Genomic DNA, 55470 nt, shown 5'->3' with positions numbered 1-55470 from the left:
GCCCCACCACATGTTAAGCACGACATTCGCCGTCTTGCGCCCCACACCCGGTAGCGATTGCAGCGCAGCGCGGGAATTGGGCACCTTGCCGTTGTATTCGTCGACGAGGATTTGGCTCAGCTTGATGACGTTTTTGGCTTTCTGACGGTAGAGGCCGATGGTCTTGATATGCTCAATTAGCCCCTCGACCCCTAGATCGAGCATCTTTTGCGGCGTGTCGGCAATTTTGAACAATTCGCGCGTGGCTTTGTTGACGCCCGCGTCGGTCGATTGCGCACTTAGTGCCACGGCCACGACGAGCGTATAGACGTTCACATGCTCCAACTCGCCCTCGGGCTCAGGCTCGGCCTGTTGGAAGCGTGTGAAAATCTCGCGGATCGTATGGTAATCAAGTTGGCGGGCCATGGGCCGGGTATGCGATGAAAGACGCGGCAGGGCAAGCAGGGGCGGGCTTTGCGATACGTTGGCGCAAGAAACGGGTCGCGCGGGGGCAGGGGTGCGCGTATCTTCATGCCATGACACAGATCACAGACATATCCCCCGCGCCCGAAGATCAGGGTTACCACTATCAGGTGATGCGCCGCGCCATCGCCCTGATTGACGAGGCCGAAGACCCCAAGCAACTGGACTGGATCGCCGGGGAAATGGGCATGTCTTCCGCACATTTTCAAAGGCTTTTCTCGCGTTGGGTCGGTGTGTCGCCCAAGCGCTATCAGCAGTATCTGATGCTGGATCAAGCCAAGGTCATGCTGCGCGACCATTTTACGACGCTGGCTGCCGCGCATGAGCTGGGTCTCTCGGGCAGCGGGCGGTTGCATGACCTCTTCCTGCGCTGGGAGGCGATGAGCCCCGGTGAGTTCGCCCGCAAGGGCGCTGGACTCACGATCTATTGGGGGTGGTTTGACAGTCCCTTCGGTCCGACGCTGGTGATGGGGACCGACAAAGGCATCTGCGGCTTGGCGCTTTCCTCAGAAGTGGGGGAAGACGCGGCGATGGAGGATCTTTGCAGTCGCTGGCCTATGGCTGATTTTACGGAGGCGCCCGACCGGCTGCGCGCTTGGGTCGACACGGCCTTTGGGATGCAAAAAGACCCGGAGGCCAAAGCGCCGCTATATCTTATCGGAGCACCCTTTCAAATCAAGGTTTGGGAGGCGCTGTTGAGCATCCCCTCGGGGCAGGTGACAACCTATTCCGAAATTGCGCAGACCATCGGTAGCCCCCGTGCCGTGCGCGCGGTAGGGACCGCCGTAGGGCGGAACCCGGTGAGTTGGTTGATCCCCTGTCACCGCGCATTGCGTAAGAGCGGGGGCTTGGGCGGATATCACTGGGGCCTGCCGGTCAAACGGGCCATGCTGGCGTTTGAGGCCGCGCGAGCAGAAGCCTAAACTGCGGAGTCTGGGCGGGTTTTTGCCGAACAGCGGCTATATGTAATGTTCGTGGGAACTTTGCATGACTATATTGCGTTCACGTAAAGATGCCCCGCCCGAACGGGGCCCGTAAACATGAAGGCAGTAGACATGATTTCTTCGAAAATGACTTTGGCCGCCGCTCTGGCTGGCGCGATGACACTGGGTGCGTGTACGCAACCAATGCAGCCGGGCAATGGCGATCCCAACCAGCGTACCAAGAACGGCGCTTTGATCGGTGCGGGCGTCGGGGCCCTTGCCGGTGCGCTGTCGAAAGGCGACGGCAATCGTACCGAAGCGGCCGTAAAGGGCGCATTGGTCGGTGGCGCGATCGGCGCGGGCGTTGGTTACTCGCTCGACAAACAAGAGGCAGAGTTGCGTGCCGCGATGGATAGCCGTGTGGTGATCACCAACACAGGCGACCGTCTGATCGTGACCCTGCCGCAGGACATCCTGTTCGCGACAGACAGCACAAGCGTCGCTCCTGCGCTGCGTGACGATCTAGCCGCCTTGGCTCAGAACGTGAACGTCTATCAGAACTCCACCCTGCAGGTCGTGGGTCACACCGACAGCGACGGCGAAGCGGCATACAACCAGCAGCTTTCCGAGCGTCGTGCACAGGCCGTGGGCAGCATTCTGCTCTCCAACGGCGTGCCGCAGCAGCGTTTGCAGACATTTGGCCGTGGCGAAAGCCAGCCGGTGGCAAGCAACCTGAGTGCCGCAGGCAAAGCGCAGAACCGCCGGGTCGAAATCGTGATCCTGCCCAACGCGCGCTAAACCGCGCTTAAATAATGTTTGAGAACCCCGGCCAGTGGCCGGGGTTTTTTCTTTTCGTCAGAGGTTATCGCTGACCCGGAACCCTTCGGGGATCGTGTCGCGCCCCTCAAGCAGCAAATCGGCCATGACCTGTCCAACTTTGGGGGCCATGCCGAACCCGATCTTGAAGCCGCCATTCGCAATATAATGCTCCGGTTTGCCGGGCCATGCGCCCAACATCGGTGCGCGGCTCCGGCTGCGCGGACGTAATCCGGCCCAGCGTTCGACGACCGGCGCGTCTTGCAAAGCGGGCACCGCCGCGCGGGCTTTTGCGATCACAGCGTCAAGCTGCGCATCGGTGCTGTCAGGGCTGTCATACTCTCTCTCAGTTGTGCCGCCGACGGCCACGGTGCCGTCCAGATGCGGGATCACATGCACCCCATCGGCGAAAAGCTGTGCCGCACCGCCTCGGTCCAGCTGTAACAGCGCCGCTTGGCCCTTGATGCCTGCGCCGACCAAACGCGAATGGCCCGCGTTAAGCACCTCTAACCCCGCGACACCAGTGGCCCAAAGGACTTTGCCTTGTTCCGGGGCGTCGTTGAGAACTTCTACGCCTTTGACCGCTAATGCTGCGACGAGGGATGCGCAGGCACGGCGCGGGTGGACGAGGGCGCTCAGCGTATCGCGGATCAGCCAGCCGGTGGGGCTATTGGGGGCCCAAGCGTTCCCCTCGGCGCGGACAACCTCCCACCGTGCGTGGCCCTGCCAGAGGTCCGTCGCCGTGGCTTCCCGCTGTCGGGCGAGGGCCAGCGCCGCTTCATCCGCGATAGGCTGTAAACGCCCGCTGCGGATATACCCCGGCGCGACGCCTCCTGTGGCTGCAATCTCGCCCCAGAATGCCTCAGCGCTCAGAAGGCTGTCGAGTTGAAAGGCTTTCTTGGCGTTCCAGTTCTCGGGCACATGCGGCGCCAGCGCGCCGACGATCCCGCCCGAGGCGCCTGCCGCCGGCCCGGCAGGGTCCACCACCCGCACCGACGCCCCGCGCAAGACGCAGGCCCAAGCCACCGTCAGGCCGAAAATCCCGGCCCCTCTTACGGTTACATCCACCATTGCCATTCCCCGCCAGCTTGCGCAGTGTCTGCGCGACTTCACTTCCCCTCTAGCAGGACGTACCGTGCCAGACCAGAATGCCCAGATCACTTGGCGCGAGGGCCAAGTGCCCGTTTCGACCCAGTTCGATGACCCCTACTTCAGCCTAGAGGACGGCGCGGCGGAGACGGCTTATGTCTTTCTGGCGGGCAACGACCTGCCCGAGAGGTTCCGCCCCGGCTTTCACATTGCGGAGCTTGGCTTTGGCACGGGCCTGAACCTGCTGCTGGCGTGGGACGCATGGATGCAGGCGGGCCACGAGGGGCCGCTGCATTTCACCAGTTTCGAAGCTTACCCCATGCGTCCCGAGGATATGGCGCTGGCCCATGCGGCCTTTCCGGCGCTCGACGGGCGGCGCGATGCGCTGACGGCGGCATGGGATGGCACGGGCGGCGTGTTGGAGCTACCGGGATTGCGGGCCGAGATCATCTTCGGCGATGCGCGCGAGACCCTTCCAGCTTGGCAGGGGCGGGCCGATGCTTGGTTCCTCGACGGGTTCTCCCCCGCCAAGAACCCGGAATTATGGGGCGATGACCTGATGGCCGAGGTGGCGCGCCACACCGCGCCGGGCGGCACTGCCGCGACCTATACCGCTGCTGGCTTCGTTCGCCGTGCGCTCAGCGCGGGTGGTTTCGAGGTGACCCGCATCCCCGGCTATGGCCGCAAGCGCCACATGACCCGCGCGCAGATGCCAGTATGAGCCAGTCTAACAACATCCCGCTCGGCATCATGCTGATGATCGCCACCACGATGGTTTTCGCGGCCCAAGACGGGCTGTCGCGCCACTTGGCCGAGAATTACAACGTGCTGATGGTGGTGATGATCCGTTATTGGTTCTTCGCCGCTTTCGTCATCGCGCTGGCTCTGCGCAAGGCGGGCGGCATCCGCAAGGCCGCCGCCACGACGCAGCCCGCGGTGCAAATCCTGCGCGGCGTGCTGTTGTCGGCGCAGATTTGTACGATGGTGCTGGGCTTCACCATTCTGGGGCTGGTGGAGAGCCATGCGGTCTTTACCTGCTACCCGCTTTTGGTGGCGGCGCTCTCCGGTCCGATCTTGGGTGAGAAAGTCGGCTGGCGGCGGTGGGCGGCGATTGGTGTGGGCTTCATCGGTGTTCTGGTGATCCTGCAACCCGGGCTTCGGGTGGTGGATCCGGCCGCCGCGATCCCGCTTGCGGGGGCGGCAATGTTCGCGGTCTACGGGCTGTTGACCCGCTATGTCGCGCGGCGTGACAATACGGCGACGAGTTTCTTCTGGACCGGCGTGACCGGGGCGGCGGTGATGACAGCCGTGGGCGTCTGGTTTTGGGAGCCGATGACACCGGGCAACTGGCTACTGATGGGCACGCTCTGCATCACCGGGGTCACGGGCCATTGGCTGCTGATCCGCTGTTATGAGGTCGCCGAGGCCAGCGCCGTGCAGCCCTTCGCCTATACGCAGTTGATCTTTACCGTGATCATCGGCCTGTCGATCTTCAACGAGGTGCTGCGGCCCAGCGTGGTGCTGGGCGCTAGCATGATCGTGGCGGCGGGGCTGTTCACCCTATGGCGCGAACGCCTTCAGCGTCGACCCGGTTAACTCTTCGCTAAAGGGGATCGGCAGCGGGTCTTTGCCCAGACGGGCGCGGTAGACTGGCAGGCTTTCGGTCACCCGCATGACGTAGTTCTGCGTCTCGCGGAAGGGGATCATCTCGATCCAATCGACGATGTCGATCTCGCCGTTGCGCGGGTCGCCATAGGTCGCCATCCAGCGGCGCGGGCGGCTGGGTCCGGCGTTATAGGCTGCCGACATCATTGCCACATTGCCATCAAAGAGCCCGGCCATCTGCGACAGATAGGTAGCCCCAAGGCGGGCGTTGTAATCGGGATCGGCGGTCAGACGGTCTGTCGTGTGCTGGCTAGAGATGCCCAGATCGCGCGCCACGTCTTTCGCCGTGGCCGGCATGATCTGCATCAAGCCCCGCGCACCGACACCGCTTTGCACGTTGGGATCAAACTCGCTTTCGCGGCGCGCAATGGCGAGGGTCATTTCAGTGGCCATCGGCAGGTCTTTCTCCACCAGACTGTGCAGCGCATAGTAGGGAGCGGGCACTTCCAACCCGCGCTGCGCCGCGCGTTTGCCGATCATCACGGCTATGTGCGGCTGACCCACGTCGATGGCGGCTTGGCCCAACAGCTGAAGGTCTTCGGGCACGAGTTGTTCTGCGAGGTGGGTCCAGAAACGCTCCGCCGTGGAAAGCTCGCCAGAGGCCTGCAACAATAGCCCGGCTTCGAACAACGGCGCGCGGGCCAGCGGGGAGGTCCGCCAATCCTGCGTAGGCGCAGTGCCTTTCAGCCTTTCGTCGAAAGGAATACCGCCCCGCTCAGCGGCCAGCAATCCGTAGAAGGAAGTCTGGAACTTTGCCCCCATGGCATAGGCCCGGGCGGCCCCTTCGGCATCGCCCATCGCCTCCAGCGCGCGGCCCTGCCAGTAACCGGCGCGGCCTTGGCTGATGGGGGATTCCACCGCGCCATCATGCTTTTGGAAGTGGCCCAGAGCGGTGGTGGGATCATCCAGAAAACGTAAGGCAATATAGCCCGAAAGCCATTCAAGATCGGCAAAGTCTGACCCGCTGGTCAGAAAGTGCTGCGATGCAATCTGATAGGCGGTTTTCGGGTCGCCGTTGCGCATTTCATCGCGCGCCATGGCACGGCGACGGTTAGACCATTTGGGCGGCTGACCGAGGGCTGCGGCAGAGGTGGAGCGCTGTAGCAGCAGGGCTTTGGCATCATCGCCAAACCCTTTGCGGATGCGCCATTCAAAGCGGTCATGCGCCAGCCCCGGCGCATCTGCCTTGGCCGCGGGCAGCGCGTCAATCTTGGCGTTCACATCGCTTTCCAGCTTTTGCAGCGCGATGCGGGTCTCGGCCAGCGCTTTGTCGGCGCTTGGGACCAGATCGAACATCTGCCGCGCTTCGGAATGCTCGCGCTGCCAAAGCATCTCTTCCAGCCGTGCCGCGTGATGAGGGGCCAGAAGACTACCATGCGCCTCGACAAACAGCGCCTGACTGGTGGCGTTCATCGGCATGGTGCGCCACGCAAGAACCAGATTGGCCTCGGCCTCGCCGCGCTGGCCGCTGTCGATTAGCGCCTTAGCATGGGCCAGCACCCCGCGCGGGGTTTGCGGGGCCATGGCCGAAAAGAACGCCAGTATGTCGCTGCCGGATTGCTCGATCACGGCCTCTTCGGTTTGCTTGCGCAGGTACTCTTCGCCCGGCCAATCGGGCCTGCGGGCGAGAAAGTCGCGTGCCTCGGCATAGCTGCCCCGCCCGGCGCGGAGCCGGTGCCATTCGATCACGTCAGCGGCAACCTGCCCATCACGGGCGGCAAGGATCGCGGCTGAGTCCCAATTGCCTGTACGCATCGCATCCATCGCCCAGCCCAAAGGGCGTGGGCGCTGCGCTTCGGCAGGCACGGTCAGGACAAAAATACCTATGAGAATCGCCATCAGGCGCGTCATCGCTTGCATTTCCTACGTCTCCGGGGCTAGAGCCTTGCAACATATGGCTCGGGCGACGTTTATCAAACATTACCGCCCGCAAAAGCCTTCATCCAGTCCGGTTTTCCGCCGGCCAGCACATAAGGAGCGTGCATATGTTTAAAGGCTCTCTGCCTGCCCTCGTCACGCCGTTTCGCAACGGCGCGCTGGATCTGGATACGCTCAAGAAACTTATCGAATGGCACATCGGCGAAGGGTCGAGCGGGCTTGTCCCCGTCGGCACCACGGGCGAATCCCCGACGCTGAGCCATGCCGAGCATGAGACCGTCGTCGAAGAGGTTGTCAAAGCCGTCGCGGGCCGCATTCCGGTCATCGCAGGGGCCGGGTCGAATAACACGGTCGAGAGCATCCGCCTTGCCCGCCACGCCGAGAAAGTCGGCGCGGATGCGCTGCTGTTGGTCACGCCCTACTACAACAAGCCGACCCAACGCGGTTTGATCGCGCATTTCACCGCCGTGCATGATTGCTGCGACCTGCCGATCATCATTTACAACATCCCCGGCCGGTCGGTCGTGGATATGACGCCCGAAACGATGGGCGAATTGGCCCAACTGCCGCGCATCGTCGGCGTGAAAGACGCGACTGGTGATCTCGCTCGGGTCAGCGACCAGCGCATCACATGTGGCAAAGATTTCATCCAACTTTCCGGCGAAGACGCCACAGCGCATGGGTTCAACGCCCAAGGCGGTGTTGGCTGTATCTCGGTCACTGCCAACGTCGCGCCGCGTCTTTCCGCGCAGATGCAGGCGGCCTGCCTTGAGGGTAACTATGCCAAAGCGCTGGAACTGCAGGACCGTCTGATGCCGCTGCACAAGGCGATCTTTACCGAGCCGGGGCTGGTTGGCGTGAAATACGCCATGTCGCGGTTGGAGTTGTGTTCTGACGAGGTGCGCCTGCCGCTGACAGAGCTGACGGACCCAACCAAAGAACTGGTCGATGCGGGTCTGCGTCATGCGGGTTTGATGAACTAAGACTGCTTTCTAAGCTGTGAATTAGAATGCAGAGGGGGTGGAGACACCCCCTCTTTTGCGTTCAGCGTTTGCCGTAGTAAATCCCGACCACATGTTCCGCCTGCGCAAAGAACAGCCAGCGCGAGGTCAGCACCCCCGCCGCGTGGCTGAGCACCGCGAGGGCAGCAGCAAGGTGGTGGAACGCGGGCGACAAGAGCAGCAGAAGCGGCAGCAGCACCATAAGCGTAATCGCGATCACCCGCAGCTTCAGCGCGTGTTTGCGCCCAATTTGATAAACGAACTCGCGCAGCAGATAGTTGCTGCCAGTATGCGGCGGCTCAAAGGCGCGGACGCTGCCGATATTGCCGAGCCGCGTGGCGGTCGCGATATCTGTCCCCGAGGCCGCCAGCGCCCGATCCCCGTGCCACCATGCGGCGATCTGCACCGCCCCGGCCAGCACCAGAAGCACAATCGCCGCCGTCACCTGTCCGGCCAGCACCGCGCCTCCTGCAATGCTGAGCGACAAGAAGTTCAGTGGCGTCATCACGCTGTGCCAGCGTGGCACAGTCTTCATCTGGGTATAGATCATCGCCGTGGTCAGAACCGTCAGCAATGACAGTGCCGCGCCTAGCAGCCCTAGCGGCCAAAGCCGCATGTCGTAGAACACCAGCCCCGCGCCATAGGCTGCCATGGTCAGCAGGGCCGCGACCGAGGCCCAAGCCTCCCGGCTGAGCCAACTGCTGCGCCACTGGGTAAAGGCCTTGAGCGCGCGTTCCGGATGGCCCAAGTGGAATGTCGATGCGATCAACCCGCCCACGGCCAAAAGGTAAGCCAGCGCGAAGAAAACGAAGGCCACCCAGCCGGTCACGGCAGGCAGGCCGATGCCGAGCCATGCAAGCAGGCCAAAGCCGAGCCCCGACAGGCTGCTGAACAGGATAACAGAAGGTGCCGGATGCATCAGAGCTTCTCCAGTGTGCGGTCAAGCCAGCCGAGGAAGCCTTTGGGGCCGCTGTCGATAGGGGCAAGGAAAGGCGCCAATATGTCAATCTCGCCACTGTCCTCCGGCCCTTGCAACTGATCGCGCGGGCGGGGCGGCAGGTATTTATTGACAGGTTTGGTGCCTTGCTCGGGCATAAGGTCCACACCGCCGCGCTCGGCCACCAATTGGCTCACCGCGCTCTCAGGATCGCCAAGATCGCCAAAGTGTCGCGCGCCAGCGGGGCAGGTGCGCACGCAAGCAGGCTGGCGGTCTTCTTCGGGCAGGTTCTCGTTATAGATACGGTCGACGCAGAGGGTGCACTTCTTCATCACACCTGCGGCCACGTCCATCTCACGCGCGCCGTAGGGGCAGGCCCAAGCGCAAAGACCGCAACCGATGCAGTCGCTTTCATTGACCAGCACGATGCCGTCTTCGACGCGCTTGTAGCTCGCCCCTGTGGGGCAGACTGTGACGCAGGGCGCGTCATCGCAGTGCAGGCAGGATTTCGGGAAGTGGACGAGTTGCGCGGCACCGGCCTCGGGCTGCACCTCATAGCTGTGCACGCGGTTGAGAAAGGTGCCCGACGGGTCCGCGCCATAGGCGTCCTGGTCCGACAGCGGCGCGCCGTAGTTCTCGGTGTTCCAGCCTTTGCAGGAGATCACGCAGGCATGGCAGCCGACACAGGTATCAAGGTCGATCACAAGGCCGAGTTTGCGGTCGGTCTGTTGGGGGAGCGTGGTCATGACTGGGTGTCCTGAGGGGTCTTGAGCGGTGCGGCGCAGAGGGAGGCGGTCATTTGCCCGCCTTCCACGCAATGTCCTGCGGCGCGGGCGGGACGGGAGAGCGCTGCGCCGGGATTTCCGGCTGCGCCTCGGCTGGGGCGTCGGTCTTTTCGATGTGGACCTTGAGGTCGAACCACGCGGCCTGTCCGGTGATCGGGTCGGAGTTTGACCACCGCAGACCGTCGCCCTTGGGCGGCAGTAATTCGTGGATCAGGTGGTTGAGCAAGAAGCCTTTGGTCGTCTCCGGCGCGTCGCGGTCCAGCGCCCATGCGCCCTTGCGCTTGCCGATGGCGTTCCACGTCCAGACCGTTTTGGGGTTCAGGGCCGCCATCTCCATCACGGGCACGGTGATCCCTCCATGCGGAGAGGTCACGCGCGCCCAATCGCCGTCTTGCAGCCCCTTGGCGCGCATGATCGCGGTGGGCAGGTAAAGCGGGTTGTGCCCGTGCAACTGGCGCAACCAAGCGTTTTGGCCGCCCCAAGAGTGGTACATTGCCATCGGGCGTTGGGTCAGCGCGTGGACGTTATAGCCCTCAACGCCTTCTGGATCGCTTTCGTACCAGATCGGCAGGGGCGACATGGTCTGCTTGATCCGTTCACGCAGATGCTCAGGCGGTTGGCGGTCGCCATGACCTTCGGCGGCCAATTGAAAACGCCGCAGCGGCTCGACGTAGAGCGAGAACAGATAGGGCTGCGGCGCGTCGTAGATGCCCATGCCGACGGCCCAATCCTGATAGGCAGCGTTCCACGGCTTGTAGTAGTTCGCCCCTTCCGGGATGTGATTGACGAAGAAGCCGCCGTTTTCGATATAGCGGTCGATCTGCTCGGGGTTCGGCGCCCCGCGCCCCGCGTCTCTGCCATCCTTACCCCGGAACCCGGCCAGCGGGCCGATGCCCGGACGGCGTTCGTGACGGGTGATGTAATCGGCGTAGTCTTTGTATTTCTGGCTGCCGTCCTCGTTCACGAACCCCGGCAGCCAAAGCTTTGCCCCCAGATCGCAGAGCGCCGACTGAAAGCCGCGCACGTCGCGGTTGGGCTCCACCACGGGCCAACGGATCGCATCGGCGGCGGCGTCGGCCTCGCTGATCGGGCGGTCGAGCAGTGAGATGCAGTCGTGCCGTTCAAGGTAGGTCGTGTCGGGCAGGATCAGGTCCGCATAGGCCACCATCTCCGAGGAATAGGCATCGGAGTAGATGATCCGAGGGATGACGTAGTCGCCATTCTCGTCGGTATCGGTCAGCATCTCCATCACCCCGCCGGGGTTCATCGACGAGTTCCACGACATATTCGCCATATACATGAACAGCGTGTCGATCTTATAGGGATCGCCTGCATGGGCGTTGGAGATCACCATATGCATCAGCCCGTGGGCTGACATCGGGTTTTCCCATGTGAACGCCTTGTCGATCCGCGCCGGGCTGCCGTCGGCCTTCAGCGCGAGGTCATCCGGGCCATGCACGAAGCCCAGGTGCGGCCCATCCAGCGGCGCATCGGGGGTGGCTTTGCAATGCGGTTTGGGATGGGCGGTGGCAGGCTTGGGGTAGGGCGGTTTGAAGCGGAAACCGCCGGGCACTTCGACGGTGCCAAGGATGATCTGCAGCACATGCAGCGCGCGGCAGGTCTGAAACCCATTGGCATGGGCCGAGATCCCGCGCATGGCGTGGAAAGAGACCGGGCGGCCTGTCATCGTCTTGTGATGCTCGCCCCGGAAGTCGGTCCATTCGTGCTCAAGCTCGAAAGCTTCGTCAAAGGCGACGCGGGCCAGTTCGGCAGCGATGGCGCGGATGCGCGGCGCGGGGATGCCACAACGCTCAGCGACGGCCTCGGGGGTGTACTCTTCACCCAGATATTGCTCGGCCATCTGGCGAAAGACCGGGCGGTGCGTAATGCCCGCCGTTCGGTAGGTGGCGGCAAGGTCGGGGCGCACGCCGGGCTGGTCAAAGGGGGTGAGTTTGCCGGTCTTGCGGTCGACCACCAGCGCCTTGCCGTCCTCATCGCGCAATTGCAGGCCATACTCCGGCGATTTCGGGTCGCTGTTCAGCAGCACTGGCGCGTCGGTGTAGCGCGCGAGGTAGTCCAAATCTATGCGTCCGGCCTTCATCAGGCAGTGGATCAGCGACAGAATGAACAGCCCATCAGTGCCGGGCGTGATGCCGACCCAATCATCGGCGATGGCGTTGTACCCGGTGCGGATCGGGTTCACCCCGATGACCCGCGCACCGCGTTTCTTCAGCTTGCCCAGACCCATCTTGATCGGATTGCTGTCATGGTCCTCGGCCACACCAAACAGCATGAACAGCTTGGTGTGGTCCCAATCGGGCTGACCAAACTCCCAGAACGCTCCGCCCATCGTGTAGATGCCAGCGGTGGCCATATTGACCGAGCAGAAACCGCCGTGGGCCGCGTAGTTCGGCGTGCCGAAAGCCTGCGCCCAAAGCGATGTGAAGCTCTGCGATTGGTCGCGCCCGGTGAAGAACGCGAGCTTTTCCGGCGCTTCGCGGCGCAGCGGCTCCAGCCAGTCGGTGGCAATCTGCAGCGCCTCTTTCCAGCTGATGCTCTCAAACTCGCCTGACCCGCGCGGGCCGACCCGTTTCATTGGGTTGCGCAGCCGTGCGGGAGAGTTGTGTTGCATGATCCCGGCAGAGCCTTTGGCGCAGAGCACCCCTTGGTTCACCGGGTGGTCGCGGTTGCCTTCGATATAGGCGACCTTGCCCTTCTTCATATGCACGTTGATGCCGCAGCGACAGGCGCACATGTAGCAGGTGGTCTTGCGAACCTCGTCCGAGACCTTGGGCGACAGATCAAGCGGCGGCTGGGAGTGCGTCATGAGAGGGCGGGGTCTTTCAGCAGGGCGCGCGTTTGGCGCGCGATATGTTTCTCTTCGGCGGCGGGGATGATCCAATTGGGAATATTTCCCGCCCAGCTAAGGTTTGCAAGAACCTTTTCCCTCACCTCGGAATCGTTTTCGCCGATACCCCCGGTGAAGACGATGCCATCGAGCCCGCCCATGGCGGCGATCATCGACCCCGCTTGCCGGGTGATCCAGTAGCAGAAGTGGTCGCGGGCAAAGCGGGCGGCGGTTGTATCGGTCTCAGCCAGTTGCCGCATGTCGGCGGTGAGGCCAGAGAGGCCCAGCAATCCGCTTTCGTGATGCAGCAGTGTTTGGGCCTCCTCCAGCCCCAGATCGCGCACCAGATGCAGCACCGCGCCCGCGTCGATCTCGCCTGCGCGGGTGCCCATGGTCAGCCCGCTGAGCGGCGAGAAACCCATAGTAGTGGCGACCGACTGCCCCTCTAGGATCGCGCAGAGCGACGCGCCATTGCCCAAATGCAGCGCCAGCAGGCGGCGGGGAAGGTCTGCGCCCGTGGTCTGAGGGAAATTCTGCACGAGGCTTTCATAGCTGATGCCGTGAAACCCATAGCGACGCAGGGCGGCGGTCTCTGCCCGGTCGGGCAGAGCATAGCGGCGTGCGACATCGGGGTTGCTGCGGTGAAAGCCTGTGTCAAAGGCGGCAACCTGCGGCAGGTCGGGCAGGAGCGCTGCCAGCGCCTCGATCGCGCCGAGGTGGTGCGGATTGTGCAGTGGCGCCAGCGGTTGAGCCTCGGCGATGGCGCTTCGGACGGCAGGCGTGATTGTCGTTGTCTCGGCCAGATTCGGGCCGCCATGCACGACACGGTGGGCGGCGGCCGTCAGGTCAGCGCCCGCAATCCCTTTTTGTTGCAGCCCGTCCAGAATGGCGCGGAAGGCGGTCTGGTGGTCAGGCAGATCAAGGCGCACCGGCGGAGCGTCTCCCAGACGCAGCGCGCCGGTCTGGCCGATGCCCTGCGCCTCAATCCGCAGACGCTCGGCCAACCCGCCGTCAAAGACCGCCGCCTTGATAGACGACGATCCCGCGTTGACGACAAGCACCAGCGCTTGGGTCACGCCTCAGACCTGTTGCGGGCGCATGTCATCCCGGCTGATTCCAGCGACAGAGACGGGTTTCTTCATCGCGTCGCGCCGGAAGGGCTCGCCCAGCTCTTGGTTCAGCAGCACTTCGATGAAGGTGGTCTTGCCCTCGTCCATCTGCGCCTTGACCGCGCGGTCAAGCGCGTCGGTCAACTCATCCATCGACGACACTTGTACGCCCTCGACGCCACAGGCTTTGGCCACCGCGGCATAGCTCACATCCTGCGCGAGTTCGGTGCCGACGAAATTGTCATCAAACCACAGTGTCGTGTTTCGTTTCTCCGCGCCCCACTGGTAGTTGCGAAAGATTACCATGGTCACGGCGGGCCAGTCGTCGCGGCTGACGCTGACCATCTCGTTCATTGAAATGCCAAACGCGCCATCCCCGGCAAAGCCCACCACCGGCACGTCAGGGCAGGCGATCTTGGCCCCGCAGATCGCCGGGAAACCATAGCCGCAGGGGCCGAAAAGGCCGGGGGCGAGGTATTTGCGGCCCGCCTCGAATGTTGGATAGGCATTGCCGATGGCGCAGTTGTTGCCGATGTCGGAGCTGATGATCGCCTCTTTCGGCAGCGCTTTCTGGATCGCGCGCCATGCCATGCGGGGGGACATCTTTTCCGGCTCGCGGTCGCGGGCGCGTTCGTTCCATGTGGTGCCGGGGTCGTCTTCCTCGTGATCCATTGAGGTGAGTTCCTGCGCCCATGCGGATTTGGTCTGGGCGATCAGGTTGCGCCGTTCCTCGCGGCCCGCGTCGCCCGCGCTATCGCTGAGCCCATCAAGGATCGTGCGGGCCACCTTGCCGGCATCGCCGACGATGCCCACGCTGACCTTCTTGGTCAGGCCGATGCGGTCGGGGTTGATGTCGACCTGAATGATCTTGGCGTCCTTGGGCCAATAGTCGATGCCATAGCCCGGCAGGGTCGAGAAGGGGTTGAGCCGCGTGCCGAGCGCCAGCACCACATCGGCCTTGGCGATCAATTCCATCGCCGCTTTCGAGCCGTTGTAGCCCAAGGGCCCCACCGACAGCGGGTGCGAGCCGGGGAAGGCGTCATTGTGTTGGTAGCCGCAGCAGACGGGCGCATCGAGCCGTTCGGCCAGTTTGCGTGCGTCGTCAATCGCGCCGCCGATGACCACACCCGCGCCATTCAAGATCACCGGGAATTTCGCGTTTGAAAGCAGTTCCGCCGCTTCGGCAATGGCGGTCTCTCCGCCAGACGGGCGCTCGAACTCGACGATGGCGGGCAGGTCGATGTCGATCACTTGGGTCCAGAAATCACGCGGGATGTTGATCTGCGCAGGGGCGGAGTGGCGTTTGGCTTGCAGGATCACCCGGTTCAGCGTCTCGGCGATGCGGGTCGGGTCACGGACCTCCTCTTGATAGGCGACCATGTCGCGGAAGAGCGCCATCTGCTCGACCTCCTGAAAGCCGCCCTGACCGATGGTCTTGTTCGCCGCCTGCGGGGTCACCAGCAGCAACGGCGTGTGGTTCCAATAGGCGGTTTTCACCGGCGTCACGAAGTTGGTAATCCCCGGCCCGTTCTGCGCCACCATCATCGACATCCGCCCCGAGGCGCGGGTGAACCCATCGGCCATCATGCCAGAGTTACACTCATGCGCGCCGTCGTAGAAGGTGATCCCGGCGGCGGGGAACAGGTCGGAGATCGGCATCATGGCCGAGCCGATAATGCCAAAGGCCGTGTCGATCCCATGCATCTGAAGGGTTTTGACGAAGGCTTCTTCGGTGGTCATTTTCATGGGGCGATCCTTTGGGCGTGGGGGCAAAGCTTGGGGCAAATTACGGGTAGGCGCGGGCGGGGGTTAGGGCCAGAAATGGCCCAGCCCTAAGGCCAGATCAGCGCAGGCGGTCAATCTCTTGGGCAATCAGGCCGACGCCTTCGCCGATCCGTGCGGCGGGGATGGAGGAATAGGCCAGCCGGTAATAGTTCGTGGCCCTCTCTTCGCCCGCGAAAAAGGCGTGGCCGGGTTCGACCAAGACATCGCTGGCGCGCAGGTATTCAGCCAGTTGCGCGGTGTCCACGCTCTCCGGCGCGCGCATCCAGAAAGAGGATCCGCCGTAAGCGCCCCGGCCCGAGACCCGCAGCCCATGCGCTTCAAGCGCCTCTTCCATGACGCGGCGGCGTTCGTGGAGCGCCAACCCCATGCGGCGAATGAGGGCGTCATAATGGCCCAGCGACAGGAAGTAAGCGGCGGTACGCTGGATATGCCCCGGCGGGTGCCGCAGGACCGATGCGCGCAGAGCGCGGGCTTCGCGGATGAAGGGTTCAGACCCCACCAGATAGCCCAGCCGTAGCCCCGGAAAAAGCGATTTGGAGAAACTGCCGACATAGATCACCCGCCCCTCATCATCGAGCGATTTGAGCGCGGGCGAGGCGGGTTTGAGAAAGGACATTTCAAACTCATAGTCATCCTCAACAATGAGCGCCTCAAGCGTGCGGGCGCGGGCCAAGAGCGCCCGGCGGCGGTCCATCGGCATGGTCGCATTGGTCGGGCATTGGTGGCTGGGCGTGGTGAAAATCACATCGGTATCGGGGGGGATCGCCTCAGGCGGGAGGCCGTCTTGATCCACGCGCACCGGGGTGATGTGGCAGCGGGACTGGCTGAGGATACCGCTGAGCGCCGGATAGCACGGGTCTTCCAAAACGGCGCGACGGCGTTGAGTCAGCAGCACCTGCGCTGACAGCCAAAGCGCGTTCTGCGCGCCAAGCGTGATGAGGATTTGCTCGGGCCGCGCCGAGACGCCGCGCCGGGGCAGGATGTGGCGGGCGATGAACTCGATCAGTTGCGGGTCGTCTTGGTCGTAGTAATCGGTCGTCATCGAGGTAAAGTCGCGCTGGCCCAAGGCTTGCAACGCGCAAAGTCGCCAGTTGGCGTGGTCAAACAGGGTCGGGTCAGCTTGGCCGTAGATGAAAGGGTAGCGGTAGCTGGCCCAATCCTGCGGTTTGGCGGCCAGCCCATTGGCGCTGAACCGTTGACCGATGGCGCGGGTCCAGTCGATGGCGTCATCCGCCTCGGCGCGGGGGGCAAAGGCCGGCGGGGCTGGCGCGTTGTCCGAGACGAAATAACCCGACCGCCCGCGCGAGGTGAGGTAGTCATTCGCCAAAAGCTCGGTATAGGCGATGGTTACTGTGATCCGGCTGACGCCAAGATGCGCCGCGAGCTTGCGGGTCGACGGCAGTTTCTCTCCCCGCTGAAACCGACCTGAGAGGATGCCTTGGGCGATCATCTGTTGGATCTGCTGCTGCAGGGTGCCTTGCGCACCGGGGCGCAGGCAAAAGGTTTCGACGGGCAGGGCCATGCCGTGAGGTTAGGCTGGCCTTAGGGGGAGATCAATCTGGCATTACGGGCCTCCGAATTTGACGCGGTGCCCCGCCCCCTACTTCCGTTCGTCCGACGCGTCGCCTAGAAGTATCGGATGAGCATCTTCGCCCCTCTTTTGATCGCCGTGGACGGCGGTGGCACAGGTTGCCGCGCGGCCATCGGCACGCAGCATGATGGCATCCTTGGCCGGGCATCCAGCGGGCGCGCGAATATCGGCAATGACCCTGAGCAGACGCTTGTGAACCTGCGCAGCGCGGTTGAGGCGGCGGCGGCCTCGGCGGGGCTGCCCGTCTCGGCACTTGAGGGGGCCACGGCATACATCGGCCTTGCGGGGATGAATATTACGCGCGACGAGGCGCGCCTGCGCGCGGCGCTGCCCTACGCCCGGATCATTGCTGATGATGACCGCCCGGCCTGCGTCGTTGGCGCGCTTGGCGAAGGCGTGGCGGGCTGGGTGATGGCCATCGGCACGGGCACGATTGTGGCGGCAACGGATGGCGCAGGTTTTCGCTATGTCGGGAGTTGGGGGTTCCATCTGGCCGACCAAGGATCGGGCGCATGGCTGGGGCGCGGGGCGCTGAATCTTGCGCTGCAATGCCATGACGGGCTGATGCCGCATAGCGATCTGACCCGCGCTTTGATGGCGGATTTTGGAGATAATCCTGATGCCTTCGTGGCCTTCAGCCTGACGGCGCAGCCGGGAGACTACGCCGCTTTCGCGCCCAAGGTCATCGCGGCGGCAAAGGCCAAGGACCGCCATGCGCAGGCGTTGATGGAGGAAGGTGCTACCTATTACGTCCGCGCGTTGAAGGCGCTGGATTTCGCGCCGGGTGATCCGCTCTGCCTACTGGGCGGGATCGGGCCACATTATGCGCGGTTTCTGCCGGAAGACCATTTGGCGGGTCAGATTGCGGCGCGCGGCTCGGCGCTCGACGGCGCATTTCATCTGGTCTGCAAGGCCGCAGCGGGGGAGGTTTTGCCATGAGCGAAATCGGAAAGGTGTTCACCGGGGCGGAAATTCACGATGGGACGCATCTGCACTCCGGCAAGGTGCTGGCACTGATGCAAGACGGCAGCCGTCGCATTCTCACCCCCGAAGAGGTGCCGGAAAGCACGGCGACTGAGGGGTTGGCAGCGGGCGTGCTCTGCCCCGGTTTTATCGATCTTCAGGTTAACGGTGGCGGCGGAGTCATGTTCAACGACGCGCCCGATGTGGCCACTCTGCGCCGTGTCGCTGAAGCGCATCGCGCTACGGGTGTGGCGGCGCTTTTGCCGACCTTGATCACCGACACGCCAGACAAGACCGAAGCCGCCATTGAGGCTGCCGTCAGCGCCATTGCCGAAGGGGTGCCGGGCATCATCGGGCTGCATTTGGAGGGGCCGCATCTATCGCTTGCCCGCAAGGGGGCGCATGACGGGGCGTTGATCCGCCCAATGGAGGCAGCGGACCTCGCTCTTATCCTGCGCGCGGCCACGCTGTTGCCGAACCTCATGGTCACGGTCGCGCCGGAAAACACCAGCAGCGCGCAGATAAGCGCGATGGCCGAGGCGGGGGTGATCGTCTCGCTCGGCCATAGTGATGCGGATTACGAAACCTGCATGGCTGCCTTCGATGCGGGTGCCTGCTGCGTCACGCATCTGTTCAACGCGATGAGCCAGATGGGCAACCGCGCGCCGGGTCTGGTCGGGGCGGCGCTGGAGCGGGACGGGATCCACGCGGGTCTGATTGCCGACGGCATCCATGTGCATCCCGCCAGCATACGCAATGCGCTTGCGGCGAAGGCAGCGGGGATTTTTCTTGTCAGTGATGCCATGGCGACAGCGGGATCGGATATCACTAGCTTCACGTTGAACGGGCGCGAGGTCTTTCGCGCGGGCGGTCGACTGACCTTGGCGGACGGTACGTTAGCAGGGGCGGATCTGGAGATGGGCCGCGCGGTCTATACACTGACCCATGCGGTGGGGGAGCCGTTGGAGACCGCACTTGCGCGGGCGATATCGGGGCCGCTGGCGCTGTTGCGTAATCACATGGGCTTGGGTCGGATCGAAAACCCGGACCAACCCTTGGTGCTTTACGATCCCGAAAGCGGCGCGGTGCGTGTGCTGGGCTAGGCTGCGAAAAGCCGCCAGAAGAAGACCGCGCTCATGCCAAAGCCGATGGCGGCGATCAGCAAGCGCACCGTTTGTTTCGGCAGCGCCCGGGCCAGCGGCGCGCCAGCATAACCGCCTGCCGTGGCTGCCAGCATCATCAGCAACGCTTGCGGCCATGCAACAAGCCCCGCCAGTGCAAAGACCACCACAGAGATCGACGAAAGCACAAAGCTCAGCCCGTTTTTCAATCCGTTCATCCCGTGCAGATCGGTCATCCCCCAGAGCGCGAAAAGGGCCAGCAACACGATGCCCAAACCGCCGTTGAAATAGCCACCATAGACGCTGACAGCAAAAAGGCCGAGCGCGCCTTCGGGCGTCACAGGGCGGGCATGGGCGGCAGCGAAGGCGCGGATACGGTCGCCCAGTAGGAAGGCCAGCGTCGCGGCAAGCAGAAGGAATGGCACGACGACCGAAAAGGCCTCGTTGGAGGAGACCAGCAGCAGGCCAGACCCGACGAGGCCACCTGCAAGTGTTATGAGGCAAAGCCGCGCCAGCCGCTTGCGGTCAAAAACGCCCAGTTCATTGCGAAAGCCGAAGGCTCCGGCAAGGTAGCCGGGAAATACCGCTACGGCGCTTGTTGCATTGGCAGTCACGGGCGGCATGCCGACGAAGACCAATGCGGGGAAGGTCAGAAAGGTGCCGCCCCCGGCGATGGTGTTTAACACCCCTGCACTGAAGGCTGCGACCACTAAGATCGCAATATCGATTAATGTCATTTACCCTCCCCAAACGCGCAGGCGCTTTCACCCCCTGTTAGGATCAAATTGAGGCGCTGCCAAGCGCTGCGCTGGAGAGTGAAAACGAAAAAGGGCCCCGACCAATCGGTCGAGGCCCCCTTCACGCGAAACCGCGCAATGTCAGACGTTTATGGGCAAGCTGCGACGTAGCGCTGACCGTTCGAGTTCTGGTAAACGCATTTGCCGGACTGGGTCTGGCCGATGTAGTTGCCAGCCGCTGCACCGGCGAGACCGCCAATGATCGCGCCTTGAACTTTGTCGTCGCCACCTGAAACGGCAGCACCTGTGGCCGCACCGAGGGCTGCACCTGTCAGGGCGCCTTGGCTGGGCGTGGTGCCGTTACAAGCGGCAAGAGTGGCGACCAGCGGAATGGCGATAAGGAATTTCTTCATGTCTTTCTCCCAAGTTACTCATTTGCCAACGCGGGGAGGTTGGAAGAGGTTCCCGCGAAAGCGATGGATATTAAGAAAAATTTTCAACGCAGGGGTGCGCGGCAATTTTCCATCTGATGTCATGTTCGGGCAAGACAGAGGTTTAGATAGACGAAGGCAGCACCGGGTCAACCGATGCTGCCTTGCAGAGCGATGTTTTCGCGGTTTTACGCCGAAGCGAAAACCCGGCCCAGTGCACTATCCACCGCCGTGATGATCTCATTGATATCATCACGCGAGGCGATCAGGGCGGGCGAGAAGCACAGCGTGTTGTTCTTGCCCGGCAGCGAGCGGTTGGTCGCACCAATGATGACGCCTTGGGCCATGCAGTCACCCACAACAGCCTGAATGCGCTTTTCCTCAACGGGGTCGCGGCTGTCGCGGTCGGTGACCAGCTCCGCCCCGAGAAACAGCCCCTTGCCGCGCACATCGCCGATCACTGCGTGTTTGTCGGCCAGCGCGTGCAACTGATCCAGCATGTAGTTGCCCATGTTGGTGGTGTTCTCCAACAGGTTCTCACGCTCAATGATGTTCATGTTTTCGATGCCCGCCGTCGGTCCCGCAGTGCAACCCCCAAAGGTCGAAATATCGCGGAAGTAGTTCAATGGATCGCTAGCGTCGTCTTTGAACATGTCGAAGACCGCATCGGTCGTGACCAGACAGGCAATGGCGGCATAGCCCGAGGCAACGCCTTTGGCCATCGTCACCATATCAGGCTGGATGCCGTAATGCTGATAGCCGAACCATGTGCCCGTGCGCCCGACGCCGCAGACGACCTCATCAATATGCAGCAGGATGTCATACTTCCGGCAAATCTCCTGCACGCGCTCCCAATAGCCGTCAGGGGGGACGATCACGCCGCCGCCTGCTGTCACCGGCTCCAAGCAGAGCGCGCCGACGGTTTCCGGCCCTTCTGCAAGAATCACCTTCTCGATCTGGTCAGCGGCCCATGGGCCGTAGTTCTCTTGCGGGGCGCCTTCCTGCTCAAAGCTGCGGTATTCCAGACAGTGCGGCACGCGCACGAAACCCGGCGCGAAGGGGCCGTACTGCGCATTGCGCTCATCCTGACCGCCCGCCGAGAGGCAGCCGATGGTGGTGCCGTGGTAGTCGCGGTCGCGGTAGAGGATCTTGTGCTTCTTGCCGCCATAGCGCTTGTGCGCGATTTGGCGCACCATTTTGAAGGCTTTCTCATTCGCCTCGGAGCCGGAGTTGCAATAGTAGACGCGGTCGAGACCGGGCATCTTGTCCAGCAGCTTTTCAGCGAAATGAGAGCCGGGGATCGACCCTGCGGAGCCGGCGAAATAGTTCAGCTTGATCAGCTGGTCGCGCACGGCATTGGCGATGCTTTCGCGGCCGTAGCCCACGTTGACTGTCCAGACACCGCCCGACACGGCATCAAGGTGTTCTTTGCCCTTTTGGTCCCAAACCCGCATGCCCTTGCCTTCGACAATGATGCGCGGATCGGTGGTCTCATAGGGTTTGTGCTGGCTCAGATGGTGCCAGATATGCGCGCGGTCGGCTTCGACAACGCGGGAGATGTCGTTCTCGTTGAAATTGCCGTCCATGGGGCAAACCTTTCTGTGCGGGTGGGCGAACCCACGAATGAAGCCCGCACTGAGGCGGGCAATGTGCGTATCACATCACCGCGAAAGCCGCATCGCAAGTAGTGCCAGTTGGGTTTGTTCCTTAAGGCCAGCCGGGGGTGCCGATTTCTTTTAAAGAAATCGGGCCGGACTTTTTGAAAAAGTCCGTGGCCTTATGCAAAAACGCCGGGGTGGTGCCCCGGCGTTTTGTCTTACTTCGATTTCGGGCCGCCCTTGCCACCCTGTTTGCCGATCTTGTTCGGCGGAGTGAAGCGTTTGGAAGGGTCTGACGCCCGCTTATAGGACTTTTCGCCGCCGGGCGTGGTGGCCGAGGAGGTCGGCTTGCCCTTGGCTTTGCGCGGCGCGTCGCCCGCTGGCTTTTCCTTTTTCCAGACGGCTTTCGCCTTGGGCTTGGCGGTGGTTTCGCCCCCAGACTTGGGTTTTGGCGCGGCTCCGGGCTTCATCGGGCTGCGCTCGGTCTTGTGGGACTTTGGCGGGCGTTCGCCCTTGGGGGCACGGGGTTTGTCAAACTTAGGCTTGTCGAACTTGGGCTTGTCGAAAGACGCGGCACCGGGACCATCCGCCGCTTTGGCGCGTGGCTTGCGCGGGGCGGGCGCGGCGTCGGGATCGTAGTTGTCACGCGGGGGGCGCGGGCCACGGTCGGGGCGGTCGCCTTTGTAGCCGCCGCCGGGCTTGGGACCACGGTTGCCGCCAGGTTTCGGACCACGGGCCAGATCGGGGGCTTTGTCGAGCTGCGTCAACACCGCGCCTTCTTCGAGTTTCATGTCACCGCCGAGCGCAGCAAGCAGGCCGGGAACTGAGGTCTCCAGCACTTCGACAAAGCTGTGGCTGCCTTGCACACGGATCGCGCCGATGTCGTCTTTGGACAGATCGCCGCGACGGCAAAGCATCGGCAGCAGCGTGCGCGGCTCGGCCCCGTCGTTGCGGCCGGTCGAGATCGAGAACCAGACGGATTTGCCAAAGGCCGGGCGCGGCTTGTCATCGCCGGGGGCACCGGGTTCGGCCAGTTCTTCTGGCGCGGATTGACGCGCGCGGTAGAGGTTGACGAAGGCAGTGGCCAGTTGCTCTGCCGAGAATTGCTCAACCAAATTGGCGACAAAACCTTCGGCATCTTCCGGGATCGGGTCAGACCATGCAGAATCGGCCAGCAGACGGGCTTCGTCTGCAGCGTTAACCTCAGCGGCAGACGGCGGTGCCGCCCATTCCACTTTCAGCTTCGCGCCGCCAATCAGACGGTTAGCCTTGCTGCGCAGTTTGGCAGGCACGATCAGCGCGGAAACACCCTTGCGCCCGGCGCGGCCTGTGCGGCCCGAACGGTGCAGCAGCGTGTCGGAGTTGCTGGGCAGATCGGCGTGGATCACCAACTCAAGGTTCGGCAGGTCGATGCCGCGTGCGGCAACATCGGTGGCAATACAGACCCGCGCACGTCCGTCACGTAGGGCTTGCAGCGCGTTGGTGCGCTCGGACTGCGTCAGCTCGCCCGAGAGCGCCACGACCGAGAAACCCCGGTTGGTAAAGCGCGTGGTCAGACGCGCCACGGCGGCGCGGGTGTTGCAGAACACGATGGCGTTTTTGGCCTCATAGAAGCGTAGGACGTTGATGATCGCGTTTTCAGTGTCACGCGGGTGCACATTCAGCGCGCGGTATTCGATATCGCTGTGCTGTTTGGCTTCGCTCACAGTGGTGATGCGCTGCGCGTCGCGCTGGTAGGATTTCGCCAGTTTGGCAATCGCCGCAGGCACGGTGGCCGAGAACAGCAGCGTGCGGCGCTCTTCGGGGGATTCGGAGAGGATGAACTCAAGGTCTTCGCGAAAACCAAGGTCGAGCATCTCATCCGCTTCGTCCAGCACCACGGCGCGGATCGCGTTGAGGTTGATGTTGTTGCGTTTGATGTGGTCACACAGACGGCCCGGCGTGGCGACGACGATATGCGCGCCTCGGTCAAGCGCACGGCGCTCGGTGCGGGTGTCCATGCCGCCGACGCAGGTGGTAACGATCGCACCGGCCTTGCCATAGAGCCACGTCAGCTCGCGGCTGACCTGCATCGCCAATTCGCGGGTGGGGGCAATAATCAGCGCCAGCGGCGCGCCCGCTTGGCCGAAATGGGTGTCGTCACCCAAAAGCGTCGGCGCGATGGCGAGGCCAAAGCCCACCGTCTTGCCCGACCCGGTTTGGGCGGAGACCAGCAGGTCTTGATCGTCCAGCGCAGGGTCTGTGACGGCCTCCTGCACGGCGGTAAGTGTTTCATAACCCTGTTGGGCAAGGGCATCGGCAATAGTCTGGATCACGAAGGCTGTCCTGTCTTGAACGTTTGTGCGGGGGGCGGGCACGTGGGGTGCTACCAGCCACGGCAAAGGAATCCGACCGTCGGTAGAGGGTCAGGGATGGAATGTACATGGGGGTTTTGTGGCGAATTGTCACCCTTTTTACCTGTTCGACGGCTTTCAGGGCATAAATGGGCGAGGAAGTGCCGTCTGATCTCTTGTCCGGCCCCCTCACATCTTGGTCAGGCCGATGGCGCGCCCGGGCGGGTTCGGTTAGCTATGACCGAGGCAAAAAGAGAGAGTGAGGCAATCTGGTGCAAAGCGATCTGCCCCTGACGCGGGATCTGGTGCTGGTGGGCGGTGGCCATGCCCATGCCCTCGTGCTGCGCAAATGGGGGATGGACCCGCTGCCCGGTGCGCGGCTGACGGTGATCAACCCCGGCCCCACCGCGCCCTATACCGGCATGCTGCCCGGGCATATAGCCGGGCACTACGGGCGGGATGAGTTGGAGATTGACCTGATCCGCCTGTGCCGCCACGCGGGGGCGCGGCTGATCCTTGGGGCGGCGACTGGCATCGACCGGGCGGCGCGCGAGATCACGGTCGGAGGGCATGGGGCCGTGGCCTATGACATGGCCTCGATCGACATAGGCATCACGGCCAAGATGGATCTGCCGGGGTTTGCTGACCACGCTATCGGGGCCAAACCACTTGATGTCTATGCCGCGCGCTGGCGTGAGTTTCTGGCAGCGGTCAAGACGGGCGAACAGCCGCCCGAGGTGGCGGTGATTGGTGGCGGTGTGGCGGGCTGTGAGCTTGCCATGGCGATGGCTTTTGCGCTGCGCCAAGCGGGTGTGCAGCCTGCCGTGAGGGTGGTGGAACACGGGCCACAGCTTTCCGGCATGGCCCCTCGGACCGAGGCGATGGTTCGACGCCGCATGGTGGACTTGGGGGTGGGTCTCACGCTGAATGCCAAAGTGGCGCAGATCACCGATAGGGCGGTCATCTTGGACGGGGCCGCGTCGATCCCGGCTGCGCTTTGTGTGGGGGCCGCAGGGGCGGTGCCGCATGGCTGGCTCGCGCAGACTGATCTGCCGCTTCATCAGGGGTTCATCCGTGTTGGGGCAGACTTGGGTGTCGTGGATGATGATGCACTCTTCGCCGTGGGCGACTGCGCGCATATGGAGGCCACGCCGCGCCCCAAGGCCGGGGTTTTTGCCGTGCGGGCAGCGCCGGTGCTGCATGATAACCTGCGCGCTGCGCTGAGTGGTGGTGCGCGGCGGGCGTTCAAACCGCAGCGGCACTATCTCAAGCTGATCTCACTCGGCGGGAAAGCCGCGGTGGCGGAGCGGAACGGGCTGGCCCTTGGCGGCGCGTTGCTTTGGCAGTGGAAGGACCGCATTGATCGCAAGTTCATGGATCAGCTTGACGACTTGCCTGAGATGATAGGCCCCGCGCTGACTGGTCCGGCGGCCTCGGGCGTAGAGGAAGCGCTGGCAGGCAAGCCGCTTTGTGGTGGATGCGGCGCAAAGGTGGGCGGCGCGGTGCTGGGAGACCTTTTGGCAAAGGTACAGGGGCCAATCTCCGGCGATGTGGTCACTGGGGCGGGCGATGATGCGGCGGTGCTGCGCCAACCTGGCGGCGGCTTTCAGGTGATGAGCACGGATCACCTGCGCGGCTTTGTCGAAGACCCGGCACTGATGACGCGGATCGCAGCGGTCCACGCCTTGGGCGATGTTTGGGCGATGGGAGCCAAACCGCAGGTGGCGCTGAGCTCGATCATCATGCCGCGCATGTCACCCGCATTGCAGGCCCGCACGTTGCGTGAGATCGCGGCGGCCGCGCAGGATGTGATGGCGGCGGCAGGGGCGCAGATTGTGGGTGGCCACACGACCATGGGCGCGGAACTGACCATCGGGTTTATGGTCACAGGCACGCGAGAGGATATGCCAATCGGTGTCGGCGGCGCGCAGCCGGGGGACGTGCTTTTGCTTACCCGGCCCATCGGATCGGGCATTATCCTTGCAGGTCATATGGCGGGCTGCGCACCAGGGCGGGTGGTGGCCGACGCACTTGGCGCGATGGCTACGCCGCAGGGGCGGGAGGCAGAGATTTTGGCAAACGCTCATGCGATGACAGATGTGACAGGCTTTGGCCTTGCCGGGCATCTGCAGGCGATCTGCCGGGCGTCCGGGCTGGCAGCCGAGCTTTGGGGCGAAGCGGTCCCGCTCTATCCCGGTGCGCAGGCGCTGTCGGATCGGGGGGTGGCATCGTCGCTTTTACCGGTCAATCAGGCGGATGCTCCGATAGAGGCCGCAGGCCCGGTGAACCCACTTTTTCACGACCCACAGACCGCTGGGGGGCTGCTGGCGGCCTTGCCAGAGGCGGCGGCGGAAGCAGCGCAGGCACGGCTAGAGGCTGCGGGTCTGACAGGCCATATCGTCGGACGGCTGGAGGTCGGTGCCCCCTCTATGCGCCTGACGTAAACCGGGCGTTCAGCGCGGTGGCGGTCTCGGCCAAGGTGGTTTCGTTGAGGTCATCCAGCAGCAGCCGCTCTACCGGCTCGGGGTTGCGGCTGGCGGCTTTGGCATAGCGCGGGTCGTAATGTTGACCAATCAGACCTTCGGCAAGGGTGGCCCAATCGCCCGCGTGGGCTTGGGTCTGCCATTGGGTGATGGTCTCTGCGCTGTGATAGGGGCGCAGCTTGTCGATACGATCTTCAAGCAAGGCAGGGTCCGTCGTCAGGTCATCATAGGCCCAACAGAGGAAGTCCGCCCGCGCGGCCAAGGGTGCGGCGATCTCGACCCGAGGTGCGGCGAGCATCGCAGCCCAGAGCGCGGGAGGCAGGGTAATGTCACCGATCTTGCTGCTTTCCGCCTCGACCCAAGTTACCCGTGCCGGATCAAGCGGGGCTAGCGCTTGAGCCAAACGCGTCTCAAACATCTTCTGATGCGGCTGGCCGCCATCCACCGCGCCAAACAGGGAACCGCGATGCTGCGCCAGCCCTTCAAGGTCCAGCACCTGCGCGCCTGTCTGAGCCAGATGGTGCAGCAGCCGCGTCTTGGCAGTGCCGGTGCCGCCTTCTATCAGCATCAAACGGTGTGGCAGGGGCGCGTCGTAAAGCGCTGCGACCACCAGACGGCGGTAGCTGCGATAGCCGCCGCGCAGGAGTTGCACACGCCAGCCGACCTGATCGAGAATTGTCGAAAACGCACCCGACCGCTGCCCGCCGCGCCAGCAATAAACCAGCGGTTGCCAGCCACCGTCTTTACCCGCAAGTGCCGTCTGCAAATGCCGCGCCGTGTTCTGCGCCACCAGCGCGCCGCCGATCTTGCGGGCGTCAAAGGGGCTGACTTGTTTGTAGATGGTGCCGACCTCGGCCCGCTCTGCATCCGACAGCACGGGCAGGTTGATCGCGCCGGGCAGGTGATCCTCGGCAAACTCCGCAGGGGCGCGCACGTCGATGATTGTGTCGACGTTGAGCGTGGCGAGGTCCGACAGGACGGTGAGGGTGCAGGGGGTCATCTGGAGTTCCGGCAAAGCCCCGCGCCCCGTGATAGGGCGCGGGGGCAATGGCTCAGGCCTTGGCCGCGATCACCAGCACTTCAACCAGATACTCTGGCGTGGCGAGCTTGGATTCGCCGCAGGCGCGGGCGGGGGCGTTGCCCTCGGGCACCCAGGCGTCCCAGACGGCGTTCATGGCCGCGAAGTCTGCCATGTCGGCCAGCCAGATGGTCGATTGCAGAATGCGGGTCTTGTCGCTGCCGACCTCGGCCAGCAGGGCGTCGACCTTATCAAGGCAAACTTGGGTCTGCTGGGCTACATCGGCACCCGCCGTGCCGACCTGACCGGCAAGGTAGATCACATCGCCATGTTCGACGATTTGGCTCATGCGGGTGTTGGTGTGGTGGCGTTTGATCTCGGTCATTCTGTCTCTCCTTTGACGTTGCAAAACTTGTGGCAGCTTTGCGTGAGGGAGGCCAGATCAAAGGCCGCGTATCAGGACTTCTCGATAGGGCCGCCTGCTTTTTCCCAGCCGCCGAAACCGTCCTTCAGATGCGCCGCGTCAAAGCCCATGTCTTGCAATGTCGCGACCGAGATGGCCGAGCGCCAGCCAGAGGCGCAGTGAAAGATGAACTTCTTGTCTTGGGCAAAGACCTCTTTGAAATAGGGGCTATCGGGGTCGACCCAAAACTCCAACATCCCGCGCGGGCAGTGGAACGCACCGGGGATGAACCCGGTACGCTCGCGTTCGCGGGGATCACGCAGGTCGACGAATTGCACATTCTCGTCGTCGAGCATGGCGATGGCCTCAGCGCTGTCGATCTCTTCGATCCGGGCACGGGCCTCGGCGACCATTTCGGCGGCGGTTTTCTTGAGGGCCATCGGGGTCTTCTCCTTACAGTTGGTTCAGCAGGTCAGGTGTGGGCCAGCCATCGATGGGGAGGCCGAGACGGGCCTGTTCCGAGCGTACGGCGGCGCGGGTGCCGGAGCCGAGGATGCCATCTACATCACCCACATCATAGCCCATGGATTGCAGCTTGCGCTGAAGCGTTTTCATCGCGTCGCCGCTAAGCCCCGGTTGCGGATTGCCTGCGTCGAAAACCTGTGCGCCTTCCAGCCGCGTGGCGAAATAGGCGGCGGTCATGACGTAGGTAAAGCTTTGGTTCCATTCGAAATAGACCCGGAAATTCGGGTAGGCAATAAAGGCCGGCCCGCCGCGCCCTTGTGGCAACAGGACCGAGGCGGTCAGCCCTTCGGCCAACGGCCCGTTGCGGGGCGAGACGCCCATCGCTTGCCATTCGCTGACGGGTTTGGTGGTCTCCAGCCCGCTTTGCGACCAGTCGAAGTCTTGGGGGAGAGAGACTTCGGTCAGCCAAGGCTCCCCCGCGCGCCAGCCGAGGCTTTGCAGCATTTTGGCACCCGACAGCAACGCATCGGGGGCTGAGGTTTTCAGGGAGACTTCGCCATCTCCGTCGCCATCCACGCCGTTTTCGATGATGTCGCGGGGTAGCATTTGCACCATGCCGATCTCGCCCGCCCAGGCGCCGGTGGTGCTGGCCGGGTCGAAGGCACCGCGCTCAAAGAGTTCGAGCGCCGCAAAAAGCTGCGGGCGGAACAGTTCGGGGCGGCGGCAGTCATGGGCCAGCGTGGCCAGCGCATTGGCGGTGTTGAAATCCCCTTGGATCGCGCCGTAGTCCGTCTCGAACGCCCAGAAGGCCAAGAGCACGCCACGGCTGACGCCATATTCGGATTCAACCCGGTCAAAGATCGCGTCGTATTTCTCACCATTGGCGCGGCCCCGGTTGATCCGGTCGTTGGAGATCAGATGCCGCGAAAATTCGATGAAGGGTTTTTGGAATACGCCCTGCGCCTGATCGGCGCGCAGCACGGCGGGGTCTTGGCGCAGACCTGCAAAAAACCGATCGGCGGTGGCAGGGTCGGCACCATTGGCCACGGCCTCGGCCTTGGCATCGGCGATGAATCCAGAGAAATCACCGCCACAGGCTGTTTCAGCATAGGCGGTGGCGGGAAGGGTGAACGCCGCAAGGGCGGCGGCTAGAAAGATGGGGCGCATGGATATCCTCATAGTCACAGACAGGCCAGAACTAGGGCGATTGCCCACATCACCAACCATGCCTGCCAGAGGCGGGTGATGGCCGCATCGATAGCCCGAGGTCCGATGACGCGCGCCCCCGCGCCGTGAACCCAAGCGAACTGCTGCAATTGCCCATCATAGGCGCGCGGGCCTGCAAGTGCCACACCCGTGGCCCGCGCCATGGCGGCTTCTGGCCAACCGGCATTGGGTGAGCGGTGCAGCGCCGCATCTGCGCGGATGTCGCGCCAGTGGTGCAAGACCCCGCCGGGCAGGGCGATAAGCAGCGCTGTCAGCCGGGCGGGGGCAAGGTTTAGCAGGTCATCCATCCGCGCCGCAGCCCAGCCGAAATCGGCATGGCGCGGGGTGCGGTAGCCGATCATACTGTCGGCGGTGTTGACGATTTTATAGACCAACAGCCCTGGCAGACCGGCTAGCAGGAACCAAAGGGCAGGCGCGATGATGCCGTCGCTGAGGTTTTCCGCGCCGCTTTCGATGGCAGAGCGGGCCACGGCATCTTCGGTCATCTCTGCAATGTCGCGGCTGACGATCATCGCAACGGCGCGGCGGCCTGCGGGCAATGACTGGCGCAGCCCATCAGCCACGGCGCGGAGGTGTTCGACGAGGGAGCGTTGCGCAAGTAGGATTGCGGCGGTGATGACCTCGGCAAGCGGGCCGAAGAAGCTCAGTAGCCAGCCTAGAACGGCAGCGCCGATCATCAGAGCTAACAGCAGCACCACGCCCTTGGCACGTCGCGCTTGGCCGTGGTTCAACCGCTGATCCCCCCAGCCGATCAACCGCCCCATCAGCACCGCCGGATGCGGCAAGCGCCGCCAGAGCCATTCCGGCTCCCCCATAGCCGCGTCCAGCAACATGGCCAGCGCGAGGATCGCCGGGGTGCTCATGCCAGCGCCTGCTCCAGCCGCGCCCAGCCGTCGGGGGCGGGCAGGCCGAGGCGCAGCCAGCGCGGGTTGTAGGGGAAGATGCGGGTCCAGATGTGGTGCTCGGCGAGGCGGGTTTGCCAAGCTAGCGCGTCGTCGACCTCATAGAGGCGGAAGAGCGAGGTGCCGCCGACGGTTTGCGCCCCCGCTTCGGTCATCATTGTGTCGAGACGGGTGGCGTCAGTCGCCAACCGGGCCCGCGTCGCCTCGGCCCAAGTTTCATCCCGCAAAGCCGCCGCGCCGATATGCAATGCCGGGCCGCTTACCGGCCAAGGGCCGAGCATCTGGCCAAGCCGTGCCACCAAGGCCGGATCACCGATGACAAAGCCCAGCCGCAGCCCGGCCAGCCCCCAGAACTTGCCAAAGCTTTTGAGGATCAGCGTGCCGGGTGTCGTGGCCTGCGCCATCAGGGTGGCGCTGGGCGTGATGTCGCAAAAGCTCTCGTCGATGATGCTGAGCGGGGTGGTGGTTTCCGTCGCGGGCCACAACCGCCCGTCGGGGTTGTTGGGGTGCACATGGACGGCGGCGTCGGTCTCGCCCGCCTCGACCACTTGCCAACCGTTCTCGGCGAAACTGGCGGCATGTTCATTGTAGGTCGGGCTGGGGATGCGCACGCGGCCCTTCGGGGCGAGCGCCGGGATGCGCGCAATGGCCGAGGATGCGCCCGGCACGGCGAGGATCGCGGCCCCCTCGGGCACCTGCCAAAAGGCGCGGGCGGCGGCCAGCAGCGCGGTTTGCGCTGCGGCATCGGGGAGGGCGGTCCATGCGCCCGCAGGCAGGGCGGGGACGTTGTAGGGCGCGGGGTTGATCCCGGTGGAAAGGTCGATCCACTCCGACCGCTGCCCGCCAAAACGCGCCGCTGCCGCATCGACACCGCCGCCGTGGTCGCGCTGGTCTGGCTGTTGCATCATCGTCCCCCTGCCGTTCTTGCTGCGGTGAAAGCGCAAAAGCGCTGCGCGATCAAGCGCCTTCCGCAAGGCAGGCAGGGGGAGGAGGGATCAGCCGCGCCCGTGCGGCGCTTCGAAATCCAGCACGGGGTTGATCGGGATGATCCGATGCGGGTTAATCGTGTCGTGGCTGTAGTGATAGTGTCGCACGATATGGTCGAAGTTCACCGTCTCGGCCACGCCCGGCACCTGATAGAGTTCGCGCGTATAGGCCCAGAGGTTCGGGTAATCGACGATCCGCTTGCGGTTACATTTGAAGTGCAGATGATAGACCTTGTCGAAGCGTACCAGTGTGGTGAAGAGCCGCCAGTCGGCCTCGGTCATCTTATCGCCCGCAAGGTAGCGGTTCTGTGACAGGATGTCTTCGATCCAATCCAGCGTGTCGAAGAGCGGATGCACGGCGGCGTCATAGGCCTCCTGCGTGGTGGCGAAACCGGCTTTGTAGACGCCGTTGTTCAGCGTGTCATAGACGCGGGCGTTCACCTCTTCGATGCGGTCGTGCAGCTGCGCCGGGCAATAGTCATCGTTGTTGCCGGTGATCGCGCTGAAGGCGCTGTTGAACATGCGGATGATCTCGGCGCTCTCGTTGTTGACGATAGTCCCGCGCTCTTTGTCCCAGAGGATCGGCACGGTGACGCGGCCCGAGAAATTGGGATCGGCACGGGTATATATGTCGCGGGCATAGGGCAGGCCAAAGAGGGTGTCGCCGGTGGCACCGGGGAAATCCGTGTCAAAGGTCCAGCCTTCGCCCAACATGTCGGGATGCACGACCGAGACGTCGATATGATCCTTTAGCCCCTTCAACTGGCGGAAGATCAGCGCGCGATGTGCCCATGGGCAGGCATAGCTGACATAGAGGTGATAGCGCCCCGATTCTGCCTTGAACCCGCCCTCCCCGCTGGGACCGGCGCTGCCATCGGCGGTCACCCAGTTGCGAAACTGCGCTTCGCTGCGTTCAAATTTGCCGCCTGAGGATTTGGTGTCATACCATTTGTCTTGCCATTTTCCGTCAACCAAAAGGCCCATCTTGTTCTCCTTTGCGCATTTGAGGGTATATCTAGGGCCACACGCGCGGACTGCACATCTTCATGGGCGCGCAGCCGCCCTGCGCTGGCGCAGGCTGCCGAAACGTCATCAAATCTTAACTTGAATTTCCTACGTTTTAGCCCAGCTTAGAAGGCATTAGCGGGGGATGATCATGGAAGAATTTCTGACCAAGGAAATACAAGCGGGTCTTGATGCCGCGCGCATGGAAAGCCTACGCAAAGGGTCTCGCCTGCGGCTTGAGGTGGGCGGTGATGTCTACCGCGTGCTGCGCATGTGGAAGACCGGTTTTTCCGTCGATGCCGAAGACGCGCCCAAGCTGCGCGGGCTGGTCGACCTATATGATGGCAGCCTGCACCTGTTCCAATGTCTGATCGTGGCGAGCGAGGAAGACGCAGGCGAAATGCAGTATGAGTTCAAGCGCGCGACTGCCGTGGCGGACCGTCCGGCGCTTGATTTCGAACGTGCCGCAGATGCGCCGCTGGGTCTGATCGAAGACAGCCGGGCCTGAAGCAGCAGCACGGCGGGTTAGCCCCGCCGCGCCGTCTTTCAATTATTGCAGATCGCTGAAGGCTTTGGCGAGCCTTTCGCAGGCTTCCTCGACCCGCGCGCGCGGCGTGGCGAGGTTGAAACGCATGAAGCTTTCGCCGCCGGTGCCGAATGTCGCGCCATGGTTGGCGGCGATGCGGGCGGATTTTTCCACCCGCTCGGTAAACTCCGCCCGATCCATGCCAGTGCCAGAAAAATCCACCCAAGCGAGATAGGTCGCCTCCAATGGCATAGAGCGCAGTCCCGGAATTGCGTTTACTGCTTCGTCAAAGCGCCTCCGGTTGCCGTCAAGATAATCCATCAGTTCGTCCACCCATGCCGCGCCTTCCGGTGAATAAGCGGCGGTGGCCATAAGCAGACCAAACGAATTGGGCGAGCTGCCCATTGCGGCCATGCGGGCGGCGAACTGCTGTCGCATCTTGGGATCTGCAATAATCACATTTCCGACGTGACTGCCGGCCATATTGAAGGTCTTGGTCGTGGCGGTCATCATTACCAGACGGTCAGCGATCCCGTCGATCTGGGCCATGGGGATGTGCGTTTGCCCCGGCATCACCAGATCGTGGTGAATTTCATCCGAGACCAGCACCAGATCATGCCGCTTGGCGAAATCGGCCACGCCTTGCAGTTCCTCGCAGCTCCAGACTCGGCCGCCGGGGTTATGCGGCGAGCAGAGGATCACCATCTTCTCATCCCCGGTCATCAGGGCATCATAGGCGTCGAAATCCATCTCGTAGCGGCCCGAGGCATTGGTCAGCGGGCATTCCACCACGCGGCGTTCGGCGGCATTAATCACGCGGGCAAAGGCGTGATAGACCGGAGTGAAAAGCACGACGCCATCGCCGGGCTGGGTAAAGGCATCGACGCACATCGCGGTGCCGTTCACTAGTCCATGCGTGGTAAAAATCGCATCGGCATCGACCTTCCAGCCGTGGCGGTTCTCCATCCACCACTGGATCGCGGCGAGGTATTCGCTGTCATCGCCGAAATACCCGTGTACGCCGTGGTTAATCTGAGCCTGCAGCGCATCTTGTACCACCTGCGGCGGGCGGAAATCCATGTCAGCCACCCACATCGCGATGCCGCTGTCCGCGGGCACGCCATAGACTGCTTCCATCTTATCCCATTTCGCGCAATGCGTCCCGCGCCGCTCGATGATCTCGTCAAAATTCACGTTGGTCACTTCGCTCTCGTCAAAACTCATGCTGATCACTCCTGATGTTGAAGCCAAGCTAACGGCTGCCGCAGGCGCTGCAAGCCCCCGGTTGCGCGATGCACGGGCATGGCCTAAATGAGCGGGATGAAACGCCCGATCCTTTTGCACCCCGATCCACGGCTCAAGAAAGCCGCAGCCTCCGTCGCCGATCTCAGCGACGAGCTGCGCGTGCTGGGCGATGATATGTTGACCACCATGTATGACGCGCCGGGCATTGGCCTTGCGGCGCCGCAGATCGGCGTGCTGAGCCGGGTGATCGTGCTTGATTGCGTCAAGGAAGAGGGCGAAGCACCGCGCCCGCTGTTGATGTTCAACCCGGAGATTGTGGCCTCTTCAGATACGCTCAATACTTATGAAGAAGGCTGCCTCAGCATTCCTGAGCAATACGCCGATGTGACCCGCCCGGCTGAGGTCGAGGTGCGCTGGCTCGACCGCGACGGGAAAGAGCAGCAGGAGTCTTTCGACGGGCTTTGGGCGACCTGCGTGCAGCATGAGATCGACCACCTCGACGGGAAGCTGTTCATCGACTACCTCAAGCCGCTGAAGCGCCAGATGATCACCCGCAAGATGGTGAAACTGAAGCGCGAGTTGGCACGCGGATGAGTATGCTGGAGGTTCTCCGCTGGCCCGACCCGCGTCTGGCCGAGACCTGCGCGCCGATCGAAGAGATCACGCCGGAGATCGAGCGTCTCGCCGCCGATATGCTTGAGACGATGTATGCCGCACCGGGACGAGGCCTTGCCGGGCCGCAGGTGGGCGCAATGCTGCGGATTTTCGTGATGGATGCGGGCTGGAAAGAGGATGAATCCGACCCGCTGGTCTGCATCAACCCGATGTTTCAAGAGATCGGCGAAGAGCGTGTGACCAATACAGAAGGCTGCCTCAGCATCCCCGGCATCAGTACCGATATCTCGCGCCCGTCGCAGGTGCAGATGGTTTGGATCGGGCTGAACGGTGGCCGCTATGTGCAGAGTTTCGACGGCGCCGCCGCGCTGATCGCGCAGCATGAGATGGACCACCTCGACGGTGTGGTGACATTCGATCACCTTGACGCGGAAACCCGCGCCGCCAAGATTGCGGAGTTCAATGCACAATGACCCTACGCCGCTACGTTGCATGGCCCGACAAACGCCTGCGCAGCCCTGCCGCCCCGATTGAGGCGGTGACGGATGAAATCCGCATCCTCTGGGATGACATGATCGAGACGATGGACGCCATGCCCGGCGTCGGCCTTGCCGCGCCGCAGATCGGGGTGATGTTACAGGTTGCGGTGGTAGATGCCTCCGAGGCGCGTAACAAGCGCATCCGGCTGGCGAACCCGGTGATTATCGATGCCTCTGCCGTGCTGCATCCTTATGAGGAGGCCAGTCCGAACCTGCCCGGTTTCAGCGCCGTAATCCGCCGCCCCCGCGGCGTGAAGGTGCGCTTTTTGGATGAGACGGGCTCGGAGGTTGAGCGTGATTTCGTCGGGCTTGAGGCGGTGAGCGTGCAGCACCAGATCGACCATCTGGCGGGCAAGATGTATTTCGACAACCTCAGCAAAACCAAGCGTGACATGCTGTTGCGCAAGGCACGCAAACAGAACGGCTGACGGCTCCCCCAAGGCGCTGTCCGGCAGGAGTGAACAGATGCGACTGATCTTCATGGGCACGCCCGAATTCTCGGTGCCGGTACTGGATGCGCTGATACAGGCTGGGCATGACGTCTGCGCGGTCTATTGCCAGCCGCCACGCCCCGCCGGGCGCGGCAAGAAACCCCGCCCCAGCCCGGTGCAGCAACGTGCCGAAGAGATTGGCCTCTTGGTGCGGCACCCGGCATCGCTCAAACACCCCGAGCCGCAAGAAGAATTCGCCGAGCTTGAGGCCGAGGCTGCGGTGGTCGTGGCCTATGGTCTTATCCTTCCGCAGATCATTCTGGACGCGCCGAAGCATGGCTGCCTGAACATCCACGCGAGCCTGCTGCCGCGCTGGCGCGGGGCCGCGCCCATTCACCGGGCGATCATGGCGGGGGACGAAAAGACCGGCGTTTGTATCATGCAGATGGAAGCGGGGTTGGACACCGGGCCGGTGCTGCTCTGCGAAGAGACCGAGATCGGTGCGGCGGAGACCACAGCGGAACTGCACGACCGTCTGAGCGCCATGGGCGCGGTGGCGATCAACAAGGCGCTGTCGCAACTGTTGCAGCTTACCCCACAGCCCCAGCCCGAAGAAGGCGTCACCTATGCGGCCAAGATCGACAAGGCCGAGGCCAAGATCGACTGGACCCGCCCGGCGGTTGAGGTGGATCGTATGATCCGTGGCCTTTCACCCTTTCCCGGGGCGTGGTTCGAGATTGACGGTCAACGGGTCAAAGTGCTGGGATCGGTGCTGGACGAAGGCACAGGTGCTGCGGGTGAGGTCTTGTCGGATGATCTGCGCATTGCCTGCGGCGACGGTGCCGTGCGACTTACGCGCTTGCAGCGCGCGGGCAAGGGCGCGCAGGACGCAGAGGTGTTTCAGCGCGGTGCGCAAATCGCGGTGGGGCGGCGCTTGGGCGAAGGCTGAGGCGTCAGCTTTTCGGCGGGGTGCTTTTGTAGACTGGCAAGTGCCAGCCGAAATACAGCGATCCGGCCCGAAGCACCCAAGTCGTCACGGCACAGGCCAGCAGTGGGTAGAGCCTCCCATCGAAATAGGGTGACAGCAGCACCGCCACCGCAGCGCCAGACAGGGCGGCCGTGGCGTAGAGCTCGCCTTGGGTCAGCACCAATGGCAATTGGCCGACGACCACATCGCGCATTAGCCCGCCCATGCAGCCGGTGATCATGCCCATGACGATGATGATCGCGGCGGATTGCTCTTGGGCCATCGCCACACCCACGCCCGCCGCGACAGCGACGGCAAGCGCTAGACTGTCGAGCCAAATGAGCGTGCGAAATCGGCTTTCCAGCAAATGCGCGGTAAAAAACACCACCAACGCGGCCACTATGGCCACGCCTAACATGCTGGGGGTCTCAATCCAGAAGATCGGGTTACGGTCAAGCAGCAGGTCACGGATCGTGCCGCCACCGACGGCGGTCAGGCAGGCGATAAAGGCAAAGCCCACGATATCAAGCTGCGCACGGCTGGCGACCAGCGCGCCGGTGATGGCGAATACCAGCACGGCGGCATAGTCGAGCAGGGCCAGAAGGCTCACTTCTTGCCGCCCGGTTTGAAGGGGGCCATGCCAGCGCGGGCCAATTCATCGGCGCGTTCGTTTTCGGGGTGGCCGGCGTGACCCTTGACCCATTTCCAAGTCACATTGTGCCGCGCGTTCGCCGCGTCCAGCCGTTGCCAAAGCTCGGCGTTTTTGACGGGTTTCTTGGCGGCATTTTTCCAGCCGTTCTTTTTCCAGCCAAAGATCCAGCCAGTGATGCCGTTTTTCACGTAGTTGCTGTCGGTCACGATGGTGATCTCGGTCGCCCGGCTGAGCGATTCCAGCGCCGAGATTGCGGCCATCAGTTCCATGCGGTTGTTGGTGGTCTGGCCTTCGCCGCCCTTCAACTCGCGCTCTTTGACGATCTTGTCACCGTCCATCGCGCGCATCAACACGCCCCAGCCGCCGGGGCCGGGATTGCCTGAGCAGGCTCCGTCTGTGTAGGCATAGAGGTCTGGCATATCGGCTCCCGTCGCGGTTTCAACGCGGTGTAGGCGGCTGGCGCGCGGCGGTCAATCAGGCGGGTTGGCGCAAGACGCGGGGCACCTTGAACTCAACGTTTTCCTGCGCGGTTTCGACCAGTTCAGTGGTCACGTCATAGCGGGCTTTGAAGGCGTCGATCACTTCATTGATCAGCACTTCGGGGGCCGATGCGCCTGCGGTGATGCCGATGCTGCCGATCCCCTCAAGCGCGCGCCAATCGATGTCGTCCGCTCGTTGCACCAGTTGCGCATAGGCGCAGCCCGCGCGGGCGCCGACTTCGACCAGACGTTTGGAGTTCGACGAATTCGGCGCGCCGACCACCAGCATCGCGTCGCATTTGGGGGCCATGGCTTTGACCGCTTCCTGACGGTTGGTCGTGGCGTAGCAGATGTCTTCTTTATGCGGGCCGATGATGGCGGGGAAGCGTGCCTGTAGGGCCGCGACGATATCGGCGGTGTCATCGACGCTGAGCGTGGTCTGGGTGACATAGGCCAGACGGGTCTCATCGCGCACGGCGACCCCGGCCACATCGTTGGGGGTTTCAACAAGCAACACATCGCCGTCGGGCAGTTGGCCCATGGTGCCGACCGTCTCAGGGTGGCCCGCGTGGCCGATCATGATGATCTGGAGCCCGGCCTCTGCGTGACGCTGTGCCTCAATATGCACCTTGCTGACCAGCGGGCAGGTGGCATCCACGTAGATCATGTTGCGCGCCTGTGCGGCGGAGGGCACGGATTTCGGCACGCCGTGGGCGGAGAAGATCACCGGGCGGTCGTCGGGGCATTCCGACAGTTCCTCGACAAAGACCGCGCCCTTGTCGCGCAGCCCGTCGACGACGAACTTGTTGTGCACAATCTCATGGCGCACATAGACCGGCGCGCCCCATTTTTCGAGCGCCATCTCGACGATCTTGATCGCCCGGTCAACGCCCGCACAGAACCCGCGCGGCGCGGCAAGATAGAGGGTGAGAGGCGGTTTGGTCATAGCGAAGTCTCCGGACGGTTGGCGCAGAGGTAAGGGCTTGGGCCCGCTTCGTCCAGCCCGTCAGTCTTTCTTGGGCGCAGCCTCGCCCGCTGAGCCGTGGACCAATGCGGCGGCTTGGGCCCGGTTGCGAATGCCCAGCTTGCGGTAGCCAGACTTTGCGTAATCCGAGACCGTGTGAATGGAGAGGTTGCACTGATGCGCGGTCTGCTGGCGGCTGTAGCCATGGGCCAGCAGGTTCACCACTTCGGCTTCGCGCGGGCTGAGTTTGGCAAAGATTTCCGGCGCTTCGGGCAGGGGCAGTGGGGCGGTGCCGGTGAGGTCTTCGATGCGACGGTGCATCAGCAGACAGAAAAGGCGAAGCTCTTCGGCGATGTCGCGGAATGCCTTCTCAAATTCACCCGCTTCCATTGCGTTGCCGATAATAAAACCGCCAAAGCGTTCTGACCCTTTCAGTCGCATCGGCACCGCAAAGGCCGCATGTAACCCTTTGCGTCCAGCGCGGGCGATCAGCGAATGCTCAGACGGGGTCACATCGGGGTAGAGGTGCACGAAAGCCTGACCGATGGTCAGCACCTCATAGCTGTTGCACGAGTGGTGGAGAAAGGGATCATCCTCTGGCGGGAGGTCTTCGTATAGATTGGGAATAGTGCACAGCAGCTGTGCATCTTTAAAGTCCGCACCGACGCTGATGTGAATGGCCTGGGTGAAACCGATCTGTCGTAGTGCCTCTACGATCCCGTCCCAAAGCGCCCCTACATCCTGCAGTTTTTCCAACCGTACCGCGACATCGAAGAGCATCATTCCTCACTTTAACCCCCCTTTTTCGGGGGGTCGTCTACTTCTACGGGAACAGGTAGTATGGGATCAAGGGGAACGCATGGGTTCATGTGCTGTATTGTATCTTCCCTGGGGTATTTTAGAAATTTCACAGGCCAGTGACACTCTTGTCGCTGGTCTGTTATTCGTTTGCTTGCCGACCTAAGGGCAGGCACAGATAACCCACTGCCGCAGGTGGCGGCATGGTTTCGGGCGGGAATAAGGCGGTTTGCGCTTAGTCTTGCGAGGTCGAGATGGGGTCGCGCGGTGGGCGGCCAATGACATCACGCAGATCATCAAGCTCAATAAAGTTGTCGGCTTGGCGGCGCAGGTCATCAGAAATCATTGGCGGTTGGCTGCGAATCGTCGACACAACAGAGACGCGCACGCCCTGACGTTGCAGGCTTTCCACCAGCGGGCGGAAATCGCCGTCGCCGGAAAAGATCACGATATGGTCGACGCGCGGCGCCAGTTCCATCGCATCCACGGCCAGTTCGATGTCCATGTCGCCTTTGACCTTACGGCGGCCCATGCTGTCTGTGTATTCTTTGGCGGGTTTGGTGACCATGGAAAAGCCGTTGTAGTTCAGCCAATCAACAAGCGGGCGGATCGGCGAATATTCATCGTTTTCCAAGAGCGCGGTATAGTAGAAGGCGCGCAGCAACTTGCCGCGCCGCATGAACTCTTGCCGCAGCAGTTTGTAGTCGATGTCGAAGCCTAGCGTCTTTGCCGCGGCGTAGAGGTTGGAGCCATCTATAAAAAGCGCCAACCGCTCATCTTTGTAGAACATTAATCTATCCTTTCGGCAGGCTTCGCCGTATTCCCGGTTTGAGTTGTAATCGTCGCGGATTAATAAATCCGTGACGTCTGGCGATGCCCCCACATCAGGGTGCATAACTAAGGCTTTTTAACGATGTCGCAAGCCCCCGCGGGTGTGGAATTAAGCAGTAGAGAGCCTATACGAAAGTATAGTCTTCTGATTGCGCTCGGCGGGAACCTTGCGTCTTCTGTGGGTAATCCCCAGGAAACGCTAAAATCGGCTTTGAAGCTGTTGCAAATCTCGGGCGCGGTGATTCGCGCCACGAGCCCATTCTATCACACTCCGGCTTTTCCCGCAGGGGCGGGGCCTGATTATGTGAATGCGGCAGCGCGGGTTGAAGCGGCATGGGATCCCGAAAAGGCGCTTGGCGTCTTGCACCGGATAGAGGCGCAGTTCGGACGGGAACGGGTGCAGCGGTGGGGGCAGCGCACCTTGGATCTCGACCTGTTGGCTTGCGATGATATCGTGTTGCCAGACCGTAACACCCACAAGATGTGGCGCGAATTGCCTCTAGAGGCGCAGATTGGCCGCACGCCCGCGCAGTTGATCCTGCCACATCCACGTCTTCAGGACCGTGCCTTTGTTCTGGTGCCGCTGGCCGATGTCGCCCCCGATTGGGTGCATCCGCTGCTTGGAAAGCCGGTGCGCGCCTTGCTTGAGGCCCTGCCTGAGCGGGATCGTGCCAGCGTGCGCCGCCTGTAATAACGGCTTGTAAATCTGCCCGAAGCGGCCTAAATACCGCACTTCTGGCAGCAAATGAGATATTGGAGGCTTCATGGCCCGCGTCACCGTCGAAGATTGTGTGGATAAGGTTCCGAACCGTTTCGAACTCGTTATGCTGGCCGCGCATCGCGCCCGCGAGATCTCTGCCGGATCGCCGCTCACTGTTGACCGCGACAACGACAAGAACCCTGTCGTGTCCCTGCGCGAAATCGCCGAAGAAACCCAGTCGGCCGATGACCTGCGTGAACGTCTGATCGAGAGCAACCAAAGCCAGATCGAAGTCGATGAGCCCGAAGAAGACGCCATGGCGCTTTTGATGGGTGCCGAGCAGGACAAGCCCGAAGAAGACAGCATGTCCGAAGAAATGCTGCTGCGCCAGTTGATGGCCGCACAGGGGCAGGGGTAACCCCCGCGCCCCGGCCGGGGCTATGAGGCAGATGGCATGAACAGCGCCGACATTACTGCCGACGATCTGATCGCCCTTGTTCAGGGCTACAATCCCCGCACCAACGAGGCATTGATCCGCGCCGCCTTTGATTATGGCGCGCGGATGCATGAGGGGCAGTTTCGCCATTCGGGCGAAGCGTACTTTACACATCCCGTTGCTGTCGCTGCGATTCTTACGGAACAGCAGCTTGATGATGCGACGATCATCACCGCCCTTTTGCATGACACGATCGAAGACACCAAAGCGTCCTACGCCGAGGTGCAGAGGCTCTTTGGCGGTGAAGTCGCCGAATTGGTCGATGGTGTCACCAAGCTGACCAACCTTCAGCTCAACTCGACCGAGACCAAACAGGCCGAGAACTTTCGCAAGCTGTTCATGGCGATGTCGAAGGACTTGCGGGTCATCCTCGTCAAATTGGCTGACCGTCTGCATAACATGCGGACCATCAAATCCATGCGGCCCGACAAACAGGTCAAAAAGGCGCGGGAGACGATGGACATCTACGCGCCGCTTGCAGGCCGTATGGGCATGCAGTGGATGCGCGAAGAGTTGGAAGACCTCGCCTTTCGCGTGCTTAACCCCGATGCCCGCGCGTCGATCATCCGGCGTTTCATCACCCTGCAACGCGACACCGGCGATGTGATCCAGCGGATTACCGGCGATATGCGCGTGGAGTTGGAAAAGGCGGATATTGAGGCCGAGGTCTTTGGCCGGGCCAAGAAGCCCTATTCGATATGGCGCAAGATGGAGGAGAAGGAGCAGAGCTTCTCTCGCCTGTCCGATATCTACGGCTTCCGTGTGATCACTGCCTCCGAGGAAGATTGCTACCGCACGCTTGGCGCGATCCACCGGCGCTGGCGCGCGGTGCCGGGGCGTTTTAAGGATTACATCAGCCAGCCCAAGACCAACGGCTATCGCTCGATCCATACCACTGTGTCAGGGCGCGACGGCAAGCGGGTTGAGGTGCAAATCCGCACGCGGCAGATGAATGACGTGGCCGAGACCGGCGTGGCCGCGCATTGGTCCTACCGCGACGGTGTGCGCAGCCGAAACCCCTTTGCCGTTGATCCCGCCAAGTGGATCAGCCAGTTGACCGAGCAGTTCGACGCCGAGACCGACCATGAGGATTTCCTCGAAGCGGTGAAGCTTGAGATGTACGCCGACCAAGTCTTCTGCTTCACGCCCAAGGGCGATGTGGTGAAGCTGCCGCGCGGCGCAACGCCGATTGATTTCGCCTATGCCATCCATACGCGGATCGGCAATGCCTGCGTGGGGGCCAAGGTCGATGGGATGCGCGTGCCGCTCTGGACGCGGATCAAGAATGGCCAGTCGATTGAGATCACCACCGCGCAGGGCCAGACACCGCAGGCCACTTGGCTCGACATCGCCACCACCGGCAAAGCCAAATCGGCGATCCGGCGCTCCCTGCGTGAGGTCGACCGCGAACGCTTTATCAAGCTGGGGCGCGAATTGGCGCGCTCAGCTTTCGCTCAGGTGGGCAAGAAGGTCACCGATAAGGTGCTGCACACTGTCGCTAAGAACATGCGGCTCAATGGCCCCGACGAGGTGCTTGCCCGGCTTGGCAGTTCCGAGCTGACGGGCCGCGAAGTGGTCGAATCCGTCTATCCCGACCTCGCCCCGCAAAAGGGCGAGCAGATCGACGTACGCCGCGCCGTGGTCGGGCTGGAGCCGGGCCAGAGCTTTGACCGCGCCCCCTGCTGCACGCCGCTGCCAGGTGAGCGGATCGTCGGCATCACCTTCCGCGGCAAGGGCGTGACCGTCCATTCGATCGACTGTGATCGCCTGTCGGAATACGAGGATCAGCCCGAGCGTTGGCTTGACCTGCGTTGGCATGATGGCAGCCACCCGGCGGACTATACCTGCGCGCTGGACATCACCATTGGCAACGGCGCGGGCGTTTTGGGGCGGGTCTGTACCTTGATCGGCGAAGCCTCAGCCAATATCTCGGATTTGGAATTTGTGGAGCGTAAGCCTGACTTTTACCGGCTGGTGGTCTATGTGGATCTCAGAGATGTAACGCACCTGCATTCGCTGATGTCCACGCTCGAAGCCGAGAGTGAGGTCGCCGATGTCAGCAGGCACCGCAATATGAGCACGGGAAAGACCGTCGAAAAGACCGCCTGACCCGCGCAGACGAAACGCCGATATTGGACCTGAGACTTGATTTTCAAACGCCGCGATCCGAAACCGACCCTGCGCGCGCTGGCCGAGTTTCTGTGGCCGCGCGGCGGTTGGACGCGGGCGTTCCACTACGTCAAGCACCGTATGCGGCGGCTACCTGACAGCCCCGAGCGCATCGCGCGCGGCATCTGGGCCGGGGTCTTTACCACCTTCACGCCCTTTTATGGGTTGCATTTCATCGTGGCCGCGCTGATCGGGCGGATGATGCGCGCAAACATCCTCGCGGCGCTGATGGCGACCTTCTTTGGCAACCCGCTAACCTATGTCCCCATCGGCATCGCGGCCTTGCAGACCGGCCATTGGATCCTCGGCGCGCCCGTGGCCCCGACAGAGCATCGATCTTTCGGAGGGAAGTTTCTGGATGCGGGCCGTGACCTTCAAGAGAATTTTGTCGCGATATTTACGGATGCCACGATGGATTGGTCCGGCCTGACCGTGTTCTTCCATCAGGTCTTCTACCCCTATCTGATCGGGGGCATCCTGCCGGGGATGATCTGTGCTTCTATCGCCTATTACATCTCGGTTCCGGTGCTGCGCGCCTATCAAAAGCGGCGGCGCGGGATGATTAAGGCAAAGTTCGAGGCGCTCAAGCAGAAGGCGGCGCAAAAGGCCGAGGCCAAGCGCCACGCGGACTGAGGCTTTCAGGGCATCAATTTTCCGGAAAAACCGCTTCCCCCTATGGGGTTGGCGAAATTTCCGACCTATGGTCGGGCAAGTGATGCAAGGGGAATCGAGATGGCGGATCAACCAAAGCTGAGATTGGGCGTGAACATTGACCATGTGGCGACCGTGCGCAACGCGCGGGGCGGCGCCTATCCCGACCCGCTGCGCGCGGCCAAGATCGCGGAAAAGGCTGGCGCCGATGGCATCACCGCGCATCTGCGCGAAGACCGGCGGCATATCTCTGACGCCGATATCGAAGGGTTGATGGAAGTGCTTTCCGTCCCGCTGAACTTTGAGATGGCCGCCACCGACGAGATGCAAAAGATTGCCCTGCGTCATAAGCCACACGCTGTTTGTATCGTGCCTGAAAAACGCGAAGAGCGCACCACCGAGGGCGGGCTGGAAGTCGCCCGCGAGGAGAACAAGCTGGCCCATTTCATCGCGCCCCTGCGCGAGGGGGGCAGCCGCGTGTCGATCTTCATCGCGGCTGAGCCTGCACAGATCGAAGCTGCCAACCGCATCGGCGCTGAGGTGATCGAACTGCACACCGGCGCCTATTGCGATGCCTTCGCCGAAGGCCGCTGGGACGAGGCGGATGTTGAGTTGAAGAAACTCCGCGAGATGTCGACCTTTGCGGCTTCTCTCGGTCTGGAGGTTCACGCGGGCCACGGGCTGACCTATGACACGGTGACCCCCATCGCCGCCTTCCCCGAGGTGCGCGAACTCAATATCGGGCATTTCCTGATCGGAGAGGCGATATTTCTTGGGCTGGAACCCGCAATCACCGAGATGCGCCGCCTGATGGATGAGGCCCGCGAAGGCTAAACGCGCCCTTTCTTCGGTGGCGGAAAGTCTCTCATTCGATGTCTTCTTTTGGACCCAAAACGGCTTTGGCCGCGTTGGGCCGCCAGACTGGTTAACAAACCTTGGAGGCACCAATGAGCGACCATATCGATACACTGAAGAAACTGCACACCCGCCTGATCGACAGCCGTGACGGCTATCGTGAATCCCGCAAGCAGGTCTCTGATGAGGCTGCTTTTGTCGGCTTCTTCGACCAGCGCATCGCTGAGCGTGAGAAGTTCCACACCGAGCTGCACCGCCAGTTGGGCGCTGATGGCGTCGACGTATCCGAAGAAGGCTCCGTTGCCGCATCAGCGCACCGGGGTTGGCTCAAGCTGCGTGACGCTGTCACAGGGGACGACGAAGCCGTCTATGACGAAATCATCAACGGCGAATCCGCCTTGGTCGAAAACTACGACGATGCGATCAAAGCCACCGCTGGCCGCCCCGGTTATGAGTTCCTGACCGAGCAGCGTGCCTCGGTTCAGCGCGCCATTGACGAAGCGAAAGCCGAAAAAGCGCGCCACGCCGTCGCCTAATCTAGGCAGAGCTTGATTAAATCGAACGCCGTCCCGTCTTACGGGGCGGCGTTTTCTTGTGGCATTGCTGCTTTTCCTCGGCAACGGTGCATGATCTATTGGCGGCAAAGGGCGCATCGGCCCCGTCACGCGATAAGAATGGCACCCAATGATCCTCGGCATCGGTACTGATCTGGCAAATATCGACCGTATCCAAGGCACGCTCGACCGCTTTGGCGACCGTTTCCGCAATCGCGTTTTCACGGAAGTCGAACAGGGCAAGGCCGAGCGCCGCCGCGATGTCGCGGGGACCTACGCCAAACGCTGGGCCGCGAAGGAGGCCTGTTCCAAGGCGCTCGGGACCGGGCTGCGCATGGGCATCGCTTGGCGCGACATGGCGGTCAGCAATCTGCGCACCGGCCAACCCGTGATGGAAGTGACCGGCTGGGCCGCCGACCGTCTGGCCGCGATGACCCCGCCGGGGCATGAGGCGATCATCCATGTCACCCTGACCGATGACCACCCCTGGGCACAGGCCTTTGTGGTGATCGAAGCGCGCCCCCTTGCCGATTAAGACCGCTCAGACTGGCGCGCCCCGCCGTTTCGCGTCATATGCACGCGGGGCAGGCCGATCCGGCCCTGCTTCCCTTGACTTGGCCCGCACGGCCCCGCATGTAACCCCAAACCGTTATGTCAGGAGCGCCGCATGGCCGCTAAGGAAAAAACCGGCAACGCCTTTGTCGAAACCATCAAGACAATCTTCTGGGCGCTGCTGATCGCGGGTGTCTTTCGGACCCTCTTCTTCCAGCCCTTCTGGATCCCCTCCGGCTCCATGAAAGAGACGCTGCTGATCGGCGATTTCCTTTTCGTGAACAAGATGGCCTATGGCTATTCCTACGCGTCATGCCCCAGTCTGATGCTCCCCGGTGTCGGGATTGAAATCGACGCCAAGGATGTCTGCGGTGTGTTCGACGGCGATAATGAGCGTCTCTTCGGGTCCGAGCCTGAGCGCGGCGATGTGGTGGTCTTCCGTCATCCCGTGTCGGGCCGTGACTACATCAAGCGTCTAATTGGCTTGCCGGGTGATAAAGTGCAGATCCAAAACGGGATTATCAGCCTGAACGGCACCCCAGTCAAAGTCGAGGATGCAGGCACCTTTGAAGAGGTTATGGCCCCCCAAGGTCCGCAGCAGCTGCGCCCGCGCTGCGAAAACGGCCCCGTTGGTCAAGGGGGCACCTGTATCAAAAGCCGCCAGATTGAGACGCTGCCAAATGGCGTGTCGCATCCGATCTTGAACATCACCAACCAGCAGTCGGACAACACGGGCGTCTATACCGTGCCTGAGGGGCATTACTTCTTCATGGGCGACAACCGCGACAACTCTGCCGACAGCCGTTTGGCGCAGCGTGCGGGTGGCGTGGGTTTCGTGCCCTTCGAGAACCTCATTGGTCGCGCGGATCGCATTATGTTCAGCTCTGCCGGGCGTTCGATGCTGTTCTTCTGGACATGGCGCAGCGACCGTTTCTTCGAAGCTGTCAGATGAAGCTAAGCGGAGACCTCAAAGCCTTCGAGGCGCGGATCGGCCATCACTTTGGCAAGCCGGAACTGCTGGTTCGCGCGGTGACCCATGCCTCAATGTCCTCGGCCAATCGCGATGACAACCAACGGTTGGAGTTTTTAGGCGACCGGGTGCTGGGCCTTGTCATGGCGGAGGCGCTGCTGGCGCTTGATCCCGGCGCGACAGAGGGCCAGTTGGCCCCGCGTTTCAATGCGCTGGTGCGCAAGGAAACCTGCGCCGATGTCGCGCGTGAGATTGATCTGGGCAAGGTGCTAAAGCTCGGTCGGTCAGAGATGATCTCCGGCGGGCGGCGCAAGCAGGCGCTTTTGGGCGACGCTATCGAGGCGGTGATTGCCGCCGTTTATCTGGATGGCGGGTTTGACGCGGCCAAAGACCTCGTGTTGCGGATGTGGGGCAACCGGCTGAAAACCGTCAAGGAAGATGCGCGTGATGCCAAGACTGCGCTGCAGGAATGGGCACAGGCGCGCGGGCTGACCCCGCCGCGCTATGTCCAGACCGACCGCAGCGGCCCCGACCATGCGCCGGTGTTTACCATTACCGCGCGGCTGGACAACGGCGCCGAAGCCGCCGCCACCGCGCCCTCAAAACGCGCCGCCGAACAGGCCGCCGCCAGCACATTGCTGCGGCAATTGGAGAAGAACTCATGACCACCCGTGCCGGATTCGTCGCCCTGATCGGAGAGCCCAACGCGGGCAAATCCACGCTGCTGAACCGCATGGTGGGGGCCAAGGTCTCGATCGTGACGCATAAGGTCCAGACCACCCGCGCCCGCATTCGTGGCGTCGCGATGGAGGGGCAGACGCAGCTGGTTTTCGTCGACACCCCCGGCCTGTTCCAACCGCGCCGCCGTCTGGACCGTGCTATGGTCGCCGCCGCCTGGGGCGGGGCCGCGGATGCCGATGTCATCGTGCTGCTAATCGAAGCGCACCGCGGGATGACCGAGGGCGTTGAGCGTATCCTTGAGGAACTCGGCAACATCGCCAAGGGCCGCCGCGTGGCGCTGGCGATTAACAAAATCGACCGCGTTGAGGCCCCCGTCCTTCTGGGGTTGGCCGAGAAGATGAACGCGCGTTTCGACTTTAACGAGACCTTCATGATCTCCGCCGAGCGCGGTCACGGCATCGACACGCTGCGCGAATGGTTGGCGGGTGAGGTGCCGGAAGGCCCGTGGCTGTATCCCGAGGATCAAATCGCCGACCTACCGATGCGCAACATCGCGGCCGAGATCACCCGCGAGAAGCTGACCCTGCGCCTGCATCAGGAACTGCCCTATCAGCTCACCGTCGAGACCGAGAACTGGGAAGAGCGCAAGGACGGCTCCGCCCGGATCGACCAATTGGTCTATGTGATCCGCGACGGCCACAAGGGCATCGTGCTGGGCAATAAGGGCGAAACGATCAAGGCCGTGGGCAAAGCGGCGCGGGAAGAGCTTGAAGAATTTCTGGGCCGCAAGGTGCATCTGTTCTTGCAGGTCAAGGTTCGCGCCAACTGGCTGGAAGAGGCCGAGCGTTATTCCGAGATGGGCTTGGATTTCAAAGATGGCAACGACTGAGCGTAAAGGCCAGCCATGCCCCGCCTGACCGCGCGTTTCTGGGTCGACGCCTATCTCACCCGGCTGCGGTTGCAGGATATCCCCGCTTTCGTTGTGGCGCACGGTGACGACACGGGCGGCGCGGTGCTGGTCAAGCTGGCCACGCTGGATGGCCGCGCGGTGCTGTTCCAGCGCTCCTTTGATCTGATGACCGGGGACCGCAAGTGGATTGAGCTGGCCGCGGGCGACGAGGCCGAGGTCGATGCCACCGTCACCCGCCAGCGCAGTTTTGACCCGGACCTCTGGGTGATCGAAGTTGAGGACCGTCAGGGTCGTCACCTGCTGGACGAGCCGGGGCTAAGCTGATGGAATGGCGCGATCAAGGCATATTGCTGAGCGCGCGGCGACATGGCGAGACTTCCGCGATCATCGAGGTCTTCACCCCCGAACAAGGCCGCCACGCCGGTGTCGTCCGCGGCGGGACCAGCCGCAAGATCGCGCCCAGCCTGCAACCCGGCGCGCAGCTTGACGTTGCATGGCGCGCGCGGTTGGAGGACCATATCGGGGCCTTCACGGTCGAGCCGCTGCGCAGCCGTGCCGCAGTGGCCATGCAGGACCGTCTGGCGCTGGCGGGGTTGAACGCGGTGACCGCGCTTTTGTCCTTCTGCCTGCCGGAGCGTGAGCCGCATCCCGCGCTCTACCGCCGCACCGAAGCGCTGCTGGATCTTCTGGGGCAGGGGGAGGTCTGGCCGCTGGCCTATCTGAAATGGGAACTGCGTCTGTTGGAAGAGATGGGCTATGCGCTAGATCTTGAAATCTGCGCGGTAACTGGGGTGAGCGAAGACTTGATCTATGTCTCGCCCAAGTCGGGCCGCGCCGTCTCCGCCAAAGGCGCGGGGGAGTGGGCGGATCGTTTGCTGCCATTGCCGACAGTCCTGCGCGGCGGCACGGGGAGCGATGCTGAGATTGCGCAGGGGCTTGTCACGACGGGCCATTTCCTGACCGCGCATCTGGCGCGCGATCTGGGGGGCAAACCCCTACCGGAAGCCCGCGCGCGCTTTATCGATGCCTTTAGTCGACGGCTTTGAAGATCAGTCGTTCGCCGCTCTCATCCGACAGAGTCAGCGTGTCGCCCAATACATCCGAGATGGTCACCTCTCCTAAAGCATTCAGAAACGCCGTCTCTGCTGCGAGGTCCGGGCAGGCGCGGCGCGTGGCGGCGATATGACCCGCGTCGAACCACGGGTAGGGCACCGTCATCGCGGCGCTATAGGCGTTGCAGGGGGCTTCTCCGGCGATCTTGCCGGTCTCTGGGAAGGTCAACGTGGCGCGGGCGTCGAAGGGGGTGCCGTCCAGTTCCACCAAGGTCCATGTCTTGGCGCCCGCCCCGTAGGCGCGGACGGTCTCATCGCCCTGACATTGCGGCAGGGCGCTGAGGGCGGCGAGGATCAAGAAGCTGCGCATGGGCTGTCCTTTGGGTGGAAACGCCGCCTATGTCTCTGACAGAAGCGGCGCTTGCAACCCCGGAGCGTCAGCCCAGAAGACGGCGCGCGATAACCTGCGCTTGGATTTCCGCCGCTCCTTCAAAGATGTTCAGGATACGCGCGTCACAAAGCACCCGGCTGATCTTGTATTCCAGCGCGAATCCGTTGCCGCCGTGGATCTGCAAGCCGTTGTCAGCAGCGGCCCAAGCGACCCGCGCGCCGAGCAGTTTCGCCATGCCAGCCTCGACATCGCAACGACGGCCAGCGTCCTTTTCAAACGCGCTGTAATAGGTCAACTGCCGCGCAATCATCAGTTCCACCGCCATCATCGCCAGCTTGCCCGACACGCGGGGGAAGTTGATCAGCGCCTTACCGAACTGCTTGCGGTCTTGGGCATATTGCATCGAGATATCGAGCGCCGATTGCGCCACGCCAATGGCGCGGGCGGCGGTCTGGATGCGGGCGGACTCGAACGTCTCCATCAGTTGTTTGAAGCCGCGGCCCTCTTCGCCGCCAAGAAGGTTCTCGCCCTTCACCTCGAACCCGTCAAAGCCCAGTTCGTATTCCTTCATCCCGCGGTAGCCCAGCACCTCGATCTCTCCGCCGGTCATGCCAGGGGTGGGGAAGGGGTTGGCATCATCGCCGGGTGTCTTCTCGGCCAAGAACATCGACAGGCCACGGTGGTCTACCGTTTCAGGGTCAGTGCGCGCCAGCAGGGTCATCACATGGGTCCGCGCCGCATGGGTGATCCATGTCTTATTGCCGGTGACCTTGTAGTTGTCCCCGTCCTTCACCGCGCGGGTGCGCAGGCTGCCGAGGTCCGAGCCGGTATTCGGCTCAGTGAAGACTGCCGTGGGCAGCGTTTCCGCGCTGGCGATGCGGGGCAGCCATTTTTCTTTCTGCTCAGTCGTACCGCCGCAGAGGATCAGTTCCGCCGCGATTTCCGACCGGGTGCCGAGGGAGCCGACGCCGATATAGCCGCGAGAGAGTTCCTCACTGACCACGCACATCGACGCTTTGGTCAGGCCCAGCCCGCCGTATTCTTCGGGGATGGTCAGGCCAAAGACGCCCATCTCGGCCAGTTCTTCGATCACCTCAATGGGGATCAATTCGTCCTTCAGATGCCAGTCATGGGCATAGGGTTCGACCTTCTCAACCGCGTAGCGGCGGAATTGGTCGCGGATCATCTCAAGCTCTTCATCAAGGCCGCTGACGCCGAAGGTCACATCGGCGCTGCGTTCCTGCATGAGTTCAACCAAGCGGCTGCGCGCGGCCTGCGTGTTGCCGCTGCGGGTCAGAGTGGTGAGCGCCGGATCGTCAAGCGTGGCCTCGTCCTCAGCACTCAGCCCTAGATCTTGCAGGCGCAGCATTTCGCCTTGGTTCATCTGGATGCCGCCACGGATCTGGGCCAGATATTCGCCAAAGGCGATCTGATGCAGCAATTGCTCGACCTCACCAAAGCGCCCGTCACCTTGTAGGCGCTCGGCCCAAAGCTGCATCTGGCGTAGCGCCTGCACATAGGTGGCGAGCCACGCAAGCCCGTGCGCGGCAGTCTGGTTGGCCTCGATCAGCTTGGCCGAAACACGATCCCCCTCGCTCACCTGCGCGCGAACGGCTGCCGTGGCTTTCTCGAGCAGCCGGTCCAGCGGCGGCAGCGCTGCGCCGGTGAGCCCGATCAGATCGTCGAGAATTACGCTATGCATCGTCATATCCTGACCGTCATGTGCCATGAGCTGTCCTTTCTGCTTGGGAGAGACATAGACCTTTCGCAGCTGCAGCACAACAAAGATACGTTTCGTCGCAGCATTTTGTTCTAATATTGCGCGTTGATTTTTGACGTGCGGCCGCCAAGTGGGGTGCTATGTAGTGGTATGGACAGTATTTTCCCCTTTCTCACCCCGCTTGAATTCTATGCTGCACTTGCAATCGGCCTCTGCGGCGGGTTCGTGAAGGGCGTGGTCGGCTTCGCCCTGCCACTGGTGCTGATTTCGGGGCTCACGACCTTCATGGCGCCGGAATTGGCCTTGGCGGGGCTGATTCTCCCGACGGTTCTGGCCAATGCATTCCAAGCGCTGAGGCAGGGGCCGCAGGCGGCGCTGCGGTCGATCAGACTGTTCTGGGTGTTTCTGGTTTGTGGTGGTGTGATGCTGGTGCTCTCCGCGCAGATGGTGCGGTTGGTGCCCGCGACGGTGATGTTGCTGATGATCGGCGTGCCGGTGGTGCTCTTTGCACTGCTGCAGCTCTCCACACATGAATTCCATCTCCCGCAGCGATCCGCGAAGGTAGAGGCGCTGGTGGGCAGTTTTGCCGGGGCCGTCGGGGGGATTTCAGGCATTTGGGGGCCGCCCACGGTGGCCTATCTCACCGCGCTCGGGACCGAGAAGCATGACCAGATGCGGATCCAAGGGGTAATCTACGGGCTGGGCGCTGTGGCGCTTCTGGCGGCGCATATCGGCTCGGGAGTGCTGAATGCGCAGACATGGCCCTTCTCGGCGCTGTTGATTCTGCCGGTGATGCTGGGCGTTTGGCTGGGCAGCAAAGTGATGGACCGGGTCGATCCGGTGCTGTTTCGCAAGATGACTTTGGTGGTCTTGATGGTGGCGGGATTGAACCTGATCCGTCGGGCGTTGTTTTAACGACCCTTGAGATTGCCGCCCCGGCCCGGAATCAAGCCGCAGGCGCCGGGCCCTTACGTGCCCGCCCAGACGGGTGGGCGATTTGGTGAGGTTGGGGGGAAACTCCGCGGACGCACGTCATGGTTGAGCCACTAAGTGGTATCGAAAAGCTGTAGGATCGCCGACCCAAGGGCAGGCGATGGCCCTCGGGGTTTGATCGCGACGCATCGATTGCGGCAAGGCTCTAACGTCGTCGGTTTTTGTGTGGGGTGTGGCGGCGCTCTCATCTCTTCTACGAAGCGACTGCCGCGCGTCATACCTTACTTTGTAAGGTGTTTGGTGGAGCCTAGCGGGATCGAACCGCTGACTCAGAGTAGCCGCGCAGCGGATGCGCGTCAGTCAGCCCCACAACCGGGCAAATCATATCAAAAATCGGAAAGGAGGATGATGGTGGAGCCTAGCGGGATCGAACCGCTGACCTCCTGCATGCCATGCAGGCGCTCTCCCAGCTGAGCTAAGGCCCCATCGTGGATCGTGTGATCCGGGTCGTTCTGCGCCGCTAATTAGGCGCTGGCGGTGGCGGGATCAAGCGGAAAATTGACCCCGCCTCCGATTAATTAATCGTCGTCGTCCGTGGCCACATCGGCCAGATCGTCCAGCGGTACTGTATCGTCGTCGTCATCGTCGTCATCAAGGATATCATCGTCCAGATCGACATCGACTTCATCATCGTCATCAACCAAGGATTCGTCATCAACCTTGTCGCCCTTCTTGGCCTTGGCCGTGACCGCATCCTCGGCATCCGCCGCGATCATGCGTGACTTGGAATTGTCGACTTCGACCTCTTCGCCCGTGTAGGGGCTGATGATCGGATTCTTATTGAGGTCATAGAAGCGCTTGCCCGTAGTGGGGCACAGGCGCTTGGTTCCCCATTCTTCATTGGGCATGGAACACCCCTTTGTGAAATTGCTGTTGCGTGTAGATGATTCCGGCCAAGTGCCATATGAGGGGGGCACTGTCAAAGGCTTTGGCCACAATGTAGGGACGTTGCTCCGGTAATGAAAGACCCTGTGCTGCCCGGCAACCCGCCGATTCCACTGATCCTGCGCCGTTCGGCGCGTGCCCGACGCATTTCTTTGCGCATTTCGCAACTGGATGGGCGGGTGACCCTGACCATGCCCAAACGCTTGGCTGAACGTGAGGCACTGGCCTTTGCCGAGACCAAGCAGGACTGGATTCGCCAGCATCTCGCCGCGCGGGGCGAAGACGTGATTGTGGGGCCGGGGGCAGAACTGCCGGTGGGCGGCAAGCTGCTGCGGGTGCGCGGCGGGGAGGGGAGGGGCGTGCGGATCGGCCCGGAAGAAATTCTCGTGCCCGGTCCGGAAGAGAGCACTGGCAAACGTCTGGCAGCACATCTGCGCGAAGTGGCCCGCGACCGCCTTGCCGGGGCCTGTGACGACTATGCCGCGCTGCTGGGGAGGCCCTATGCCCGCATTACCCTGCGCGACACGCGCTCACGCTGGGGGTCCTGCAGCAGCGATGGGGGGCTGATGTTCTCTTGGCGGCTGATCATGACCCCGCCCGAGGTGCTGGACTACGTCGCTGCCCATGAGGTCGCGCATCTGGCGCAGATGAACCATTCGCCCGCCTTCTGGGCCGAGGTCACGCGGATTTACGGTGATTATCAGGCCCCCCGTCAATGGTTGCGCGACCATGGTGGCGGGCTGCACCGCTATCGGTTTTAGGGAAGGGCCGCAAAGCGCGCTTTCAGCAGCGCTTCGGCATATTCATCCTCGGCTGTGCTGTCATGCACCACGCCGCCACCGACATTCAGCCGCAGCCGCCCATCGGCATGGCAGGTGGCCGTGCGGATCGCCACGTTGAACTGCATGGCTCCCGTGGGGGCGATCCAGCCCACCGCGCCGCAATAGGCATCGCGGGGGGCAGGCTCTAACGCGCGCAGGATCTGCATGGCGCGAATCTTAGGCGCGCCGGTGATAGAGCCGCAGGGAAAGAGCGCGTGAAAGAAGTCGGCCAAACGCTTGCCCGGCAAAACCTGTGCCGTGATGCGAGAGGTCATCTGATGCAGGGTCTCATAGGTCTCGATCTCAAAAAGCTTCGGCACCTCGACGCTGCCCACCTCTGCAATCCTGCTGATGTCATTGCGCAGGAGGTCCACGATCATCAGGTTCTCGGCCATGTTCTTTTCCGACGCGGCAAGGTCGGCGCGCAGCTTGGCATCCTCATCAGCATCCAGCCCCCGTCGC

At 62.7% G+C, this 55470-nt stretch carries 57 protein-coding genes and 1 tRNA gene (2 of these 58 running past the window's edge); 27 read left to right on the top strand and 31 right to left on the bottom strand.

Going from position 1 to position 55470, the window contains the following annotated elements:
• Window positions 1-405: the 5' portion of an endonuclease III gene (nth, locus tag K3759_RS15860; RefSeq protein ID WP_259983248.1), read on the bottom strand. It extends 240 nt beyond the left edge of the window; the window shows 405 of its 645 coding nt (coding positions 1-405); the start codon lies at window positions 403-405; the stop codon falls past the left edge of the window.
• A gap of 110 nt (window positions 406-515) precedes the next feature.
• Between nth and K3759_RS15855 the strand changes: the two genes are divergently transcribed.
• Window positions 516-1385 (top strand): bifunctional helix-turn-helix domain-containing protein/methylated-DNA--[protein]-cysteine S-methyltransferase, encoded by an 870-nt coding sequence (locus tag K3759_RS15855; protein ID WP_259983246.1) that lies wholly within the window; start codon window positions 516-518, stop codon window positions 1383-1385.
• A 132-nt stretch (window positions 1386-1517) separates the two neighbouring features.
• Window positions 1518-2183, top strand: a complete 666-nt coding sequence (locus K3759_RS15850; RefSeq protein ID WP_259983244.1) for an OmpA family protein — start codon at window positions 1518-1520, stop codon at window positions 2181-2183.
• Window positions 2184-2240: 57 nt separating this feature from the next.
• Here K3759_RS15850 and K3759_RS15845 read toward each other — a convergent pair whose 3' ends face one another.
• Window positions 2241-3278 (bottom strand): FAD-binding oxidoreductase, encoded by a 1038-nt coding sequence (locus tag K3759_RS15845; RefSeq protein WP_259983242.1) that lies wholly within the window; start codon window positions 3276-3278, stop codon window positions 2241-2243.
• A gap of 58 nt (window positions 3279-3336) precedes the next feature.
• Here K3759_RS15845 and mnmD point away from each other — a divergent pair, with 58 nt between their 5' ends.
• Both mnmD and K3759_RS15835 read left to right on the top strand, forming a co-directional pair.
• Window positions 3337-4011 (top strand): tRNA (5-methylaminomethyl-2-thiouridine)(34)-methyltransferase MnmD, encoded by a 675-nt coding sequence (gene mnmD / locus K3759_RS15840; RefSeq protein ID WP_259983241.1) that lies wholly within the window; start codon window positions 3337-3339, stop codon window positions 4009-4011.
• On the top strand, window positions 4008-4886 hold the full coding sequence (locus tag K3759_RS15835) for a DMT family transporter (RefSeq protein ID WP_259983239.1): 879 nt from the start codon (window positions 4008-4010) through the stop codon (window positions 4884-4886). The genes mnmD and K3759_RS15835 overlap by 4 nt, the downstream gene beginning before the upstream one ends.
• Here the strand turns inward: K3759_RS15835 and K3759_RS15830 are convergent.
• On the bottom strand, window positions 4851-6815 hold the full coding sequence (locus K3759_RS15830) for a lytic transglycosylase domain-containing protein (protein ID WP_259983238.1): 1965 nt from the start codon (window positions 6813-6815) through the stop codon (window positions 4851-4853). The two genes, K3759_RS15835 and K3759_RS15830, sit on opposite strands and share 36 nt — an antisense overlap.
• Window positions 6816-6940: 125 nt before the next feature.
• On the opposite strand from K3759_RS15830, the gene dapA reads away from it, so the two are divergent.
• Complete coding sequence (dapA, locus tag K3759_RS15825) at window positions 6941-7816, top strand: 4-hydroxy-tetrahydrodipicolinate synthase (protein ID WP_259983236.1); 876 nt, start codon at window positions 6941-6943, stop codon at window positions 7814-7816.
• Window positions 7817-7877: 61 nt separating this feature from the next.
• Here dapA and K3759_RS15820 read toward each other — a convergent pair whose 3' ends face one another.
• The 6 genes from K3759_RS15820 to K3759_RS15795 form a co-directional block, all read right to left on the bottom strand.
• Window positions 7878-8753: a DmsC/YnfH family molybdoenzyme membrane anchor subunit gene (locus K3759_RS15820; protein ID WP_259983233.1), complete on the bottom strand. Its 876-nt coding sequence runs from the start codon at window positions 8751-8753 to the stop codon at window positions 7878-7880.
• On the bottom strand, window positions 8753-9517 hold the full coding sequence (locus tag K3759_RS15815) for a 4Fe-4S dicluster domain-containing protein (protein ID WP_259983232.1): 765 nt from the start codon (window positions 9515-9517) through the stop codon (window positions 8753-8755). The genes K3759_RS15820 and K3759_RS15815 overlap by 1 nt, the downstream gene beginning before the upstream one ends.
• A gap of 49 nt (window positions 9518-9566) precedes the next feature.
• Window positions 9567-12383, bottom strand: coding sequence for a molybdopterin oxidoreductase family protein (locus tag K3759_RS15810; protein ID WP_259983231.1), 2817 nt, complete (start codon window positions 12381-12383; stop codon window positions 9567-9569).
• A complete protein-coding gene (locus tag K3759_RS15805) occupies window positions 12380-13480 on the bottom strand; it encodes an acetate/propionate family kinase (protein WP_259983230.1) in 1101 nt (366 codons plus the stop codon). The genes K3759_RS15810 and K3759_RS15805 overlap by 4 nt, the downstream gene beginning before the upstream one ends.
• 3 nt (window positions 13481-13483) lie before the next feature.
• Entirely contained in the window at window positions 13484-15259 is a 1776-nt protein-coding gene (gene xsc, locus K3759_RS15800; RefSeq protein WP_259983228.1) for a sulfoacetaldehyde acetyltransferase, read from the bottom strand.
• A gap of 97 nt (window positions 15260-15356) precedes the next feature.
• Window positions 15357-16820: a PLP-dependent aminotransferase family protein gene (locus K3759_RS15795; protein WP_259983226.1), complete on the bottom strand. Its 1464-nt coding sequence runs from the start codon at window positions 16818-16820 to the stop codon at window positions 15357-15359.
• 117 nt (window positions 16821-16937) lie between these two features.
• Between K3759_RS15795 and K3759_RS15790 the strand changes: the two genes are divergently transcribed.
• Window positions 16938-17828, top strand: coding sequence for a BadF/BadG/BcrA/BcrD ATPase family protein (locus K3759_RS15790; RefSeq protein WP_259983224.1), 891 nt, complete (start codon window positions 16938-16940; stop codon window positions 17826-17828).
• Window positions 17825-18955 (top strand): N-acetylglucosamine-6-phosphate deacetylase, encoded by a 1131-nt coding sequence (nagA, locus tag K3759_RS15785; protein WP_259983221.1) that lies wholly within the window; start codon window positions 17825-17827, stop codon window positions 18953-18955. Before K3759_RS15790 ends, nagA begins: the two co-directional genes overlap by 4 nt.
• On the opposite strand, the gene K3759_RS15780 is transcribed toward nagA, so the two are convergent.
• The 4 genes from K3759_RS15780 to K3759_RS15765 all read right to left on the bottom strand — a co-directional run bounded on the left by K3759_RS15780 (window position 18952) and on the right by K3759_RS15765 (window position 24054).
• A complete protein-coding gene (locus tag K3759_RS15780; RefSeq protein WP_259983219.1) occupies window positions 18952-19710 on the bottom strand; it encodes a sulfite exporter TauE/SafE family protein in 759 nt (252 codons plus the stop codon). The genes nagA and K3759_RS15780 overlap by 4 nt on opposite strands.
• 149 nt (window positions 19711-19859) lie before the next feature.
• Window positions 19860-20123: a glycine zipper 2TM domain-containing protein gene (locus tag K3759_RS15775; RefSeq protein ID WP_259983217.1), complete on the bottom strand. Its 264-nt coding sequence runs from the start codon at window positions 20121-20123 to the stop codon at window positions 19860-19862.
• A 206-nt stretch (window positions 20124-20329) separates the two neighbouring features.
• Entirely contained in the window at window positions 20330-21727 is a 1398-nt protein-coding gene (locus tag K3759_RS15770; RefSeq protein ID WP_259983215.1) for an aspartate aminotransferase family protein, read from the bottom strand.
• A 230-nt stretch (window positions 21728-21957) separates the two neighbouring features.
• The gene (locus K3759_RS15765; protein ID WP_259983213.1) at window positions 21958-24054 is read right to left on the bottom strand and encodes a DEAD/DEAH box helicase; all 2097 of its coding nucleotides are present in this window, start codon (window positions 24052-24054) and stop codon (window positions 21958-21960) included.
• Window positions 24055-24344: 290 nt separating this feature from the next.
• On the opposite strand from K3759_RS15765, the gene selD reads away from it, so the two are divergent.
• On the top strand, window positions 24345-26516 hold the full coding sequence (selD, locus tag K3759_RS15760; RefSeq protein WP_409202493.1) for a selenide, water dikinase SelD: 2172 nt from the start codon (window positions 24345-24347) through the stop codon (window positions 26514-26516).
• Here the strand turns inward: selD and mnmH are convergent.
• The 7 genes from mnmH to K3759_RS15725 all read right to left on the bottom strand — a co-directional run bounded on the left by mnmH (window position 26500) and on the right by K3759_RS15725 (window position 32540).
• Window positions 26500-27555 (bottom strand): tRNA 2-selenouridine(34) synthase MnmH, encoded by a 1056-nt coding sequence (mnmH, locus tag K3759_RS15755; protein ID WP_259983212.1) that lies wholly within the window; start codon window positions 27553-27555, stop codon window positions 26500-26502. The genes selD and mnmH overlap by 17 nt on opposite strands.
• 52 nt (window positions 27556-27607) lie before the next feature.
• Window positions 27608-27958, bottom strand: a complete 351-nt coding sequence (locus K3759_RS15750) for a RidA family protein (protein ID WP_259983210.1) — start codon at window positions 27956-27958, stop codon at window positions 27608-27610.
• A gap of 71 nt (window positions 27959-28029) precedes the next feature.
• Window positions 28030-28416, bottom strand: coding sequence for a rhodanese-like domain-containing protein (locus tag K3759_RS15745; RefSeq protein ID WP_259983209.1), 387 nt, complete (start codon window positions 28414-28416; stop codon window positions 28030-28032).
• 13 nt (window positions 28417-28429) lie between these two features.
• Window positions 28430-29608 (bottom strand): lytic murein transglycosylase, encoded by a 1179-nt coding sequence (locus K3759_RS15740; RefSeq protein WP_259983207.1) that lies wholly within the window; start codon window positions 29606-29608, stop codon window positions 28430-28432.
• Between the two features lie 14 nt (window positions 29609-29622).
• Window positions 29623-30531 carry an adenosylcobinamide-phosphate synthase CbiB gene (gene cbiB / locus K3759_RS15735; RefSeq protein ID WP_259983205.1) on the bottom strand — a complete coding sequence of 303 codons (909 nt, stop codon included), beginning with the start codon at window positions 30529-30531 and terminating at the stop codon, window positions 29623-29625.
• Window positions 30528-31475, bottom strand: a complete 948-nt coding sequence (gene cobD, locus K3759_RS15730) for a threonine-phosphate decarboxylase CobD (RefSeq protein WP_259983204.1) — start codon at window positions 31473-31475, stop codon at window positions 30528-30530. Before cobD ends, cbiB begins: the two co-directional genes overlap by 4 nt.
• Window positions 31476-31565: 90 nt before the next feature.
• A complete protein-coding gene (locus K3759_RS15725) occupies window positions 31566-32540 on the bottom strand; it encodes a glutathione S-transferase family protein (RefSeq protein ID WP_259983202.1) in 975 nt (324 codons plus the stop codon).
• Between the two features lie 172 nt (window positions 32541-32712).
• On the opposite strand from K3759_RS15725, the gene K3759_RS15720 reads away from it, so the two are divergent.
• Complete coding sequence (locus tag K3759_RS15720) at window positions 32713-33069, top strand: hypothetical protein (protein WP_259983201.1); 357 nt, start codon at window positions 32713-32715, stop codon at window positions 33067-33069.
• Between the two features lie 42 nt (window positions 33070-33111).
• On the opposite strand, the gene K3759_RS15715 is transcribed toward K3759_RS15720, so the two are convergent.
• Window positions 33112-34311, bottom strand: coding sequence for a MalY/PatB family protein (locus tag K3759_RS15715; RefSeq protein WP_259983199.1), 1200 nt, complete (start codon window positions 34309-34311; stop codon window positions 33112-33114).
• 96 nt (window positions 34312-34407) lie between these two features.
• On the opposite strand from K3759_RS15715, the gene def (K3759_RS15710) reads away from it, so the two are divergent.
• Genes def (K3759_RS15710) through fmt form a run of 4 tightly spaced genes read left to right on the top strand, consistent with a single transcriptional unit; the run spans window position 34408 to window position 36866 of the window.
• On the top strand, window positions 34408-34926 hold the full coding sequence (gene def / locus K3759_RS15710; RefSeq protein WP_259983197.1) for a peptide deformylase: 519 nt from the start codon (window positions 34408-34410) through the stop codon (window positions 34924-34926).
• Complete coding sequence (def, locus tag K3759_RS15705) at window positions 34923-35420, top strand: peptide deformylase (RefSeq protein ID WP_259983194.1); 498 nt, start codon at window positions 34923-34925, stop codon at window positions 35418-35420. The genes def (K3759_RS15710) and def (K3759_RS15705) overlap by 4 nt, the downstream gene beginning before the upstream one ends.
• Window positions 35417-35914, top strand: a complete 498-nt coding sequence (gene def / locus K3759_RS15700) for a peptide deformylase (RefSeq protein WP_259983192.1) — start codon at window positions 35417-35419, stop codon at window positions 35912-35914. Before def (K3759_RS15705) ends, def (K3759_RS15700) begins: the two co-directional genes overlap by 4 nt.
• A 37-nt stretch (window positions 35915-35951) precedes the next feature.
• Window positions 35952-36866, top strand: coding sequence for a methionyl-tRNA formyltransferase (fmt, locus tag K3759_RS15695; RefSeq protein WP_259983191.1), 915 nt, complete (start codon window positions 35952-35954; stop codon window positions 36864-36866).
• Window positions 36867-36870: 4 nt separating this feature from the next.
• On the opposite strand, the gene K3759_RS15690 is transcribed toward fmt, so the two are convergent.
• The 5 genes from K3759_RS15690 to K3759_RS15670 form a co-directional block, all read right to left on the bottom strand.
• Window positions 36871-37494: a trimeric intracellular cation channel family protein gene (locus tag K3759_RS15690; RefSeq protein WP_259983190.1), complete on the bottom strand. Its 624-nt coding sequence runs from the start codon at window positions 37492-37494 to the stop codon at window positions 36871-36873.
• Entirely contained in the window at window positions 37491-37955 is a 465-nt protein-coding gene (gene rnhA / locus K3759_RS15685; RefSeq protein WP_093927393.1) for a ribonuclease HI, read from the bottom strand. The genes K3759_RS15690 and rnhA overlap by 4 nt, the downstream gene beginning before the upstream one ends.
• A 55-nt stretch (window positions 37956-38010) precedes the next feature.
• Window positions 38011-38961: a 4-hydroxy-3-methylbut-2-enyl diphosphate reductase gene (gene ispH, locus K3759_RS15680; protein WP_259983187.1), complete on the bottom strand. Its 951-nt coding sequence runs from the start codon at window positions 38959-38961 to the stop codon at window positions 38011-38013.
• Window positions 38962-39021: 60 nt separating this feature from the next.
• Complete coding sequence (locus K3759_RS15675; RefSeq protein ID WP_259983186.1) at window positions 39022-39762, bottom strand: LuxR family transcriptional regulator; 741 nt, start codon at window positions 39760-39762, stop codon at window positions 39022-39024.
• 250 nt (window positions 39763-40012) lie between these two features.
• Window positions 40013-40567, bottom strand: a complete 555-nt coding sequence (locus K3759_RS15670) for an NYN domain-containing protein (protein WP_067627693.1) — start codon at window positions 40565-40567, stop codon at window positions 40013-40015.
• Window positions 40568-40786: 219 nt separating this feature from the next.
• On the opposite strand from K3759_RS15670, the gene folK reads away from it, so the two are divergent.
• The 12 genes from folK (at window position 40787) to recO (ending at window position 50192) form a co-directional block, all read left to right on the top strand.
• Window positions 40787-41299, top strand: a complete 513-nt coding sequence (folK, locus tag K3759_RS15665; protein ID WP_259983184.1) for a 2-amino-4-hydroxy-6-hydroxymethyldihydropteridine diphosphokinase — start codon at window positions 40787-40789, stop codon at window positions 41297-41299.
• A 73-nt stretch (window positions 41300-41372) separates the two neighbouring features.
• Window positions 41373-41726, top strand: coding sequence for a DNA-directed RNA polymerase subunit omega (rpoZ, locus tag K3759_RS15660; RefSeq protein WP_259983182.1), 354 nt, complete (start codon window positions 41373-41375; stop codon window positions 41724-41726).
• A gap of 36 nt (window positions 41727-41762) precedes the next feature.
• Window positions 41763-43913 (top strand): bifunctional (p)ppGpp synthetase/guanosine-3',5'-bis(diphosphate) 3'-pyrophosphohydrolase, encoded by a 2151-nt coding sequence (locus tag K3759_RS15655; RefSeq protein WP_259983180.1) that lies wholly within the window; start codon window positions 41763-41765, stop codon window positions 43911-43913.
• Window positions 43914-43949: 36 nt separating this feature from the next.
• Window positions 43950-44606 carry a DUF2062 domain-containing protein gene (locus K3759_RS15650; protein WP_259983179.1) on the top strand — a complete coding sequence of 219 codons (657 nt, stop codon included), beginning with the start codon at window positions 43950-43952 and terminating at the stop codon, window positions 44604-44606.
• A gap of 99 nt (window positions 44607-44705) precedes the next feature.
• The gene (locus K3759_RS15645; RefSeq protein ID WP_259983177.1) at window positions 44706-45458 is read left to right on the top strand and encodes a pyridoxine 5'-phosphate synthase; all 753 of its coding nucleotides are present in this window, start codon (window positions 44706-44708) and stop codon (window positions 45456-45458) included.
• 113 nt (window positions 45459-45571) lie between these two features.
• The gene (locus K3759_RS15640; RefSeq protein WP_259983175.1) at window positions 45572-46015 is read left to right on the top strand and encodes a PA2169 family four-helix-bundle protein; all 444 of its coding nucleotides are present in this window, start codon (window positions 45572-45574) and stop codon (window positions 46013-46015) included.
• A 148-nt stretch (window positions 46016-46163) separates the two neighbouring features.
• On the top strand, window positions 46164-46568 hold the full coding sequence (gene acpS, locus K3759_RS15635) for a holo-ACP synthase (protein ID WP_259983173.1): 405 nt from the start codon (window positions 46164-46166) through the stop codon (window positions 46566-46568).
• A gap of 132 nt (window positions 46569-46700) precedes the next feature.
• The gene (gene lepB / locus K3759_RS15630) at window positions 46701-47537 is read left to right on the top strand and encodes a signal peptidase I (protein ID WP_259983170.1); all 837 of its coding nucleotides are present in this window, start codon (window positions 46701-46703) and stop codon (window positions 47535-47537) included.
• Entirely contained in the window at window positions 47534-48220 is a 687-nt protein-coding gene (rnc, locus tag K3759_RS15625; RefSeq protein WP_259983169.1) for a ribonuclease III, read from the top strand. The genes lepB and rnc overlap by 4 nt, the downstream gene beginning before the upstream one ends.
• A complete protein-coding gene (gene era / locus K3759_RS15620; RefSeq protein ID WP_259983168.1) occupies window positions 48217-49125 on the top strand; it encodes a GTPase Era in 909 nt (302 codons plus the stop codon). The genes rnc and era overlap by 4 nt, the downstream gene beginning before the upstream one ends.
• Before the next feature lie 15 nt (window positions 49126-49140).
• The gene (locus K3759_RS15615) at window positions 49141-49470 is read left to right on the top strand and encodes a DUF1491 family protein (protein WP_259983167.1); all 330 of its coding nucleotides are present in this window, start codon (window positions 49141-49143) and stop codon (window positions 49468-49470) included.
• Window positions 49470-50192: a DNA repair protein RecO gene (gene recO, locus K3759_RS15610; RefSeq protein WP_259983165.1), complete on the top strand. Its 723-nt coding sequence runs from the start codon at window positions 49470-49472 to the stop codon at window positions 50190-50192. The genes K3759_RS15615 and recO overlap by 1 nt, the downstream gene beginning before the upstream one ends.
• Here the strand turns inward: recO and K3759_RS15605 are convergent.
• Both K3759_RS15605 and K3759_RS15600 read right to left on the bottom strand, forming a co-directional pair.
• Window positions 50176-50568, bottom strand: a complete 393-nt coding sequence (locus tag K3759_RS15605) for an META domain-containing protein (protein WP_259983163.1) — start codon at window positions 50566-50568, stop codon at window positions 50176-50178. The genes recO and K3759_RS15605 overlap by 17 nt on opposite strands.
• Before the next feature lie 67 nt (window positions 50569-50635).
• Entirely contained in the window at window positions 50636-52318 is a 1683-nt protein-coding gene (locus tag K3759_RS15600) for an acyl-CoA dehydrogenase family protein (protein ID WP_259983161.1), read from the bottom strand.
• Between the two features lie 141 nt (window positions 52319-52459).
• On the opposite strand from K3759_RS15600, the gene K3759_RS15595 reads away from it, so the two are divergent.
• Entirely contained in the window at window positions 52460-53224 is a 765-nt protein-coding gene (locus K3759_RS15595; protein ID WP_259983160.1) for a sulfite exporter TauE/SafE family protein, read from the top strand.
• Window positions 53225-53651: 427 nt separating this feature from the next.
• Here K3759_RS15595 and K3759_RS15590 read toward each other — a convergent pair.
• Both K3759_RS15590 and K3759_RS15585 read right to left on the bottom strand, forming a co-directional pair.
• Window positions 53652-53727 (bottom strand) — tRNA-Ala (locus K3759_RS15590).
• Between the two features lie 93 nt (window positions 53728-53820).
• Window positions 53821-54150 carry a TIGR02300 family protein gene (locus tag K3759_RS15585; protein WP_259983158.1) on the bottom strand — a complete coding sequence of 110 codons (330 nt, stop codon included), beginning with the start codon at window positions 54148-54150 and terminating at the stop codon, window positions 53821-53823.
• A 111-nt stretch (window positions 54151-54261) separates the two neighbouring features.
• On the opposite strand from K3759_RS15585, the gene K3759_RS15580 reads away from it, so the two are divergent.
• Complete coding sequence (locus K3759_RS15580) at window positions 54262-54948, top strand: M48 family metallopeptidase (RefSeq protein ID WP_259983155.1); 687 nt, start codon at window positions 54262-54264, stop codon at window positions 54946-54948.
• Here K3759_RS15580 and K3759_RS15575 read toward each other — a convergent pair.
• Window positions 54945-55470 carry the end of an aminodeoxychorismate synthase component I gene (locus tag K3759_RS15575; protein WP_259983153.1) on the bottom strand. It continues 596 nt past the right edge of the window, so 526 of the gene's 1122 nt are visible here — the last part of the coding sequence; its start codon lies off the right edge, out of view — the gene reads right to left on this strand; the stop codon is at window positions 54945-54947. The two genes, K3759_RS15580 and K3759_RS15575, sit on opposite strands and share 4 nt — an antisense overlap.

The sequence above is a fragment of the Sulfitobacter sp. W027 genome (genome assembly GCF_025143985.1).
Lineage (GTDB): Bacteria > Pseudomonadota > Alphaproteobacteria > Rhodobacterales > Rhodobacteraceae > Sulfitobacter.
This window is presented reverse-complemented; position numbering and strand designations above follow the sequence as displayed.

What these genes read in the sequence shown, in the direction of transcription:
- K3759_RS15855 (WP_259983246.1), top strand. Translation starts at nt 516, where the DNA reads ATGACACAGATCACAGACATATCCCCCGCGCCCGAAGATCAGGGTTAC.
- K3759_RS15850 (WP_259983244.1), top strand. Translation starts at nt 1,518, where the DNA reads ATGATTTCTTCGAAAATGACTTTGGCCGCCGCTCTGGCTGGCGCGATG.
- K3759_RS15845 (WP_259983242.1), bottom strand. Translation starts at nt 3,278, where the DNA reads ATGGCAATGGTGGATGTAACCGTAAGAGGGGCCGGGATTTTCGGCCTG.
- K3759_RS15835 (WP_259983239.1), top strand. Translation starts at nt 4,008, where the DNA reads ATGAGCCAGTCTAACAACATCCCGCTCGGCATCATGCTGATGATCGCC.
- K3759_RS15830 (WP_259983238.1), bottom strand. Translation starts at nt 6,815, where the DNA reads ATGCAAGCGATGACGCGCCTGATGGCGATTCTCATAGGTATTTTTGTC.
- dapA (WP_259983236.1), top strand. Translation starts at nt 6,941, where the DNA reads ATGTTTAAAGGCTCTCTGCCTGCCCTCGTCACGCCGTTTCGCAACGGC.
- K3759_RS15820 (WP_259983233.1), bottom strand. Translation starts at nt 8,753, where the DNA reads ATGCATCCGGCACCTTCTGTTATCCTGTTCAGCAGCCTGTCGGGGCTC.
- K3759_RS15815 (WP_259983232.1), bottom strand. Translation starts at nt 9,517, where the DNA reads ATGACCACGCTCCCCCAACAGACCGACCGCAAACTCGGCCTTGTGATC.
- K3759_RS15810 (WP_259983231.1), bottom strand. Translation starts at nt 12,383, where the DNA reads ATGACGCACTCCCAGCCGCCGCTTGATCTGTCGCCCAAGGTCTCGGAC.
- xsc (WP_259983228.1), bottom strand. Translation starts at nt 15,259, where the DNA reads ATGAAAATGACCACCGAAGAAGCCTTCGTCAAAACCCTTCAGATGCAT.
- K3759_RS15795 (WP_259983226.1), bottom strand. Translation starts at nt 16,820, where the DNA reads ATGGCCCTGCCCGTCGAAACCTTTTGCCTGCGCCCCGGTGCGCAAGGC.
- K3759_RS15790 (WP_259983224.1), top strand. Translation starts at nt 16,938, where the DNA reads ATGAGCATCTTCGCCCCTCTTTTGATCGCCGTGGACGGCGGTGGCACA.
- nagA (WP_259983221.1), top strand. Translation starts at nt 17,825, where the DNA reads ATGAGCGAAATCGGAAAGGTGTTCACCGGGGCGGAAATTCACGATGGG.
- K3759_RS15780 (WP_259983219.1), bottom strand. Translation starts at nt 19,710, where the DNA reads ATGACATTAATCGATATTGCGATCTTAGTGGTCGCAGCCTTCAGTGCA.
- K3759_RS15775 (WP_259983217.1), bottom strand. Translation starts at nt 20,123, where the DNA reads ATGAAGAAATTCCTTATCGCCATTCCGCTGGTCGCCACTCTTGCCGCT.
- K3759_RS15770 (WP_259983215.1), bottom strand. Translation starts at nt 21,727, where the DNA reads ATGGACGGCAATTTCAACGAGAACGACATCTCCCGCGTTGTCGAAGCC.
- mnmH (WP_259983212.1), bottom strand. Translation starts at nt 27,555, where the DNA reads ATGACCCCCTGCACCCTCACCGTCCTGTCGGACCTCGCCACGCTCAAC.
- K3759_RS15750 (WP_259983210.1), bottom strand. Translation starts at nt 27,958, where the DNA reads ATGACCGAGATCAAACGCCACCACACCAACACCCGCATGAGCCAAATC.
- K3759_RS15745 (WP_259983209.1), bottom strand. Translation starts at nt 28,416, where the DNA reads ATGGCCCTCAAGAAAACCGCCGCCGAAATGGTCGCCGAGGCCCGTGCC.
- K3759_RS15740 (WP_259983207.1), bottom strand. Translation starts at nt 29,608, where the DNA reads ATGCGCCCCATCTTTCTAGCCGCCGCCCTTGCGGCGTTCACCCTTCCC.
- cbiB (WP_259983205.1), bottom strand. Translation starts at nt 30,531, where the DNA reads ATGAGCACCCCGGCGATCCTCGCGCTGGCCATGTTGCTGGACGCGGCT.
- cobD (WP_259983204.1), bottom strand. Translation starts at nt 31,475, where the DNA reads ATGCAACAGCCAGACCAGCGCGACCACGGCGGCGGTGTCGATGCGGCA.
- K3759_RS15725 (WP_259983202.1), bottom strand. Translation starts at nt 32,540, where the DNA reads ATGGGCCTTTTGGTTGACGGAAAATGGCAAGACAAATGGTATGACACC.
- K3759_RS15720 (WP_259983201.1), top strand. Translation starts at nt 32,713, where the DNA reads ATGGAAGAATTTCTGACCAAGGAAATACAAGCGGGTCTTGATGCCGCG.
- K3759_RS15715 (WP_259983199.1), bottom strand. Translation starts at nt 34,311, where the DNA reads ATGAGTTTTGACGAGAGCGAAGTGACCAACGTGAATTTTGACGAGATC.
- def (WP_259983197.1), top strand. Translation starts at nt 34,408, where the DNA reads ATGAAACGCCCGATCCTTTTGCACCCCGATCCACGGCTCAAGAAAGCC.
- def (WP_259983194.1), top strand. Translation starts at nt 34,923, where the DNA reads ATGAGTATGCTGGAGGTTCTCCGCTGGCCCGACCCGCGTCTGGCCGAG.
- def (WP_259983192.1), top strand. Translation starts at nt 35,417, where the DNA reads ATGACCCTACGCCGCTACGTTGCATGGCCCGACAAACGCCTGCGCAGC.
- fmt (WP_259983191.1), top strand. Translation starts at nt 35,952, where the DNA reads ATGCGACTGATCTTCATGGGCACGCCCGAATTCTCGGTGCCGGTACTG.
- rnhA (WP_093927393.1), bottom strand. Translation starts at nt 37,955, where the DNA reads ATGCCAGACCTCTATGCCTACACAGACGGAGCCTGCTCAGGCAATCCC.
- ispH (WP_259983187.1), bottom strand. Translation starts at nt 38,961, where the DNA reads ATGACCAAACCGCCTCTCACCCTCTATCTTGCCGCGCCGCGCGGGTTC.
- K3759_RS15675 (WP_259983186.1), bottom strand. Translation starts at nt 39,762, where the DNA reads ATGATGCTCTTCGATGTCGCGGTACGGTTGGAAAAACTGCAGGATGTA.
- K3759_RS15670 (WP_067627693.1), bottom strand. Translation starts at nt 40,567, where the DNA reads ATGTTCTACAAAGATGAGCGGTTGGCGCTTTTTATAGATGGCTCCAAC.
- rpoZ (WP_259983182.1), top strand. Translation starts at nt 41,373, where the DNA reads ATGGCCCGCGTCACCGTCGAAGATTGTGTGGATAAGGTTCCGAACCGT.
- K3759_RS15655 (WP_259983180.1), top strand. Translation starts at nt 41,763, where the DNA reads ATGAACAGCGCCGACATTACTGCCGACGATCTGATCGCCCTTGTTCAG.
- K3759_RS15645 (WP_259983177.1), top strand. Translation starts at nt 44,706, where the DNA reads ATGGCGGATCAACCAAAGCTGAGATTGGGCGTGAACATTGACCATGTG.
- K3759_RS15640 (WP_259983175.1), top strand. Translation starts at nt 45,572, where the DNA reads ATGAGCGACCATATCGATACACTGAAGAAACTGCACACCCGCCTGATC.
- acpS (WP_259983173.1), top strand. Translation starts at nt 46,164, where the DNA reads ATGATCCTCGGCATCGGTACTGATCTGGCAAATATCGACCGTATCCAA.
- lepB (WP_259983170.1), top strand. Translation starts at nt 46,701, where the DNA reads ATGGCCGCTAAGGAAAAAACCGGCAACGCCTTTGTCGAAACCATCAAG.
- rnc (WP_259983169.1), top strand. Translation starts at nt 47,534, where the DNA reads ATGAAGCTAAGCGGAGACCTCAAAGCCTTCGAGGCGCGGATCGGCCAT.
- era (WP_259983168.1), top strand. Translation starts at nt 48,217, where the DNA reads ATGACCACCCGTGCCGGATTCGTCGCCCTGATCGGAGAGCCCAACGCG.
- K3759_RS15615 (WP_259983167.1), top strand. Translation starts at nt 49,141, where the DNA reads ATGCCCCGCCTGACCGCGCGTTTCTGGGTCGACGCCTATCTCACCCGG.
- recO (WP_259983165.1), top strand. Translation starts at nt 49,470, where the DNA reads ATGGAATGGCGCGATCAAGGCATATTGCTGAGCGCGCGGCGACATGGC.
- K3759_RS15605 (WP_259983163.1), bottom strand. Translation starts at nt 50,568, where the DNA reads ATGCGCAGCTTCTTGATCCTCGCCGCCCTCAGCGCCCTGCCGCAATGT.
- K3759_RS15600 (WP_259983161.1), bottom strand. Translation starts at nt 52,318, where the DNA reads ATGGCACATGACGGTCAGGATATGACGATGCATAGCGTAATTCTCGAC.
- K3759_RS15595 (WP_259983160.1), top strand. Translation starts at nt 52,460, where the DNA reads ATGGACAGTATTTTCCCCTTTCTCACCCCGCTTGAATTCTATGCTGCA.
- K3759_RS15585 (WP_259983158.1), bottom strand. Translation starts at nt 54,150, where the DNA reads ATGCCCAATGAAGAATGGGGAACCAAGCGCCTGTGCCCCACTACGGGC.
- K3759_RS15580 (WP_259983155.1), top strand. Translation starts at nt 54,262, where the DNA reads ATGAAAGACCCTGTGCTGCCCGGCAACCCGCCGATTCCACTGATCCTG.